This window comes from Emticicia sp. C21 (genome assembly GCF_003418935.1).
Classification (GTDB): domain Bacteria; phylum Bacteroidota; class Bacteroidia; order Cytophagales; family Spirosomataceae; genus Emticicia.
In genome coordinates, this window is record NZ_QVMT01000022.1 from 1 (window position 1) to 57,671 (window position 57,671).

Consider the following 57,671-nt stretch of genomic DNA (forward strand, 5'->3'; position numbering starts at 1 on the left):
AGGCTGTACAGGCACAGTGAAATGGAGTACAAATGCAACAGGCACAAGTATCACAGTAACAGCAGCAGGCACTTATACAGCAGTTTGTAGCAACACTTGTGGCGATAGTAATGTATCTAATCCGATAGTGATTACGACAGGAAGTACACCAGCAACACCAAGCATAGCGACCAACAACAATAGCTTGTGTAATGGAGCAAGTGCAACGTTGATAGCAACAGGTTGTACAGGCACAGTAACCTGGAGCAACAATGCAACAGGAGCAAGTATTACAGTAACAACTTCCGGAACCTATACAGCGACATGTAGCAATAGTTGTGGAACAAGTAGTGCATCAAATGCAGTGATTATCACAACAGGTAGTACACCAAATGCACCGATTATAGAAAGCAACAAATCAAGCTTGTGTAACAATGAAACAGCGACCTTGACAGCGACAGGCTGTACAGGTACTGTGAAATGGAGCACCAATGCAACAGGCACAAGTATTACAATGACTGCAGCAGGAACCTATACAGCAACCTGTAGCAATAGTTGTGGCACCAGCGTTGCATCGAATGTGATAACAATTACAACAGGTACAACACCAAATGCACCAACGATTGCGAGCAACAAAACTAGTCTATGTAATAATGAGACTGCAACGTTGACAGCGACAGGCTGTGCAGGCACAGTAACCTGGAGTACCAATGCAACAGGTACAAGTATCACAGTTACAGCAGCAGGTACATACTCAGCAACATGTGGCAATAGTTGTGGCACAAGCGGTGCATCGAATGTAGTGACAATCACAATCGGTACAACACCAAATGCACCAACGATTGCCAGCAACAAAACGAGTCTATGTAATAATGAGACTGCAACGTTGACAGCAACAGGCTGTACAGGCACAGTGAAATGGAGNAATAGTGATTACGACAGGAAGTACACCAGCAACACCAAGCATAGCGACGAACAACAATAGCTTGTGTAATGGAGCAAGTGCAACGTTGACAGCGACAGGCTGTATAGGTACAGTAACCTGGAGCAACAATGCAACAGGCGCAAGTATCACAGTAACTACATCAGGAACTTATACAGCAACCTGTAGCAATAGTTGTGGCACCAGCGGTGCATCGAATGCCGTAATTATCACAACAATTACAACACCAAATGCACCGATTATAGAAAGCAACAAATCAAGCTTGTGTAACAATGAAACAGCGAACTTGACAGCGACAGGTTGTACAGGTACTGTGAAATGGAGCACCAATGCAACAGGCACAAGTATCACAGTTACTACAGCAGGAACTTATACAGCAACCTGTAGCAATAGTTGTGGCACCAGCGGTGCATCGAATGTGATAACAATTACAACAGGTACAACACCAAATGCACCAACGATTGCGAGCAACAAAACTAGTCTATGTAATAATGAGACAGCGACGTTGACAGCAACAGGCTGTGCAGGCACAGTAACCTGGAGTACCAATGCAACAGGCACAAGTATTACAGTAAGTGCAGGGGGTACATACACAGCGACATGTAGCAATAGTTGTGGCACAAGCGGTGCATCGAATGTGGTGACAATCACAATCGGTACAACACCAAATGCACCGACGATTGCGACCAACAAGACAAGTCTATGTAACAATGAGACAGCAACGTTGACAGCAACAGGTTGCAGTGGTACAGTGAAATGGAGCACCAATGCAACAGGCACAAGTATTACAGTGACTGCAGCAGGAACCTATACAGCGACATGTAGCAATAGTTGTGGAACAAGTGGTGCATCGAATGTGGTGACAATCACAACAGGTACAACTCCAAATGCACCAACGATTGCAACCAACAAAACGAGTCTATGTAACAATGAGACAGCAACGTTGACAGCCACAGGTTGCAGTGGTACAGTGAAATGGAGCACCAATGCAACAGGTACAAGTATCACAGTGACTGCAGCAGGTACATACACAGCGACATGTAGCAATAGTTGTGGCACAAGCGGTGCATCGAATGTGGTGACAATCACAACCGGCACAACACCAAATGCACCAACGATTGCTACCAACAAAACGAGTCTATGTAACAATGAGACAGCAACGTTGACAGTATCTGGTTGTGCAGGTCCAATAACCTGGAGTACCAATGCAACAGGCACAAGTATTACAGTAACTGCACCAGGCACATACACAGCGACATGTAGCAATAGCTGTGGAACAAGTGGTGCATCGAATGTGGTGACAATCACAACAGGTACAACTCCAAATGCACCGGTAATTGCAAGCAATAAATCAAGCTTATGTAATAACGAAACGGCCACCTTAACAGCAACAGGCTGTACAGGCACAGTAACCTGGAGTACCAATGCAACAGGAACAAACATTACAGTTACTACAGCTGGTACATACTCAGCAACTTGTAGTAATAGTTGCGGCACAAGTGGCGTATCGAATGTGGTGACAATCACAACAGGTACAACTCCAAATGCACCGACAATTGCGACCAACAAGACCAGTCTATGTAATAATGAGACAGCGACGTTGACAGCAACGGGTTGTAGCGGAACTGTTAAATGGAATACCAATGCAACAGGCTCAAGCATCACAGTAACTACAACAGGCACTTATAGTGCAACATGTAGCAATGGTTGTGGTACCAGTGGAGCATCGAATGTGATAACGATCACAACAGGTTCAACACCTGCAGCACCAACAGTAACAGCTAATAAAACCAGCATCTGTGGTAGCGAAACAGCAACATTGACAGCAACAGGTTGTACAGGTACATTGACCTGGAGCACAGGAGCAACCACCAGCAGCATCACCGTAAGTGTAGGAGGAACATATTCGGCCAATTGTGAAAATGCTTGTGGAAGCACACCATCTAATCAGGTAGTGATTTCGACAGTAACGAATCCAACGGCACCGATTATCAGTTCAGACAAACAAAAACTATGTGGTGCTGAAACAGCGACATTAGTAGCAGCAGGTTGTGGTGGAACAGTGAAATGGAGTACAGGAGCAACCGGAAGCAGTATCACCGTAAATACTCCGGGTACTTATACAGCAACTTGTATAAATGCTTGTGGAACGAGCGGAGCTTCGAATATCATTACGATATTCTCAGGCGGTACTCCAAATGCACCAACAATTGCGACCAACAAGACAAGTCTATGTAATAATGAGACAGCGACGTTGACAGCAACGGGTTGTAGCGGAACAGTTAAATGGAATACCAATGCAACAGGTTCAAGTATCACAGTAACTACAGCAGGCACTTATAGTGCAATATGTAGCAATGATTGTGGTACCAGTGGAGCATCGAATGTGATAACGATCACAACAGGTTCAACACCAGCAGCACCAACAGTAGCAGCTAATAAAACCAGCATCTGTGGTAGTGAAACAGCAACATTGACAGCAACAGGTTGCACAGGTACATTGACCTGGAGTACAGGAGCAACAACCAGTAGTATCACAGTAGGTGTAGCAGGAACATATTCGGCCAATTGTGAAAATGCTTGTGGAAGCACACCATCTAATCAGGTAGTGATTTCGACAGTAACGAACCCAACTGCACCGATTATCAGTTCAGACAAGCAAAAACTATGTGGTACTGAAACAGCGACATTGGTAGCAGCAGGTTGTGGTGGAACTGTGAAATGGAGTACAGGCGCAACTGGAACCAGTATCACAGTGAATACACCGGGTACTTATACAGCAACTTGTGTAAATGGATGTGGAACGAGTGGAGCTTCGAATATCATCACGATATTCTCAGGCGGCACACCTAATCCACCAACCATTGCAAGCAACAAGTCAAGCTTGTGTAATAATGAGATAGCCACATTAACAGCAACAGGTTGTAGCGGAACTGTAACCTGGAGCAATGGTTCAACAGGTACAAGCATCAGCGTTACAACCGCAGGTACTTATAATGCAACTTGTGTGAATAATTGTGGAACAAGTGGCGCATCGAATGTGATAACTATTGGTACAGGTAATGCTCCGGCAGCACCAGTGATTGTATCTAATAAATCAGCATTGTGTAGCAACGAGATAGCTACTCTAACAGGCTCAGGTTGTGCAATAGGTACTATCACATGGAGTAATGGTTCAACAGGCACCTCAATTATGGTAAGTACTGGCGGAACCTATTCAGCGAAATGTGTAACAAGTTGTGGAGAAAGTGGTGCAAGTAATGTAATAACTATTAATACAGCCATCTCACCGACGGTGCCTGAAGTAGCAACCAATACAAATACTATTTGTGGAACAGAGACAGCTACTTTAACAGCAACAGGCTGCAATGGTACAATTACATGGAGTACTGGTGCAACAACCAGCAGCATCACGGTAAGCGTAGGTGGAACTTATACTGCAGTATGTGAAAATGCCTGCGGTGAAAGTGCACCAAGCCAGAATGTAGTTATCAAAAAGAATATGCTGCCATCTCCGCCAACCGTTACAGCCAACAAAACGAGCTTGTGCGGTAACGAAACAGCTATCTTAACAGCAATTGGTTGTGGTGGAACAGTGAAATGGAATACGAATGCAACGGGTAGCACACTAACTGTAGGTTCGGCAGGAACATATAGCGCCATTTGCGTAAGCAGTTGTGGTACAAGTGGTGCATCAAATGTAATTACGATTATTTCAGGTGGTAACCCATCAGCACCAACGATTGCAAGCACCAAAACAATGCTTTGCGGTAACGAAACGGCTACCTTGACAGCAACAGGTTGTAGTGGAACTGTAAAATGGAGTAATAATACAACAGGAAGCAGCATCACAGTAATCACTGCAGGTACTTATACAGCAACTTGTGCAAATACTTGTGGAACCAGCGGTGCATCAAATGCTATCACTATAACAACTGGTGGCACGCCAATTGCTCCAACGCTGGCAGCCGATAAAACAAGTATTTGTGGCAATGAAACAGCTACGCTAACGGCAACGGGTTGCAACGGTACTTTAAAATGGAGCACCAATGCAACTACCACTAGCATCACAGTAAGCACAGCTGGTACTTACACAGCAGTATGTATCAATACTTGCGGAACGAGCCCAACTTCTAATGTGATTGTAATTACAACAGGAGGCTCGCCGGGTGCACCGACTATTGCTGCAAACAAAACAAGCTTGTGTGGTAACGAAACAGCTATTCTGACAGCAACTGGTTGTGGTGGAACAGTAAAATGGAGCAATAATGCAACAGGAAGCAGCATCACCGTAAGCACAGCGGGTACTTATACAGCAACTTGTTTAACAGGTTGTGGCACAAGTGGTGCATCGAATGCAATAGTAATAACCACAGGTACACCACCAAGTGCGCCGACAATTGCAAGCAACAAAACAAGCTTGTGTGGTAATGAAACAGCAACATTGACAGCGACAGGCTGTGGTGGAACAGTAACCTGGAGCACTGGCTCAACAGGCACAAGCATCTCAGTAGGTACAGCAGGAACTTATACAGCAATATGTACAACTTCGTGCGGAACAAGTAGCGCATCGAATGCAGTCATTATCACAATCGGAGGTTTACCAAGTGCGCCGACAATTGCAAGCAACAAAACAAGCTTGTGTGGTAATGAAACAGCAGTATTGACTGCAAGTGGTTGTGGTGGAACAGTAACCTGGAGCAATGGCTCAACAGGCACAAGCATCACAGTGGGTACAGCAGGAACATATACTGCAATATGTACAACTTCTTGCGGAACCAGTGGCGCATCAAATGCAGTAATTATTACAACCGGAGGTTCACCAAGCGCACCAACAATAGTAAGCAACAAAACAAGCTTGTGTGGTAATGAAACTGCAACGCTGACAGCGACAGGCTGTGGTGGAAATGTGAAATGGAGTAATAATGCAACAGGAAGCAGCATCACAGTGGGTACAGCAGGAACATATACAGCAACTTGTGCAACAACTTGTGGAACCAGCGGTGCTTCGAATGCAGTCATTATTACAACAGGTGGTTCGCCATCTGCTCCGGTAATTGCAACTAACAAGCCAAGTCTGTGTGGTAACGAAACTACTCAGATTACAGCGACAGGTTGTGGTGGAACAGTAACCTGGAGTAATGGTTCGACAGGCACAAGCATCACAGTAGGTACAGCGGGCACATATACAGCAACTTGTGTAACAACTTGTGGCACAAGTGGCGTATCGAATGCAGTAATCATTACAACAGGTGGTAATCCTGCTCCTCCAACGGTAGCATCAGATAAATCAAGTCTATGTGGTAATGAAACAGCGATCCTGACAGCAACAGGCTGTAGCGGAACAGTAAGCTGGACAGGTGGTCATACAGGAACAACCCTTACTGTAAACACAGCAGGTACTTATACAGCAACTTGTAGCAACTCTTGCGGAGTGAGCACTGCTTCAACCCCAATAGTGATTACAACAGGCGGAACACCAGGTGCTCCAACAGTAGTAAGCAACAAGACAAGCATTTGTGGTACTGAAACTGCAACGTTAACAGCAACAGGTTGTGGCGGAACAGTGACCTGGAGCAATGGTTCAACAGGCACAAGCATCACAGTAGGTACAGCAGGAACTTATAGTGCCATCTGTACTACAGCATGCGGAACCAGCGGTGCTTCAACAGTAATCACAATTACTCAGGGAAGTACACCAACTGCGCCACTCATTGCAGCAAACAAAACAAGCATCTGTGCAAATGAGACAGCGATTCTGACAGCAAGTGGTTGTACAGGAACAATAGTTTGGACAGGTGGTAGCACAGGAACAGTATTGACTGTAAGCACAGCCGGAACATACTCAGCAACTTGTATGAATGGTTGTGGAATCAGCGGCGCTTCGAATAGCATTGTCATCACTTCTAAAACAGATTGTGGTACATGTAATGCAGTAGCTCCGGTAATATCGACTAACAAAACAAGCATCTGTAAACCAGAAACCGTGACACTCTCAGCTACAGGTTGTAGCACAGGTGTAGTTATCTGGTCAACAGGTCAGACTGGTAGCTCGATAACTGTGAAACCAACAGCGACCTCAATTTATACAGCGGTTTGTAAAGATTCTAACCTGTGTAGCAGTGCATTATCAAATGCAGTACAGGTGAAAGTTACCAGCGTAACCTTACCAAGCTTAGTTTGTCTGACAGACTTCGTTTGTAGCGGTGAATCAGTAACTATCAAAGCAAGCGGTTGTGAAGGTCTGGTAGTCTGGTCGACAGGTGCTACAGGCGAAACCCTAACATTGGTTCCGGATAGCACAGTTAAGTATACAGCTAAATGTAAAGTAGGTGAGTGTGAAAGTGGAGTGACTGAACCGGTAATGATACCATTCGGAAGTCCGAACAAACCATTTATCCACTGCAAAAAACAAATATGTCCTGGTGAAAGCACTGTAATTACAGCCACAGGATGTACAGGATTAGTCGTTTGGTCGACAGGTGCAACTGGAGCTGTATTGACTGTAACACCAACGCAGGAATTCACGAATTACTGGGCTAAGTGTCAATCATTGAGTGGCAAGTGTGAAAGTCCACGTTCGAATGAGGTAACTGTTACGGTAGGTAAAGCAGCAACTGCACCAACTGTAATTGCCGAAATCAAGAATGTATGTCCGTTTAACACGGCTGACCTGAACACAGCAATTCTGACTGACATCACTACAGTAGGAGGTCAATTCGAATTCCATACAGCTAATTCAACCTCATCACCATTGATTACGAATCCGGGAGCAGTTGGAAAAGGTACATATTATGTATTCGAACGTACAGCAGCAGGTTGCTATTCAGCAGGTTCAATAATTAAAGTAGCAATTGATTCTTGCAATGGCGGAGTAACCCCAGGTACATCAATCGTAGATCTGGCAGTGAAGAAAACAGCTTCGGCAGATAAGGTAGCAATGGATCAGGAAGTTGAGTACAAAGTATCTGTGAAAAACGTAGGTACATTGAAAGCAACAGGTATTGAAGTAAGAGACATCTTACCATATAAGCTAAGCTTTATCTCAGCCAGCTCTAATGCGACTTATACAAACGGTGTTATTAATCTGAAACTTGACAGTTTGAAAGCAGGTGATAGTGTATCATTCACTTACAAAACAAGAGTTGTTGCGGGTGGTAAGATTGTGAATAAAGCTGAGTTGTCGAAAGTAAATGAGATAGACAATACAACTGCCAATAACGTGAGCGAATACACAATCAATGATCCTGGTCAGGAAGAAACATTGTTAGGTATGAGCAAAGTATCAGGAGAGCCTCTGTTAGTAAGCGGAAAAACTTATACAATACCATTTACTATCTACGTGAAGAATATGGGTAACGCAGATGTAACAGGTGTACAAGTAGTTGACGACTTAGAGAAAGCCTTTGGTAGTGGTGCTAAGATTCTGAATGATACAGTGAAGATAGTAGCTGATTCAGGTCTGGTAGTGAATCCGAATTATACAGGTCGTGGCATGAACAAAAATATGTTGATCGACTCGATGAGCAGCGTTAAGAAAGGCAAGACATCTGCATTACGCTTCAATGTAAAAGTTGACTTTACTAATGCCACTGCAGATAAGTTCTACAACAAAGCAGAACTGACTGTAAATGGTCAGAAGAAAGAAGAGTCGACAGATGGTATAAATCCTGACCCTGATAGTGATGGTGATCCAACCAATAACCAGGATCCGACACCAATTGAAGTGGAAGTTGATATTAATCCGACTGAACCGGCCATTGGCGTATCGTTAGCAATAGTAGATTCTACGAAATTGGATGAAACCAGCTACTCAGTAACTTATGTAGCCTTAGTGAAAAACGTAGGAAGTACTAAACTAACCAACGTACAAGTATCTGACAGCTTAAGCAAGACATTTGCCGACAGCGTAAGTTATGTAATGGTAGGTAAACCGACTGTAGGTTTGAACTCAACATTGAAGCTGAATCCAAGCTTTAATGGGAAAGAAGACGCTAATCTATTAGTAGCTGATACTACCAGCCAATTGGCGGTAAGTAAAATGGATTCGATATTCTATACCGTGAAAGTGTTCCATAATGGTCATGAAGGCCCTTATAACAGCTACGCTTATGCGAAAGCTATCGGAAGCGGACAGTTGGTGTCTGACAAGTCGAATGCAGGTATGGAAGTGAAAGCTAACCAAACCTCACCGACTGTACTGAGATTACCATTGGATGCCGGTGGAGTTGTGATAATTCCTGAAGCGTTCTCGCCAAATGAAGATGGTAAAAATGACTACTTCAAGGTAACTATTCCGGATGGTGCCAAAATCGTATCTGGTAGTATCTTCAACCGTTGGGGTCACTTAGTCTTCAAAGATAAAGACAACACATTAACAGGTGAAGGTTGGGATGGAACTTCAAACCAGGGTATCAGATTTGGTAGCGAAGGTTTGCCTGACGGAACATACTTCTATGCGATTGACTACGAACTTGGCGGTAAGAAAGTACATAAAGTAGGATATATTACCCTTGCGAGATAAACATTAACCCCTAAATTCAATTATGATTTGTGCCATCTTTCAAAACGATTTAATTCTAATGAGGGGTGGCACTTTCTTTATCAGGGAAAAGAAATAAGTTCTTAAACCTGATCTATTACCCGGAGTATAACAGCGCAAGTTGCGCTAATGCTATTGAGAACCTATAACAATTCATTATGAAAAAAATCTACCTCCCTAAAAAGGTGTCATGCCTTTTTATTTTACTCTTTTTATCAGAACTTACTTTCGGGCAATTACCGTCCGGCTTTAATGACCAGCTTTTTTTAGGAGGTTGGAATCAGGTAACAGGATTTACTTTTGATGCTAATGGCCGTATGTTCGTATGGGAAAAGGGCGGAAAGGTATGGATAGTTGAGAATGGTGTAAAGAAAAACCAGCCTTTTATTGATATTTCACCGGAAGTTGGTGACTGGAGAGATTTTGGATTAGTAGGATTTGCTTTAGATCCCAATTTCATTTCAAACGGGAATGTGTATCTGTTTTATGTAGTTGACCGACATCATTTATTAAAATTTGGCACATCTCAGTATAGTGCTACTACAAACGAATATTTTAACGCTACTATCGGTCGTATCACTCGTTATACCGCAACGGCCAATTCAGGTTTCTCTCAGATTGATTACAATACAAGGAAAGTATTATTAGGCGAAACCAAATCTACAGGTATGCCTGTTCTGCATGAATCTCATGGCGTAGGGCATATTGCTTTTGGTACAGATGGTACATTATTGGCAAGTTTGGGTGATGGCGCCAGTTATGCTTCTGCCGACCAGGGTTCAGCAGGAGAAACCTATTGGCAACAAGCCATTAATGATGGGATCATTACCACTCAGGAGAACGTGGGCGCTTACAGATGCCAGATGCTTAATTCATTAAGCGGTAAAATCATACGGATTGATCCTAATACAGGAGATGGAATTCCTTCAAATCCTTATTGGAATGCAAATAGTCCTCGTTCGGCACAATCAAGAGTATGGGCAAGAGGATTAAGAAACCCTTATCGTTTTGCTATCAAGACAGGTACAGGTAGTCCTGACAGAAACGACGGAAACCCGGGTATATTCTTTATTGGGGACGTAGGTTGGAATTCAAAAGAAGAATTGAACGTATTGACAACTAAAGGACAGAACTTCGGATGGCCATCATACGAAGGTATGGATGCACAGTCTGCCTATAATAATGGTACTTACAAGCCAGCTACATTTGACAGACCTAAATTAGACTGGCGCGGTGGGAGTACAGCAAGAGGATTCATCAACGGAGTATTAGCTAATGTAGGTAGTGCCTCTATAATAGGCACGTCTTTCGGAGGTAATGCTTCTACAGGTGGTTTCTGGTACACAGGTTCAAGTTTCCCCACTGAATATAAGAATACTTATTTCCACGCCGATTATGGTGGAGGTTGGATCAGAAATATCAGTTTCGATGATAACCTCAATCCGAAACAGGTCAGGAATTTCGTGCCTGATGGCAGTGGCCCTATCGTATTTCTAGGTCAGCAACCTTTTCAGGATGCTTTATTGTATGTAAAATATCCGGGCGAGATAAGACGTATTACTTATACGCAATCAGGTAATAAATTTCCGACAGCTATTGCCTCATCAGATAAAACTTTTGGTGTTGGACCTTTAACTGTGCAGTTTACAGGAGACCAATCCAATGATCCTGAAAATGGGAATTTGAACTACCTATGGGAGTTTGGAGATGGAAGCACCAGTACTTTGGCGAATCCGCAAAAAACATTTACCACGGCGGGTAATACTGCTTATAATGTAAAACTGACAGTAACTGACAATGGTGGTGCTAAAAGTTCGGCTTATGTATTGATTTCTCCAAACAATACACCGCCTACCATTAATTCAAGTACTTTAAGTGAAATTAATACCTTTCAGGTAAGTGGTAAAACCTATCTGACACTGGATTGTTCAGCTTCTGATAATGAGACTGCTCCAGCACAGTTAAATTATAGCTGGCAGGTGGCCTTATTTCATAATGAGCATAACCACCCTGAGCCACCTATCAACCAGAAAACAACTTCAACAGTTATATCTCCGGTAGGTTGCGATGGCGCCACTTATTGGTATCGAATTACCCTGACAGTGCAGGATGCACAAGGTTTGGCCACTGTTTTAAGCAAGGATATTTATCCTAACTGTGGAGGAACGCAACAAACAATCACATTTAACGGCTTAAATAATAAACTCAATACTGATGCGCCATTTGGTATCAGTGCCACGTCTACTTCAAATTTACCCATATCTTATTATGTTTTAATTGGCCCGGCTACTTTAGTTGGAAATGTTATCACTTTAAGTGGGCTTCCAGGTATTGTAACAGTAGCTGCTACTCAACCCGGTAATAATAGCTTTGCTCCCGCGAGACCAGTATTCCAGTCTTTTACGGTGAGTAAAAAAGTAGACACTCCTACAAATCCTCCGGTACAAAATGGTAACGGAAATGGTCTGGCAGCAACTTATTATGATAATATGGATTTAACGAATCCTAAAGTTGCCCGAATAGATAATAAAATTGATTTCAACTGGGCAACAGGCTCACCTGCTACAGATGTTGCCGCAGATACTTATTCGGCAAGATGGATAGGGGAGATATTGCCGAAATATACTGAAACCTATACTTTGACTGTTTCGGCAGATGATGGAATCAGGGTATGGATCAATAATCAATTGGTATTAGATAAATGGATTGATCAGCCATTGACTACCTATAATTTTAATGTAAATTTAGTAGCAGGTCAAAAAGTGCCAATCAAAATTGAGTATTATGAAAATGGGGGAGATGCCGCTGCTAAATTAGAATGGGCAAGCCCAAGCCAGGTAAATGAAGTAATTCCACAATCCCAGTTGTTTGGCGTACTTGTGCCTATTACGCCTACTACACCCACAACACCACCAGATGGTAATGGCAATGGGTTGGCGGCCACTTATTATGATAATGCCAACCTCACTACCCCTAAACTAACCAGAATAGACAATAAAATTGATTTTAACTGGGGAACCGGCTCGCCTGATGTATTGATAGGAAACGAAACCTATTCAGTGCGCTGGCAAGGACAAATTTTGCCAAAATATTCAGAAAAATATACCTTTAGTATCACCTCAGATGATGGAGTAAAAGTATGGATTAATAACCAGTTGAAGGTTGATAAGTGGGTCTCTCAGCCTTCTGTGACCAATACTTTTACGATGGATTTAGTGGCAGGGCAAAAAGCATATATTGTAATTGAGTATTATGAGAATACCGGTAATGCCATGATAAAACTAGAATGGGCAAGTGCCAGTCAGACAAAAGAAGTAGTTCCGCAGAGCCAGTTATTCGGCGTAGCACCGCAACCTATTGCGGGTACAGGCCTGACTGCACGTTATTATAATAATAAAGATCTCACCAGCCTGGTGTTTACGCGTATAGATAAGACTATCAATTTTAACTGGGGTAATGGTTCTCCTGCCTCAAGTATTTCAAGCGACACTTATTCTGTTCGTTGGGAAGGTTTCTTATTACCGCGCACAACGCAAGTATATAATATTATTATGACAGCAGATGATGGAGTAAGAGTATGGGTTGACAACCGATTGATTATTAATAAATGGGTTAACCAGTCACCAACTACTTTTTCTTATGCTATCTTGTTATCAGGTGGAGTGAAAGTACCAATTAAAATAGAATATTATGAGAATACCGGCGGAGCTCAAGCCAAATTAGAGTGGTCTGGGCCAAACCAAGCAAGAGAAGTAATTCCACAAAGTCAGTTATTCCCTGTCACAAGTACCACAGGCATTATTAATGATTCACAAGTGCCTGAAATAATAGGTGATTTAATAGTAGGAGAGTCGGAAGGAACGGATGTTTTACTTTTCCCAAACCCTGCCGATGAGGCTGTTACTCTCCAGTTAAACAAGCTTGCCAATAGTGCTGTAAGGTTACAGATGTTCAATGAGAAAGGGGGAGTAGTGCATCAGGAATCATTCAGTAATAAGGCAGAATACCAATTATCGCTCAAAACGTATAGTAGTGGTGTTTATGTTATTGTGTTAGAGGATGAAACCAAAGAGGTAGGTAAATCGGTCAAAAAACTGATAATAGTTCACTAACATAGAAAAAATGTGCCTGAATTACAGAAATGTTTCTAAATTTAGGTACCAAATTGATTGGTATGTGGATAAAATGCCTTGCTTAAAGGCATGATTTTTGCAGTTGATTACGTTTAAATAGAAAGCAGTACTACCGGGCAATGCTATTGAGAAGATTGATAATTCTTATCTTTTTTGCTACTTCTGCTTTTGTCGTTCATGCTCAAAGTACCTCTAAAGCGCTCCAGAAAGCTGATGCGCAATATGATGCTTTGGCTTACGCAAAAGCAATCGAGTTGTATGAAACTGCTTTGAAAAAACCGAAGGGTTTAACCGATGAAGAAACCCAGAAAGCAAAAATCCAACTAGCCTTGGCTTACCGTCAGGTAAAAGACTTTGCCAATGCCGAAAGAGTTTTCAGAGATGTGCTAGGTGCTAATCCGGTTTTAAAAGGTGAAGATGTAAAAGCCTATCGCCATTTCGCTCAAGTACTAACCAGTAATGGCAAATATGACGAAGCCAATCAATACTGGCAAAAATTCAATGAACTACAAGAGCAGGATAAACGAGGTGAAGAGTTTATTAAACTCAATAGCAATCGAGGTGCGTTAGAGCGCAACGCTGGTAGTTATCGCGTAGAATACGTCGGCATTAATTCAAGTAGTGCCGATTTTAGCCCGATTTATTATAAAAAAGGTCTGGTATTCGTCTCAGGCCGTACGGGCAACGCTACCATCAAAAGAGTTTTCAATTGGGATGCCTCTTCTTTTCTTGATTTATTTTATTTAGAAGACCTGAAGGTGCTAAACACAGAAACTGGTGCATCTGCTATTGGTACGAGTTCTTCTTCCACTACAAAAGCGCCAGGCCCTTCCAATAGATTAGGGAATGATTACTATACACAGCCTACCTCAAACGATAGCAAAACCGTAGGCCGGAAAGGAAGCGACTATGTGGCAGGTAGCAAAGACCTGGATTACGAAGAAGAACCAAGTATCCCTACTCAGAAATTCAGCAAAACGCTCAATTCAAAATACCATGAGGGGCCGTGTACGTTTTTCCACGATGGTTCAAAAATTGTCTTTACCCGTAATGCGCAAAGTGTGAATGGAGGAATTTTTGGTCAGAAAAAAAATTCGGGTATCACTCGTTTAAAACTCTACATGGCTTTTTATGAAGACAATGAGTGGAAAAAAGTAAGAGAATTGCCTTTTAACAGTAACGATTTTTCTTGTGGTCATCCAACTATTACCATCGATGATAAAATACTGTATTTTGTTTCGGATATGCCCGGTGGTTATGGCGGCACAGACATCTGGATGACCAGATATACTAATGGTGATTGGACAAAACCTGAAAACTTAGGTGCAAGTGTCAATACACGAGGCAATGAAATGTTTCCTTTTGTTGATGAAAGGGGCAACCTGTATTTCTCGTCTGACGGTCATCCGGGTCTAGGCGATTTAGATATTTTTTTTATGTCGATGAATACGGCTACAGGTATGCCTTCAGGTAAACCGAGAAACCTGGGCGCTCCCTTGAACTCAAATAAAGATGATTTTGGGATTATAACAGATAGCGAACGCCAGTCTGGATTTATGAGCAGCAACCGTAAGAGAGGTGGGAATGATGATGATATTTATAAATTTACGCGTTTAGGAGCAGTTTATGGTTGTAGAGAAGTGGTGGTTAATATCTTTGATTCTGAAAGCAAAAAACCTTTTGATCGCATAAGATTTGAGTATGAAACCAAGGGGAAATCTGATACTAAAGAAAGTGCCATTACCAATAATCTTGGAACTATCAAACTTTGTCTCGAAGCAGACAATGACTTTAATTTCATTGTCAAACAAAATGGCTATCAGCAGACAGTAGTCAATTTTTCTAATAAAGATGCTTCCGATTATGAATCATCAAAACTGGATATTTATCTGAAACGTGAAGCAGTTATGGCTGATAATACCAAAAAGAAGCCGAATGAAACAAAAACTGCGCCTAACGAGATTTTGCTTTCAAAAGGAAATAAAAATAATACATCAACGATTTTTAGAGGAGTTGTAACTGCCGGACGGGATAGCACACCTATCGCCGGTGTATTGATTCGTTTTATTAATCAGTGTACCAATCAGGTACAGGAAATGGTAACAGGGGCCGACGGCTCTTATGAATTTAAAAGAGATTTGAATTGTGACTATCTGCTAGAGGCTGTCAAAGAGAATTTTGGAAGAAGCTTTGAGTTAGTAGAGAAAATAGCTGAGAAAAGAAGCATTACCAATATCTTTAAAAAGAAAACTGTCAAAGCCAATGTAGGTTCTTTATTTGATACCAAACTCTATAAGGTTGGAGATATAGTGCAATTAGATAATATATACTACGATTCTGAAAGTTATAAAATAAGGGGAGAGTCGGTAAGGGAATTAGAGAAACTGGTGCAAACCATGCAGAAAAACCCTAATATGATTATTGAAATACGCTCACATACCGATACAAGAGGCAATGCACAGGATAATCTGGCTCTCTCGCAACTAAGAGCAAATGAGGTGGTAAACTTCTTAGCTAAAAAAGGCATAGCCAAAGCCAGAATGAAAGGGGTAGGAATGGGCGAAAAAGAACCCGTGAATGGCTGCGGCGACGGAGTTCAATGTACCGAAGCAGAACATCAAAGAAATCGCCGCACCGAATTCAAAATCCTCTCTATTGAACGCAAATAACACAACTGAAATCTTTAAAGGTAGTGTATGGTATTAAAATATGTACATATATTCCCTTACAGCACATCGGGAATTCTTACCTTTGCTATATAAAATAGTACACGATGTGCTTTGAGAATGAATAAAGATGAGGAATTTTAAGAAAGATAATTATATACAGAAGAATACCAATAAGCCAGTAGAAACAAAGTTTACGGTAAAAGAAGAAACAGAGTTATTGGTATTTCTACTTAGAAATATCAATAAGAGCCGGAATGATGTAAAAGTATTGCTTCGGGATAAACACATTTTTGTTGAGGGAAGGGCGGTTACTCAATTTAACCATATTTTAAAAGCCGGGCAATCGGTAGAAATAAAGTGGAAGAAAGCACCGGAAGAGCAAAAGCAAAAAGGATTATCAATTGTGTTTGAAGACCAATATCTGATTGTTATTGAGAAGCAGGAGGGGGTACTATCGATTGCTACAGAAAAACAAAAAGACAACAATGCCTACAGTACCTTGAGTGCTTATGTAAAAAGACAGAATCCGGCTAATCGTATATTTATCGTCCATCGACTAGACCGCGAAACTTCGGGTTTAATGATATTTGCCAAAAGTGAAAAAGTACAGAAACTCTTACAGGAATCATGGAATGAAACGATTGAAGAACGTACTTATCTGGCCGTAACCGAAGGCTCTGTAGAGAACGATGAAGGAACTGTAGTTTCTTATCTGGTTGAGAGTAAAGCTTTGGTAGTTTATTCAAGCCCAAACCCAGCTCTAGGGCAAAAAGCCATCACACACTATGAGGTCTTAAGACGAAGCAGCAAATATTCTTTAGTTAAATTCAATTTAGAAACAGGGCGTAAAAATCAGATACGTGTACATGCGAAAGATATGAAACACCCGATTGTAGGCGATGCCAAATATGGCGCTATAAGCAATCCAATTAATCGTTTGGGATTACATGCCTGGGTACTTTCATTTAAGCATCCAATTACGAAAGAGGATTTGCGCTATGAAACAGAAGTACCGTCAAAGTTTATGAAATTATTCGATTAAATGTTTTAGAAAAAATCAAGCAATTTCCTCTAAAAGGCTACTAAAATGAACAACCTTACCTCTGAAAAGCATATTATGTCTGTCTAAAATCTTTTCTTTATGGTTGAGGTCGAAATTCAGGAAGTCTTCCATACTTTTAAAATGAAACTGGATAGAGTAAGTGTTTCCAGCGTTCTCAACTTCAGTTAGCAGCTTTAGAATAGACGAATTATATGGTAATTTAGTTTGCATGACAGGCGGTAAAAAGTTCGCCTTCATCCATTTAAGCCATTGTTGATGAATAGGTGTTTCAACATTGAAAGTGATATTAAAAAGAAACATAAACGCTGATTTTTAAATAAAAGATTTGCAAATCTCGGAAAGAAATTTGGTCTTATTCTTACCGAGTTTAATTTTTCTTTGCGTTCTTTGTACTGAGAACCACCTTGATTGATTTTATTTCCATCATATTCTTTTAAAAAATGTTTAAAAAGTTTATCCCTACTATTCTAGCAATCGTCGGCTTTGTTGTGATTAGTTTTTTATATGCTTCTCCGCTTTTGCAAGGGAAACGTCTCGGTCTACACGATATTCAGATGGCTTCTGCTGCTGCAAAAGAACTCAACGATTTTCATAAACAAACAGGTGATTGGGGTTGGTGGACAAACTCAATGTTTGGTGGTATGCCCAGCTATATGATTGTAGGAGGCTACCCGAATAGCTGGTCAAGTTGGTTAGGAGCAACTTTATTAGATATTTTTCCCGTTCCGGCCAATGTATTGATAGCCCTGATGATAGGCTTTTACGTATTATTGCGTGTACTAAACGTAAACAGATGGCTTAGTTTCTTTGGCTCGGTTGCTTATGCCTTTGGTACAAGTGCCTTTCTATTTCTGGAAGCAGGTCATATCTCAAAAATCATTGCATTAGCCTTTGCACCGGGAGTGCTGGCAGGCTTTATAGCTGTTTTCAGAGGAAGATATTGGCTGGGTATTGCCATTACAACACTCTTTATGGGCTTAGAGATTTACGCCAATCACCCGCAGATAACTTACTATTTATTCTTCCTTTTAGGGTTTTATACTATTTTTGAAAGCTACCTGCATGTTAAAAAAAGTAATTTCTCAGGTCTGTTAAAGGCTTATGCCATTATTTTAGTGTGTCTGGCAATAGGTGTGGGTACGCGTGGCATGTATTTGTGGAATACCTTAGTGTATACTAAAGAAACTACCCGTGGAAAATCTGAATTGACCTTAGGAAATATCAACCGTTCGTCAGACGGTTTAGACAGAGATTACGCGTTTGGGCAGAATTATGCTTTCAGCAAGCTGGAAACACTTACCTTTTTAGCACCGAATTTTGTAGGTGGGTCTTCCAGTGGTAATGCCGGGACTAGTTCTGAAACCTATAAAATGATGATTGGAAAGGGTATTGATGCCGGTACTGCGCTTAATTTTAGTTCTAACTTGCCACTATATTTTGGCCCACAGGGTTACACATCCGGAGCGTTTTATTCCGGTATATTAGTTTTGTTTTTTTTCCTGCTATCACTATTTATCGTTAAGGATGGGCTGAAATACGTGCTATTAGCTACTTCAATTATTTATTTGTTTATAGCCTGGGGTAGTTATTTTAGTGGTTTCAACTATTTTATGTTTGATTACTTTCCCTATTTCAATAAATTCAGGGATAGTAAGATGATACTGACATTGTTACACCTATGTCTGGTATTAGGTGGTATGTTAGGCATTAAGCAAATTGTAGATAATAACCTTAGTTTCAAAGATCTGAAAAAGCCTTTGATATATTCTTTGGGTGGCTTATTAGGAGTTATAATCATCGGCTATTTCCTTCTTGATTTCCGCTCGCCAAACGATGAAGGTTTTGTGAAAAATATTGCTCAGGCCAATGGTCAGGATTTTGCCAACTCATTATTAGCCTCTATTATTGCCGACCGTCAATCAGCTGTCATAAGTGATATTCTGCGTTCATTATTCTTATTGGCTGCTGCTGCAGGTTTAATATGGGCATTTACCACGCAAAAGATTAAAGCCAATGTATTTATTATTGTGTTGGGTACATTAACCATTTTAGATTTAATTCTGGTGGATAAGCGCTATGTGAATAATTCTGATTTCCAGCCAAAATCGGCAATTGTAAGTCAATCTTATACGCCGTCACCGGCCGATGAGCAAATTTTACAGGATAAAGACCCTGATTTCAGAGTTATCGATTTGGCAACAAACCAGAGCTTCTGGTCAGATGCTAAAATCTCTTATTTCCATAAATCTGTGGGAGGATATCATGGTGCGAAATTGAAGCGTATGCAGGAATTGTACGAAAACGCTATGATAAAAGATGGTAAGTTGAACATGCCGATTCTCAACATGCTTAATACCAAGTATTTCATTACACCCGGCCAGAATGGTGAACCTGTGGCTCAGCAAAACCCTGAGGCTTTAGGAAACGCCTGGTTTGTCAATGAAATAAAAGTGGTAAAAAATGCCGATGAAGAACTTAAATCGGTCAATAACTTTAATCCCCGTACTGTAGCTTTTGTTGACCAGAGATATAACAGCTATCTAAACGGAAAATCTTTGAATCAGGATACAACGGCTAGCATTAAACTGACTGAATATAAACCGAATGCATTGACTTACGAGTCAAACTCAGCATCGAATCAGGTAGCAGTTTTCTCAGAAGTATATTATAGAGGTAACGAGGATTGGAAATCTTATGTAGATGGTCAGGAAACACCACACTTCAGAGCCAATTATGTATTACGTGCTATGGTAGTTCCGGCAGGAAAACATAAGATAGAGTTCAAATTCGAACCGAAATCAGTTACAGTCGGAACAAAGATTGACCTATTCTCTTCCATTGCATTTGTATTATTGATTATAGGTGGCTTGGTAATGGAATTCAGAAGCAAAAAAGAAGATGAAAAACCAAAGGCTTAGTGTAACTAAGTTAAGGAAGAAGATAAAGAGTTGTTTGATTTAATTAATAAGATATGCCAGTTGTTTCAGTGTTAATGCCTGTCTATAATGCAGAAAGGTATGTTAAGGAAGCGATTAATAGCATTTTAAATCAGACATTTAAAGATTTTGAATTAGTTGTTCTGAACGATGCCTCAAGCGATTCGAGTAAAGAGATTATTCTTTCCTTTCAGGATGCCCGGATTAGATATATAGAAAATGAACACAATAGAGGACTATCTTTTTCAAGAAACCGTTTGTTAAGTGAGGTTACAGGTGAGTATATTGCCTGGCTTGATGCTGATGATATTGCCCACCCTACAAGGCTTGAAGAAGAGTATAGATTTTTAGAAGAACATAGCAATCATGCCATGGTAGCAAGCTGGGCAAGATTGATTGATTCAGAAGGGAAGCCAACGGGTAATTATATTAAATCGTACATCCCGGATGAATACTTGTCGGCTTTGTTGTTATTTGTGAATTACTTTGTTCAATCAAGTGTAATGTTGAGGAAGAGTCAACTTCCTGAGGTGCATTATCGACCGGAGTTCCCTCCTACAGAAGATTATGAACTTTGGGTGAGGGTTGCGGCTCAGCATGAAGTAGCTATTCTACCAAAAACACTGGTCGACTATCGTATTCATACGACCAATATAAGCTCGCTTCAACAACAGAAGTCAGAAAAAGCGGTCAAACTGAACCATAAAATGCAATTAGAAAATTTAGGAATATTGCCAAGTGACGAAGAAGTAAATTTACACTACAATATTGCCTTCAAAAAGGCAGAAAATTTAGCGTTTCTGCAACTAACAGCTGATTGGCTGCATCGCATTAATCAACAGAATGAAATTAGTAAAAGATTTGAGCCTAAGGCCTTACATTATATACTGGCCCATCGCTGGATAAAAGTATGTACAAGTAATAAAGCATTAGGTGTAAAAGCTTTAAAACTATATTTTAAAAGTAAGTTTGCCGAAATACGCTTACGAAATACTTTTTTAATTATGCAATATATTTTAAAATCAAAATAATAATTTCTGAATTGAAATGAGAAAACAGGTTGTACTAACCCTATTATTATCCCTTATTTTATTTTCTTTGTTGAGTTGCCAGATGGAAACACAACCTATAGAAGAAGGGTTTACCAGTTTCTTGGCAGATAGCACTATGAAGATAAAGGTAACAGCCACTAATAATCCCGTTTATTATGAGTTTGGATTAAGATTTCAGGTTCTAAAAGAAGGGAAAGTTGTAAAATTCGGTACTAGACTACCTAATTCAGGCACTTATAGAGTGAGTATCTGGGATTTTACAGAAAAAACAGTTTTACTTAGCCAAAATGTTATTCAGACTCAGGCTAATACACAAGCGTGGGCAGACATTTCAGGTTTAGCGATAAAGCCCGAAAAAGAATATTTTATTTCTGTAGTAGCCAATAATTGGAATGATGCCCTTCCTAAAGCGGGAGGAAATATTCTCTATCCGATTATCAAGGGAAGTGTGAAAGTTTTAGGATTTGGATACGCAAGCCAACCATCAGCAACGGCAACACCTAGGCTTCCGAATGAGACGAACAATACTAAGTCTATATCCGGTTTTGTAGACTTTGGCTTCATACCCAATAATTAATATTATTTATGTATAGTACCGTTTTTAAGTTGTTGCCATTTCTTGATGCTATCCGACTCAATGTTTTACTGTTTGTAAGGAGATATATTTTTAAGTCTGGAAAAATAAACTTTTCTCAAACAGGAGAAGAGATAATTATTCAATGGATATTAAAAGATGTTAAGAAAGGGTTTTATTTAGATGTTGGCTGTCATCATCCTTATAAAATATCAAATACTTTCCAACTATACCTTAATGGTTGGCACGGAATAGCTATTGATGCAAATCCGTCCTTAATTGCTAAATGGAGTAGAAAAAGAAAGAATGATATCCCCCTAGTGGCAGCTATCTCTGACGAGGAAAAAGAAGTTACTTTTTATGAATTTAAAGAGAGCGAGGTGAATACAATGGATGAAAGCATGGTGAAAGAGTGGAAAAAAAAGTTTAACTATAGAAGTGAAAGAAAGTTGACCACACAAACCTTAACTTCAGTTTTAGATAAGCATTTGCTAAAAAATCAGTCAATAGATTTATTAACAGTAGATGTGGAAGGAAACGATTTCAATGTAATTAAATCTATTGATTTGTCTAAATATCGACCAAAGTTAATAGTGGTCGAAATTCATGGATTTGATTTATCGAATATTCAAGGAAATGAAATCTACCAGTATCTGACCGCTCAGAAATATACTTTGGTAAGCTTTGCAACTATGAATGGGTATTTTCTTGATGCAAAAATTTAATGGTGTAACATTTTAAACAAAGTGACTATATGAAAACCAACCTTTATGTATTAATCTTTATTGCTGTCGGACTATTTACACAAAATGCTATCGCACAGACTAAACAAGACGAATTCTCCCCTGCTGTTAAGGATTCATTGGGACTAAAAAATGTAGTTTTCGATATTTCTGAAAGTGCTTATACTATCTTACCTTTAAGTTCAGGAAAACCACATTTTGTAGGCGGCAAGCTAAGTCTGGGAACTTCCTCTGTTTCAAAGAAAATCTATGTTTTAGATGATACACGAAACATCGATGAAGCAGGTAATGGAAACGTATTTTCAATTTTCCAGAATATAAATCCTCAGGGATATGTTACGCAAGAGTACATTTCTGGAACAAGCGGTGGAAAATTAGAAATTGGTTTTGCAAGTTCTAATTATGGCACAGGAGATTTGAATACAGTGTATGCCAACAGAGGGACAATTATTTCAAGAAATACTTCGGGTCTGATTCTTCGCTCAACCCCTGGAGCAGGAACTTATGACGGTATCACTTTTCAATCCGGTGTGGCAGGATTTGACGGCATAACTCCTGAAAGAATGAGAATTACCGGAGAGGGGAATATAGGTATAGGAATGAAAAATCCGGTTGCAAAATTAGAATTGAGCAACGGAAATGTGCAGTTGGATAGTGGAGATATTTTTATAAGAGATTTTAACAGAGGTATAGTACTGAAATCTCCAAGCAGCCTTTGTTGGAGAATTACGGTTGATGATAATGGCAATTTTGTAAAAACAAATATCAATTGTCCTAACTAACAGAATAGAAATTACCCATTAAAAAAGCCAGACTGAAAGTCCGGCTTTTTTAGGATATGTAGGTTATTAAAGGGTAAGACCTTATATACCTTTTACAAAAATATCTGATGTTGGAGTTACACTTCCACCTTTCTTTTCAAGCGTAACGGCAAAGACACTTGGTAGAGGTACTTTTTTCAATTGCTGTGTATTATTAATAATATCAAATACACCAGCATCCAAAGGCTTATCATCTACAATAGCCCATAATTGGTACTGCATTCCGGCTGGTGGGGCTGGTAAGTTAGGGCGTACCAGATAAACTGTATTGGTTTTCGTATCCAAAGCAAGCATAACCGTTGAGTTAGGCGATACTTTTTGTCCCATCAACTTAAATGTTTTCACCGCCGGGCTCATCAGAAAGTTTACTTCACTCGGCTTCATCATCCCCTCGTTATTCTTTACCTCTTTTTGCAGTTGAATATTCTCTTGAATCGCCGCACTTAAGTTTTCTTTACTCGCGTTCCAGCGTGTCAGTACATAAATATTTGCTAAAACGCTACCTAATAAGGCCACTGACGCCGCAATTCGGATGTAACTACTGAAAAATCCGTTTGATTTTTCAAGCGTTGTCTCTAACTCTTTTCCACTATTGAAATCTATAACTTTTGATCCTTTTACCGCAGTTTCTGAAGTATCAGTATCAGCAACAAGTGTATTCCAGATTTGACTTTTTAAATGAGTAGGGGGTGTTTCGGCATGATCAAAGGCATAGCTTTCCAGGGCATCTTCAATTGCTCGAAGCTCTGCCTTCACTTCTGGATATTTTATAGCCATTTGCTCTACTTCAACCGCCTCTTCAGGACTAGCTGAGCCAAGCACGTAGCTTTCTAAAATACCGGACGCTATGTATGAATTAATATCCATTTTATTTACAGCTTGATTAAATTGATAGTGTTCGGGTCAATTTATCAAGCATATGTTATTCAGTTTTCTGGTGTTATCTAAAAAATGTTATCAATAAAAGTACTATAGTCTGAAGTAAAGTGCGCAGTGTGTTAACTGCCGCTTTAATTCTTGTTTTGACTGTACCAAGAGGTATGCCGTATTCTTGTGCAACCTCCGCTTGGGTATAGCCTTGGTAATAAACTAAATCTATTAACTGTTTATATTCAGGTTTTAGTTTATCTACTACTTTTTGTAGCCCTATACCATCCACTTCCTGTTCAGTTTGATATTCATTATCAATCTGATACACAACCTTATCTTCCATAGACACATTCTGTGAAGTATCTCTGAAATCTACCGACCGGACTTTGTCTATTGCCAGATTCCGGGCAATATTCATCATCCAGGTAAAGATGCTTCCCTTAGAGGAATCATAATTACCAATATTCTTCCAGATTTTCAAAAATGTATCTTGGAGTAAATCACTAGCATCGTCGTTCGACTGCACAATTTTATTCAGTACGCCATACAGTGCGCTTGAATAGTTATTGTACAGAATGGTAAAGCCTCGCTCATCTTTGTCTCTCAACAAAGCCACTAACTCTTCTTCTGATATGCTAATGCGACGTGCCAAACGATCTGGGTTTTCGGGGCTAAATTAGTAAGATTATCCAAAGATGTTATTTATCTTACATCTTTCCAAAAAAAACTTTAAAAAAACAATGCATTTTAATCAGATTTTCTGGCATTCTATTTAAGCCCAAACTTTTTATCTTTTGCACTTCTGATTGTATTTACGGAATATCCCGATCTTTGGATTTACTTTATAAAATAATAGCCTTACCTTTGCCATTCTTTAGAAAAATTAACCGATTAGAAACTAAAACAATAGATAAGTAGTGGCTACAACACCCAAACAACAAGGCTTTTTCTTCCCTGCTGAATGGCATCCACATCGTGCAACATGGTTAAGTTTTCCGCAGAGTTCTGATTCGTGGGATTATGGGGATCGTTTAGAACGTATCTATCCATCTTATATGGCCTTCATTAAAGCCATTGCCGAAAGTGAAAAAGTTTGTATTAATGCAACTGATGAACAACAAAAAGCATTGATAATCAGGCTTCTTGAACAATATAATATAGACCAGAGTCAGATAGAAATACCTGTTCATGCTACTAACGATTCTTGGTGCAGAGATCATGGTCCGGCGTTTCTGATAAACCCTGAAACTAAGAAACGAATGGTTGTGGAATGGGGGTATAATGCATGGGGCGGGAAGTATCCACCCTTTGGTGATGACGATCAGATACCTGTAAAAATAGCTAATTATTTAGGCTTACCTTATGTAGTGCCAGGTATTATTATGGAGGGAGGTTCGGTAGAATTTAATGGCAAAGGTACTGTAATGACCAGTAAGTCATGTTTATTGAATCCGAATAGAAACCCACATCTGAATCAATCGCAAATTGAACAATTCCTATATGATTATTATGGCGTTGACCAGGTACTTTGGGTAACGGACGGTATTGTGGGTGACGATACAGATGGACATATTGATGATACTACGCGTTTCGTGAATGAAGATACGGTCCTGACTGTAGTAGAACATGATAAAACCGATGATAACTACCATCCACTGAAGCAAAATCTGGAAGACATGGCTAAGATGCGTTTGTTGAATGGAAAGCAATTAAATATTAAAGAATTACCTATGCCTAAGGCTGTATACGATAGTGATATTCGCCTCCCTGCTTCTTATGCTAATTTTCTGATTACTAATGGAGCTGTAATAGTACCAACTTACCGTTGCGATAAAGACGATACGGCTTTGGAGATTATTCAGGGATGTTTTCCGGATAGGAAAATTATTGGTATTGATGCGACCGAAATTATCTGGGGACTTGGAAGTTTTCACTGTTTATCGCAACAAGAGCCCATTATTTGAGGTTATAAAAAATGTTAAATTATCATAAAAAAATATTTGGGTCGCTTAGCAATACAACCAATGGTGAAGTAGGAGGAGATACTCTGTTTCACTATTCACAAGCTGGCGATATTGTTTGGGCAGAATATGCCGGAGGAGCCATTGTAAAGGGCTTTCTAATTGCTAAAATAGTGGAAAATAACGCTTTAGATATGCGATATGAGCATATTAACAAAGCAGGAGAGTTAATGACCGGGAAGTGCTATTCTACTCCGGAAGTACTGTCTGACGGGCGTATACGTCTGTATGAAAAATGGCAATGGACAAGCGGAGATATGTCAGAAGGAGAGTCAATTGTGGAAGAAATAATCATCAAAACTTCGTAAAAAGCAGATTTTTCTGTTATTTTTGATTCTTCGTTTTTTTGATGTCTGAAAATCATTGATTTTCAGTACTTTGATAACCCAAACAAAATTAATATTCATCACAATAATTTTTAAACGCATAGAGTTTAATTATTGGAACAAAATGGCATTGCCATTAGGATGATTGAAGCGTACTGTTATGAAGCGATTTTACAAGTTATTTCCATATATATTATTAATCTTTTCACAGTTAGCTTGCCAGGTTTTGAAGAAGCCGGCTTCTTCTGATAGAGGTAAAACGGTAAGTGCTGCACCAGCCGCAGCCCCGTCAGTAAATACGGCAAGTCCTGTAATCACCGAACCAATTGGTTTGACGGTAGGATCGAATGAGGTGAAAATATCGGATCTGAAGCAAGAGATTGAGAAACTAATGGTGGATGATACCATGTCTGCCGATAAAGCTTTGGCTCAGGTGATTCAAGATCAGCGATTAGTAGCGGAAGCTAAACAAAGGGGTTATGGTAATTCGGAAGACTTTAAAGAAGAACTGCAAACCTACCAAAGTATTTTAGCAGAGTCTTACCTGACAGATAGCGCAACTATCAAATATCTGCTAAAAGAAACCTACGATTGGATGTTGCAGGAAGTAAGGGCTTCTCATATTATGTACCAGATGTCTGAATTTGCTAATCCTGCCGATACTGCCGCTATTTATAATAAATTAATTGATATTAGGAGAAGAGCCACAGAGGGTGAAGATTTTGGCGTATTAGCACAGCAATTCTCACAAGATAAAAAAACAAGTAGCAAAGGTGGAGAGTTAGGCTGGTTTAGTGCTTTGCAATTGGTTTATCCTTTAGAAAAAGCGGCCTTTAATGTGGCTGTCGGGCAAGTTTCTATGCCTGTCAGAACAAAGGCAGGGTATCACTTAGTAAAAGTACTAGAGCGTCGACCTAATAGTGGTAAAGTATGGGTGCAGCATATTTTAAAGGCAGTTCCGCCTACTTCAAATGATTCACTTAGCAGAGCAAAGTTTCAGATAGACTCGCTATATACTGCTTTAATTAAGGGAACTAAATTTGAGACCTTGTGCGAAAAGTATTCTGACGACTACAAGACCAGAACTAATCAGGGCTATTTGCCAATATTCGGTATAGGAACACGTGAAGAAACAGCCTTTGAACAAGCTGCATTTTCACTAAAAGAAGGTGAATTCTCTAAACCCGTTCGTACATCGGCGGGTTGGCATATTATCAGATTAGCCAAGAAAATTCCTTTAGAGCCTTACGAAAAACTATTGCCTAAATTAAAAGAAAAAGTAGTAACCGATTCAAGAGGAGAACTGGTAAAGGAAAATGCCTTGAACCGTTTAAAAAAGGATATGCAATTTGTTGAATATCCAGATATTGTGAAGAGAGCTATTGAGTCGGCAGATACCAATTTAATCAAGAAAAAGTGGGGATACGCTTTGAATGGTCCTATCACTAATAGCACGATTTTTTCGATTGGGAAAAACGAAATCAAAGCCAAAGCCTTTTTCGATTATGTGATGGAAAGGCAATTAGTTGAAAGAGTGCCTACAGGCTATTCGTCAGTAGTTTGGATGCGTAGTTTTTATAAGAAGTTTGTCGATAAAAATGTAAGAGAGTATGCCGAAATGCATTTGGCTGAAATCAATCCTGATTTCAGATTATTGATGAATGAATACACGACCAGTTTTCTGAAATCAGAGTTATTGAATAACCTAGTATACGAAAAATCGGTAGGCGATACTTTGGGGCAAAGAGCTTATTACGAAAAAAATAAAGCAAATTATCGAATGCCCGAAAGAGTTTTTGGAAGTCTGGTAGTTGCCAAAGATACCAAAACGCTGGGACAAGTAAGAGATATTTTCAAGAAAGGAAGTCCGTATCCGCTTAATAGCACAATGCGTACACCGTTGTATTACGATAAGTTTGCCAGTGATTTAACTTCTGAGCACAAGAAAGTTTTGGTAACTTTACTGGAAATTATGCATACCAATAATGGCTATATTGTAGAAGTAGGGGGACATGCTGACCAGAGCGAAAATGCTGGTAATTCTGCTGAACGTATTGAAAAGGTAAAGAATTTCCTTGTTTCGAATGGTTTGCCTATTGAGCGGATCATTGAAAATGATTATGCCAAAACCAAACGTGCGGATCGATTTGACTGGACTAAAAACCAAAGGGTAACTTTTGTGTTTTATAGCAATTCTAAGAAAGATATCGAGAAACGTTTTAATCGTAAAGAGACCAACTCTGTGATTATTGAAGATGGTTATTTTAAGAAAGGTGATAATAAGTATATTGACGGGTTTAAATGGGAAACAGGTAGCCAGTCTATAATAAAAGACGGAAAGTATATTGAGCTCAGTGTTGAAAGAGTTGAGCCGGCCCGCTTTAAAACTCTGCGTGAAGCACGTGGGCAAGTATTAATTGATTATCAGAAGCAACTGGAAAGACAACTGAATCTGGAGTTGGAAGCGAAATATCCTGTTAAAGTAAATAAAGAAGAATTAGATAAAGCCTTAGGGGCAAGAAAACAATAAGTTATAAAAAGAACCAAGCACGAACCAATTATATGTTAAAGAAATTAGTTTTATTGATTTGCCTGCCCGTATTGGCATTTTCTCAGGAAACACCTAAGCCTATTAATATTGACCGGATTATTGCAAAAGTAGATAACTATATTGTGCTTCGTTCAGAAGTAGAACAATGGTATCTGCGTTCGGCACAGCAACAACAACCAGTTAGCAAATGTCAGGCATTAGAAAGTTTAGTGGTAAATAAACTATTGGTGGCTAAGGCTGAAATAGACTCAGTGATTGTAGATGATAAAACAGTAGATGACCAACTGACTGCTCGTATGCAACAGATGGTTCAACTATACGGCAATGAAAAGAATATCATCGACCAGTTTGGTAAGTCTTTAGAAACCCTGAAAAGTGAGGTGCGTTCACAGGTGAGAGAGCAATTAACTGCCCAGAAAATGCAGGGTGAGATTACCAAGAACCTGAAAGTAACACCAAATGAGGTGAAAAAATTCTTCAACCAGATTCCTAAAGATAGTATTCCTGAAATACCGGCCGAAGTACAGATTGCTCATATTGTGCGATATGCCAAAGTAACTAAAGCGCAGAAGGAGGAGTTATCAGAACGTTTATTAGATTATAAGAAAAGGATATTAGCAGGTGAAAAATTTGAAGATTTAGCCAAAGAATATTCAGAAGACCCGGGCTCACGTCAGTATGGTGGTGATTTAGGTTGGTCGAAGAGAGGACAGATGGTGCCGCAGTTTGAAGCAGCTGCTATGAAGTTAAAACCTAATGAAATGACTGATGTAATAGAATCTGATTTCGGCTTGCACTTAATTCAGACACTTGAAATCCGTGGACAGGAGTACCACGCCAGACATATCCTGTTACGTCCTGATTATAACCGTTTGGATTTAGGTGAACCCACCAGATTTTTAGATAGTCTTCGTAAAGAAATTGTACGCGATAGCATTAAATTTGAAAAAGCTGCCAAGGATTTTTCAGAGGATAAACAAACACAAGATGCAGGCGGAATGATATATGATCCACAGACTGGTGGCTCAAAATTGCCGCTAGACCAATCAATGGATCCGACCCTTTACTTCACTATTGACAGTATGAAAGTTGGCACGATTACTGCACCCATGCCATACAGAACCGAAGACGGGAAAACAGGTGCAAGAATCATTTATTATAAGACTAAATTTGCTCCTCACATCGCTAATCTTAATGACGATTATGAGAAAATAAAAGACTTTGCTATGATGGAAAAACGAAGCAAAGAGATAGAAAGATGGTTTAAAAAAGCGATTGCTGATGTTTATATAAAAATTGACCCTGAGTTTGAATCTTGTAATATTTTCGGGCAGATACGAACCGATAATTAGCAGAGATTCAATCATAAACAATTCACCCATACCATACATTAATGAGCAAAGTTCAATTTAATTCAGACGTAGAAGCAGCAGATGCCCTTAAAGTTGCCTTTAACAATTTAAGAAATGAAATCGGACAAGTTATCGTTGGGCAAGATGAGACAGTTCGTTTATTACTGACAGCTATTTTTACTCAGGGCCACTGCCTTTTAGTAGGGGTGCCGGGTCTTGCAAAAACGCTCTTGATTCAAACAATTGCTTCGGCGTTAGATTTGGACTTTAATCGTATTCAGTTTACACCTGACTTAATGCCATCTGATATTCTGGGTTCTGAAACTTTAGATAATGAACGTAATTTCAGATTTATTAAAGGCCCTGTGTTTGCCAATATCATTCTTGCTGATGAAATTAACCGTACACCTCCTAAGACGCAATCTGCACTTTTAGAGGCGATGCAGGAATATGCAGTAACTGTAGCAGGACAAAAACATAATATCGGTCGCCCGTTCTTTGTATTAGCTACACAAAACCCAATCGAGCAAGAGGGTACTTATCCCTTGCCGGAAGCCCAGCTTGACCGTTTTATGTTTATGGTGAATCTGGATTATCCATCTTACAAACAAGAACTGGATATTGTAAAAAATACAACCTCTGATAATAAAAAGGTAGTAAAAAAGATATTGACAGGTGACGAGATTCTTTATTTTCAGCATTTAGTACGCCGGGTTCCGGTGGCTGATAATGTAGTAGAATACGCGGTAAGCCTTGTTCATAAAACACGTCCGAATACAGAAATGGCTTCGGCAGATACCAATAAATATCTGGAGTGGGGGGCAGGACCTCGTGCCTCGCAAAACCTGATTTTAGGTGCGAAATGTAATGCTTTGATTAATGGCAAATATTCACCTGATATAGAAGATGTAAAAGCCGTAGCGGTTTCTGTATTACGCCATCGTTTAGTAAGAAACTTCAAAGCAGAAGCTGAACACATTTCGGTAGAAGAAATTATTAAGCGAATGTTATAGGATATAATACATCTAAGTGCCAATGAAAAAGAGATGTTTATGCATCTCTTTTTTTATTATATAGACCTTTTTATGAATATCATTTCAATCAGACATCTTTATTAACATGAGTTTTTGTATCTCTAATAGGAGAAGTGTCATCTTCTCCAGCTTCTAGGTCAGTAGTCTGATATTCTTCTCCTGTGCCTGTGATATTTTGTTGAGCTTGCTGATGAATATTTTTATTTCCTGCCTGCTGATTTTTACCTAATTGTGCCTTTTCCCAGCTCTCTCGTCTTTGATGCCCCTGCTGAGGAGTATTTCTATTACCACCTTGTTGTATCGAAGTGTTTTTGTTTCTACTCTGTGTGTCTTTTTGATTTTCCATGGCTTTTATTGTTAGACAAGCAAGCCATCTCAAAATCACTTTGAGATGGCTTGCTTATTATATAATCTATTTGAAATTTCTACAGAAATATTTGTATTGATAAGATAGAGACTATATTTCTTTTATCTCAGGCTTATCTGTTTGAGGCTGAATCTCCGGTTTATCATAGCGATTATCTCCGCTTTGTTGGTTATCTTGGTCTTGTCTCGCAGGACCATTCGCATCATATTCTTGTCCTTGTTGACTTTGATTTGAGCTATTTTGTTGACCTTGTTGAGGAGAGTTTCTGTTGCCTCCTTGTTGGCCTTGGTTCCAGTTTTCTTGACCTTGATTGCTATTGCTTTGTTGGCCTTGTTGAGGGGTATTTCTATTACCACCTTGTTGTGTCGACGTGTTTCTATCCTCGTCTCTTCTTTGTGTGTCTTTTTGATTTTCCATGATTCTATAAGTTTTAAATTTATTTACTCCTTACCCAAAGTGTAAAAAAGTTATGCCAGTCAATTTATCCTTGTTTTGAAATTGATATTGAGACAAATCTACCCCCTCTTTAAACTTGGCGTCCCTGTTATTTCACACTATTACGGTTGGACCTATTGATGCTTCCTATTATCCTAATGGCCTGTTTTTTTTGCAACGAAGGCATACATCATTCAGATAAATATCATGGCCAAAAAACAACAGAAGCCGTTTACCCTAATTACTGGCGGTACCAGCGGTATAGGATATGAATTAGCTAAATTGCTAGCTAAAGATGGACACAATCTGGTAATTGTTGCCCGCAGTCAAAAAGAACTTGACCAGGTAGCGCAGTCCTTGAATTCTACTTACAAAGTAGACGTAATTCCATTGGCAAAAGACCTTTTCAACAGAAAAGCAGCTTTTGAAGTATATGATTTTGTAAAATCACAAGGTATCCAGATTGAAATTCTGGTTAATGATGCGGGGCAAGGACAATACGGAGAATTTATTAATACAGATATTGAAAGAGAAGTAGATATTATTGAACTGAATATTGTCAGTTTAGTGACACTCACAAAACTATTCCTGATTGATATGGTTGGCCGGAAAAGTGGTAAAATCCTCAATCTTGCTTCTATCGCCAGTAAGGTGCCGGGACCATTTCAGGCAGTTTATCATGGTACAAAGGCCTTTGTTCACTCATTTACGGAAGCTATCCGTGCAGAAGTAAAAGAGTCAGGAGTAGTTGTTACTTCCTTACTTCCGGGGGCTACTGCTACAGATTTCTTCAGAAAGGCTGATATGCTAAACTCAAAAATTGTTCAGGATCCTGACAAGCTATCTGACCCTGCTGATGTAGCTATGGATGGCTATAATGCCCTGATGAATGGGGATGATATGGTGGTTTCAGGATTTAAAAATAAAATGCAGGTAGCTATGAGTAATGTTACACCTGACGAAATAGTAGCCAAAAATATGTACAAACAACAGGAGCCAGTTAACGAAAATGAAAATAAATAGTATAAAAAATCACATAACTTATGAAAGCAGCAGTAGTACATGGGCCTCATAAAATAACTTATGATACAGTTGATGACCCGGCCATCCAAGAACAAGATGATATTATTCTTAAAGTAACCTCCACAGCTATTTGCGGCTCTGACCTCCATATATATTCAGGTGGTCTTCCTCAACCAAGACCTATGGTAATGGGTCATGAGTTTATGGGAATTGTGGAAGAAACCGGAAAAAATGTAAAAAATCTCAAAAGGGGCGATAGGGTAGTAGTGCCTTTCCCGATTGCCTGCGGGCATTGCTTTTTTTGCGAACATGACCTGCCAGGACATTGCGAACATAGTAATCCTGAAAACTATGGTCCGGAAGGGGGATTGCTAACCGAAAAGGGAGGAGCTTTATTTGGCTATACAGATTTATATGGAGGGTACGATGGCGGGCAAGCACAATATGTGAGAGTTCCTTATGCCAATTTTGGCCCGAGAGTAGTACCTGAAAATCTGACTGATGAGCAAGTATTATTTCTGACAGATATATTCCCAACGGGATATACAGGCGTAGATTGGGGAGAATTGAAAGGAGGAGAAACCGTAGCCATTTTTGGTTCGGGGCCTGTAGGTTTGATGGCATCGAAAAGTGCATGGCTGAGAGGGGCTGGTAAAGTAATTATGGTTGATACAGTCCAATACAGATTAAATAAAGCAAAACAAACTACAGATTGTGAGACAATCCTGTGGGAAGATGGCGCTAAGGATGTAATAGAACAAATCCGGTCAATGACTGAAGGCAGAGGTGCTGATTTATGCATTGATGCAGTGGGCTTTGAACCTGAACGTAACATAGTTGATAAAGTAAAAGCAACTATTAATTTTGAAAAAGGCTCAGTAAAGGTATTGGAAGCCTGTATGAGCGCAGTGAGACGAGGTGGAACAGTATCAGTACTAGGAGTCTATCCAACACCTTATGATAATTTTGCCATAGGTCAGTTTTTTGACAAAGGTATTATCTTAAAAGGCGGACAAGCACCTGCTCATAAATATATTGACAAATTATTAGACTATGTTAAACAAGATAAAGTAAAACTAGATGATATTATTACGCACCGCTTAGGTTTGTCACAGATTGAACATGCCTATGAAATTTTCCATAAAAAAGAAGATGGTTGCGTGAAAGTAGTCTTAGACCCATGGAAATAACTGATGCTGAAAAGAAATGCCTGTACTACACTTAGGTAGCACAGGCATATTCTACTTACTTATAAAACTTAACATTTCTAATACCTGATTGCCCAGTAAGGATTCCTGTATGACTTGATGCTATCTTTGATATGTTTTACTATCAATTGGTCATAATCAGCATCTTTTATTTTCTTGCCTTTTAACTTAGGCAGAGCCAGTTCTTTACTCTCCAGTTTTTTGAATTCTACTTTAGTTGCCGTAATCACTACGTCACCATCGTTTATTTCCAATTCCAGAATCATACCCGGAAGCCCGTAAAATCTTTCAGGCCCTGCCGAAACAGGAATATCTCCTGTAAACCAGGCTGTTATTTTCTGATGCTTAACAGTATCTTCTGTAACAGCTTTCATGCATACATAGCCAGCCACATCTTTAATCTGGTTGAGAACTTTCCAGTTTGGAGCTCTAAGAGAATCTTCGATTACATAGGTTTTTCCTAACATTTCGATAATTTCTATTTTCTTTTCTTTCTCGTAATTACGATAAATAAAATAATCTTCCGTACGAGAAGACCAACCATATTCACTGGCTTCTTCCATGTGGGTTAGCAGACTCTCATTGGCATTGAAATACATCTTTGTTTTGCTTTTCCAACCATCATCATTTTTGCCCCAGGTCTGTTTTACTCGGTCTTTTTCTTCGTTTGACAGATAGGTTAATTGTCCGATAATTTTCGACCAGAATTCCTGGCGCTCATATGTCACCATTCCCTCAGTTTTTTGGGCAAAACCTGATAGAGGGTTAACGCAAGCTAATAAGAGTAAGCCAAATATGTATTTTGATATAGATTTCATTTGTATGTGTTTAATAGTATTAAATAGTATTTCTTAGTACCAGCCTTGGCGACGCATCTTAGCACTTACGCCTCTCATGTTGTAGGTAAAACTCAACATAAAGTATCTCGAAAGTGTTTGTGTCTGTTCTGTTGAAACGAAGTTCTGAGACGCATATTGGTTGATACCGATGTTTTTCTTCAATAAATCATAGCCTGATATACGCAGTTCCGCTTTTTTCGCTTTACCCAATATTTTATAAACCGATGCATATAAAATAGGTATGTGCTGATTAAAGCCGAAACGCTCGTTTTTAGAGATTCTATAATTCAGGTTCGAAGTGAAATAGATACCGGCAGGCATAGCAATATTCATTTCAGCGCCTAGATTATGATTAAATATCTGCTGATTCTGTGATGAATTGATAGAGTATTTAGTATTGGTGATACCAAAGTTACCATTAGCATAGAAAGTAAACTTATCGCTTGGCGTCAAATCAAGGCGGAAACCGAAGTTATAGTTGTTATTACGAGTAGTATTCAACACGTTGTTAATATAAATCAGGTTCTTAGAGATATTCGTCCCTCCATTCAGATTCAAAGTACTCTTGGTCTTTTTAAGTGGGAAGCCGAAGCCTAAATATGACCCCATATTTTGACCACCTGAAATATTGGTAGGTTTGGCGGTAGTCACCAAAGTTACAGGGTCAACAGTCTGATTATAAATTACCTGATTGATATTGTATCCATAATTTAGGTTGAAGAACATATTGGTAAAGCTACCCGGATTAAACATATTATAGCCAACAAATGCTCTGTGGGTACTCATAGGTAACAAATTAGGGTTACCCACACGAATGTACAGTGTATTACTATTATCAATAATCGGCTGCAAATCTTTAATAGCAGGCTCGCCCACTTCTTTACTATAATCAGCCCATATATATCGGTTGTTTTTCAAGTCGATATTGATTGATGAGGCAGGAATCCAGGCAAATATATCTCTGTTGATGTTCTGCACATCAGTTGAGTTTTTACTACGGGCAAAATTCCCATCGAGGTGGAAGTGTTGTGCTGCTAAACCAAATGAAATATTTACACCTTTATGATTATATCTCACATTGGTTCCGAAGCGATTATACATAAAATCATTAGTGTAATAATTACTCAATGAATCAATACGGATACCATCGGTTGTCTGTACATTTCTGTCTACTGCATCACGGCGTAAGCTGAAATTATAGAATGTTTCAGAGAAGAATTTTTTAGACAGCGGCTCAACAAAAAGCAAGCTAGATTTAACCAAATTACGGGGACTATTGGTGAAGTTAATCTGATTGATATTGGCTGGAATGGAACCAACCGGTGCGCCAAATAGTTCGTTTACCGAACTCTGACGAGCTTCACCGTCTGATACATTATAGTTATAAGTTAAGCTGGCAGCAAAGTTTCTGCCTTTTTTCTTGAATTTGTGGCGATACAAACCAATCAGGGCAATAGCAGTTGAGTTAAACTCATTGAAGTTATTAATGGTAGTCTGGTTCGATTTGGTACTACTACCATTCCTATAAAGTTCCTGTAAGCTATTAAATTTAGTTGTTCCGTCGCCCATTCTACCGTTTCCTATTAAAACTAAGGTATTGAGCGAGTCAATTTGTTGTTCGAAACGTAAACTTACGCGGTGATTTCGGCTGATACGGTTCTGATAGCTGTCTTCCAGCGTCTTAAATGAACTATTATTAGAAAGGAAATTCTCTCTTGTGGATTTTTTAGAAACCAACTGTTGAGTCTGGTTATAATAGTAGTTTGAACTAAACTTGGTCTTTTTGGTATCGTAGTTATAATTGGCACCCCCAGCATAGTTTTCAGAAAAACCCTGAAAGTTACGGCCACCTACAGGAATAGAAATACTTTCTTCGGTGTCATTATCATAAAAAAACCTTACACCACTACTGAAACCAAAATCAGCTTCATCACCCCAGTTATTCGCCTGACTACCTCTGAAATCCTGAAAATCATCACGAGAGATACCGGTCTGGTTGATATTATTGCCTAAGCCCAGAACAGAAAACTGTTGTTTAGAGTCAAATTTATTGTAGTTACCTTTTAATTCTGCCCTTTCCTCTGTACCAAGAGCAGCCGTAATTTTACCAAATCCGCCTTTTTTGAAGTCATCTTTCAGCTCAAGGTTAATGGTTTTTTCTTTCTTACCATCATCTACACCAGTAGCTTTGGCTTGCTCTGATTTATCATTGAATATCTGAACTTTGGTGATTGCTTCGGCAGGTAAGTTTTTAGTAGCGGCTTTAGGGTCATTACCAAAAAAGCTTTTACCATCAACTGTTACCTTTTTTACATCTTGTCCCTGGGCTTTGATATTCCCGTCTTGATCAAGCTGTACACCGGGTAACTTTCGTAACAAGTCTTCGACTGATGAGCCTGGTGGCACTTTAAATGAGGCAGCATTATATTCTATGGTATCTCCTTTGATATTCAGCGGAGCGCGAGCAGTTTTTACTACCACTTCCATTAATTCTTTAGCGATGGGTTTTAATTTAAGCTGCCCTAAATCATTCACAGCCCCATCCACAGGCTTTACATCAATCTGGAAAGGGATATACCCTACAAAAGAGATTTTCAGGATATAGTTGGCCTTTTTTACGTTTTTAAATTCAAATGCTCCGTTTTCGTCGGTACGTCCAAAGTTAACTAAAGTTGAATCTTTGGGCTGCAAGAGCATGACTGTAGCAAAAGGCATTACTGCATTTCCAGAGTCGATGGCGATTCCTTTGATGTTGAATTTAGTAGGATTTTGGGCAAATAAAAGTGCGGCTGAGTGCACGAGCACAGCTAGTAGAAGTAAGCGCTTTTTCATGAGATGGTTTAGTAAAAGTAATATCGTTGCTTTATTAACTAATTGTTTAGTTAACTATGATGCGAAGATAAAACTATTTTCTTTCACGAATGTAAATTTTAAGTTTTTTTAACTAACATTTTTTTTTACGGACTTTTTTACAAAAATTTACATATATTTGATCCAACGTATTCCACACCGCATATTGAAAAATCTTCAGGCTTCCCTTCTTATTCTTTAAAAGAAATTGTACTTTTTTGTGATTAGCTAACAATAAACTGCCTATTTGTATCGTTTATTTGGACTTAGGCATTGTATTTGTCTAATTTTGTAGCAGAACCAAATCAATATATAATGTTAAAAAAATATGTATTGGGTTCGTTGTTAGTCGTTTCATCTGTGGTCGCTAAAGCCATTGACCATCCAAAATCCCCCACAACTTCACCGAAACAGGTAAACAATAAGAGTAATTCAAAATTAACCGACGACCTACAACGATTCGCCCGAAAACTTATTGGCATCCGCTATTTATGGAGCGGTAAAACACTCAAAGGATTTGATTGTTCAGGTTTAGTAAATTACGTATTTGCCAAATTTGGCATGAAACTGAGCCATCGTAGTACAGACCTTTTTAAGATGGGCCACCAGACAACGCCTGAAGCCGCGCTACCAGGAGATTTAATCTTCTTCAAAATCAATTCCAGCAGAAAAGACGAAGTATCTCATGTAGGCATTGTATTGGAATCTGATAAAAATGGCTTGAAATTTATTCATTCGGCCTGTAAAACTGGGGTTAGCATCAGTTATTTAAAAGATAAATATTATGCTTCTCGCTTTGCGGGTATTCGACGAGTAATAGATGGTATGAAAGATGGTAAATAAGAATTTTACCAAATATTCATTTAGGAAATATTTGTTTTCCCAAATAAAGAGTTGCTTTACTGACTAAGCAACTCTTTATTTTTTATCAATAGATTAATTTTAAATTGATTCTCAGAAAGGTAAAAATTCGCTGATAATGGTAGTTTGGTAGATAAATTGTCCAATCTGAAATTTATTTAGAGATAATTTTGAGTGACATTCTATATATTGTAGATATATTTTCATTCGAAATTTTGCTTTTGTTTTTCTAAATGTCTTACTTTGTAGAAGTATCAAGAAATTCCCGTTTGCGGAAACCCAACCGAGTCGAAACACTACGGTGGTAAAGAGATGCGGGCAACAGGCGTTCAGATGTTTGTTTGTCAAAAAAGTTTCTTTCCCTTCTGCACTGAGTTTTTTAGCATACACTTTTTGCAAATCATTAAAAACTAAATAAGATTTATGGCGTACCTATTTACTTCCGAATCAGTATCGGAAGGTCACCCAGACAAAGTTGCTGACCAAATTTCTGACGCTCTTATTGATAACTTTTTGGCGTTTGACCCTACTTCTAAAGTTGCTTGCGAAACCCTCGTAACAACAGGTCAGGTGGTTTTGGCAGGTGAAGTAAAAACTAAAACCTACCTTGATGTACAATCGATTGCCCGCGATGTAATCACAAAAATTGGTTATACCAAATCAGAGTATATGTTTGAGGCAAACTCTTGCGGTATCTTATCAGCTATTCATGAACAATCGGATGATATTAACCGTGGAGTTGACCGCACAGCAGATGAGAAAAATTTTGAAGAAAAAGCCGATGCGCAAGGCGCAGGAGACCAAGGAATGATGTTTGGTTATGCTACCCGTGAAACCGACAACTACATGCCTTTGGCTTTGGATTTAGCTCACAAAATTTTACAAGAACTTTCGTTAATTCGTCGTGAAAACAAGCGCATCAAATATCTTCGTCCAGATGCGAAATCACAAGTAACGATTGAATATACAGATACTAACAAACCTGTTAGAATTGATACAATTGTTGTTTCGACACAACATGATGATTTTGGTACTGATGAAGATATGTTGGCAACTATACGTAAAGATATCGTTAGCTACGTGATTCCTCGTGTAAAAGCGAAGTTGAAGCCATCATTACGCAAATTATTTAACGATCAAATCACTTATTACATTAACCCAACAGGTAAATTCGTAATCGGTGGCCCACATGGTGATACAGGTTTGACGGGTCGTAAGATCATCGTAGATACTTATGGTGGTAAAGGTGCTCATGGTGGTGGTGCTTTCTCGGGCAAAGATCCATCAAAAGTTGACCGTTCTGCTGCATATGCTACCCGCCATATTGCTAAAAACTTAGTAGCTGCAGGTGTGTGTGACGAAGTATTGGTACAAGTATCTTATGCCATTGGTGTAGCAAAACCTTGTGGTATTTTTGTGAATACTTATGGTACTGCTAAAGTAAAAGGCCAAAATGGTAAAAAATTGTCAGATGGAGAGATTGCAAAAATTGTAGAAGAAGTATTTGATATGCGTCCTTATGCAATTGAGCAACGTTTGAAACTTCGTAACCCAATGTATTCTGAAACAGCTGCCTATGGCCACATGGGTCGTGAGTCGGAATGGGTCAGAAAAACATTCAAAGGCCCTGAAGGCGAGAAAACCATTGATGTTGAATTATTTACGTGGGAGAAATTAGATTACTTGGATAAAGTAAAAGAAGCTTTCAGTATCTAATTGTATTATAGCTATATGCAAAATAAGAGGAGTATGAGCTCCTCTTATTTTTTTGTTTGTGTATATAGAATTTCAGTATACTTTGAAATTTAAGTGCGGCTTATATAAAATGGAAGAGGTGCCCTAAAGCACCTCTTCCATTTTATATATTAATAAATTTTTATCTTGCTACCTCAATAAATCTACCATCCTGGTACTTGATTATGGGCACAATCTTATTTTCGTTTGATCGATTGGTATAATCAAAACCATCAAGCGTATAGCCTTGGGTATATTCAATAGAATCTAAATTGCTGCGGAATTTATTTCTGCCTGATTTTAGCATCCTGCCATAAAATAATAACATATCATAACCCCAGTATCCATAATACGAAGGGGCAATACTCTGACTATTAATATAAGCACTCCTGAAATTTTTTACCTCTTCTTTATCTCTGTCCATATAGTCTAACTGAATCAGATATAAATCTCTATTGAAAATATTGAGTGAAGAGCCTTCAAAATCAAAAGCAGCAGAAGCTGCTATAATTGGGGCAGCGATTCGCTTCTTATCTAAAGCACTAATAATCTTTGGTCCTAAGGTTTGCTCGCTACCTGCAATAAAAATATGGTCTGGTTTGCGCTTAGTATCAATATCATCAGAATTGATGTACTTCTTGATAGCCAGTACGTTCAAACCTTTTTCCATTGCCCTATCACGGTAAATGTAAGCGAACGTAGAGTCTTTACGAGTATTGCCATAATAGATAGTTACGGTACGTACCGATTTTTCATTGACAATATATTCAATTGCTTTAGCCGCCTGTATTTCGTATGAAGGAGAAGCCAGAAACGCGTTTTTGTCGTTACTGACCAATTGCAGGTTATTCGACAAAGGGTGTATTTGTATAGCGTCATTAGACTTTACAAAATTATTAGCCACCTTATTTACCTCAGGGTAAAGAGGGCCTATAATTAGGTCTACCTTATCAAAAGCACGGTTGTTGACTACATCGTTTGCATGCTTCACATCACGTTCTATATCAAAAGCATATAAGTTGACACTGATTTGCTCTGAAGCTAATTTCTCCTGTGCCAGTTTCATGCCTGCATATAAATCATAGATATATTGATTGGCGCGATTGGTTCTATTCGGATCAAACTCAAACAGACGGAAGGGCAGCATAACAGCTACATTAATAGCATTATCATCTTCTTTTTTCTGTTTTTTTGAAGATTTCTTGTCTGAGTTACCTCCCAGATTAAATTGATTGGTTAATTGGTCTGATAATTCCAGATCGTCTTTAGTTGCATTTTTACTGTTCTGAATATGGTCAACTATTAACTGTGCCAAAACTAGATTATCAGGCGATTTCTGATAGAGTTGTTTTAATCGACTCAACTCCTTGATTTTGCTCAAATAAACATACTCCATATTCTCAATTTCCTGCCTCCAGGCTTTGGACGTAATACGATCAAGATACTGTAGCGCTTCTTCAGGCTTATTTTCTGCAAAAGCAACATTGGCGTATAAGAAAGTAGCATCCTCTATTTTTCTCCAATCTGGGAAACGTTCAAGAAGTTGTTTCAGAATGGTACGGGCATCATAAAACTTATTCAGTTTAAAAGCCGATAGCGCGTAGTAATAATGCGCATAGGGAGAAATCGAATTATCGTATTTCTTATTGGTGAGTGGTAGAAGAATTTCCCTTGCTTCAGTGTATTTCTGGTCGGCATAGAATTGCACAGCCTTCTTATATCGCAGCAAATAATCGTTATCACTAAGACCAGCTTGCTGTTGTTGCGCAATGGCTGCATATGATAGGAATAAAAAAATGAATAAATTTTTCGTTCTTCTCATAGATCGGTTCAAGGGATTTATATGGATTGAGTGTGAGGATAAGGGTACCTCACACTCAAGAAAATTATTTCTTTTTGTTCTGTTGTTGCTGTTTCTTTTTCAGCTCTTCTTGTTGTTTGCGCGATTCTTCAGCCATTTTTACCTGATTCTCCATAAACTGTGCAAACTTACCTTTTTTAGCTGCTTGCGGGTTCGCCTGATACTTTATCTTATTATTCATCAGAATCTCCCGAATTTTATCTTCATCAACGAAACGACGCACGATTTGTTGTTGCGCAATCGTGATAACGTTCGATACAAGATAATAAAAACTCAACGCTGCAGGGAAACTATTCAAGACAAAGAAGAAAACTATCGGGAATACATAGCTTAATTTCTTCATGTCGATAGGGCCCGGCTGGTCTGGCGTAATCTGGTTATTATAATAAGTAAACGCCAAGCTTGAAAGGGTCATTAATACCACAAACATACTTATGTGATTACCAACAATCGGCAAGTTAGTAGCCCAACTGATCGGATAATCATATGTTGAAAGGTCAGAAGCCCATAAGAAGTCTTTCTGACGGAACATAATCATATTCGGGAACAAGAAGAACACCGACATCAGAATAGGCATCTGTAACAACATAGGCACACAACCACTTAAGGGATTGACACCTACCTGTTGGTATAGCTTCATTTGCTCTTGTTGCATCTTTACCTGATCATCACCCACTTTCGCGCGAATCTCGCTTAATTCAGGTGCCAGAATACGCATCTTTGCTGAACTGATATACGAGCGATAAATCAGTGGTGTAAGCACTAATTTAATCACCAATACAACCACTATAATTAATAACCCATAATTGCTGATAAGGTTTTCAGCCAGGTTAAATAAAGGCACAAAAATGTAACGGTTGATAGGTTTTACGAAGTCGTATCCTAAGTATACGTTTCTGTGAAAACCGGTCGCAACTGTTTTAACTGAGTTATAATCATTTGGCCCAAAATAGAAACGGTAATTGCCTTTACCTGTTTTTAAATCAGCGATAGGCAGATTTGCTTCTACTTCTGCTATCTTTACTACATTCGGATTTGTTTCCGGAGTAGTCAGTTTAAATTTAGGCGTAGCCATCGGCTGATTTTTGGCTACAAAACCTGTAATGAAATATTTTTGCTTGAATGAGAACCATTGAATTGGGTCAACCAGGCTTATATCGTCATTATCTACTTTATTAGACCCAATATCATCAAAATCGTCTTCTTTGGCATCCCAATAGTTGATTTGAGCCGACTTACGGTTTTCGTTAATATCGTGCTCTAATACTTTCAGATTATCCTGCCAGTATAAACGAGCAGGCTGGTTTTGTACAACCGCATCTAAACCTACCAGATTAATGTCATAATCAACAATATAGCCTGTACCTTTAATCGTATATACTTGTTCTACATATTGGTTATCAGCCAAAGCTAATTTGAATATTACTTTAGTAGAATCACCTGCCTTTACTACACTTGACTGAGTATTTGAGGTATAAAAAAGTTTCTTTAAGTCAATTTTCCCCTTATTGGTCTGTACCTCAAGGTTCATAGTTGAACTCTTGCGGTCAAAAAGGGTCAATGGTTTTTTGTTACCTGCTTTGAAATCATCGTATGCCGAATAATTTTTAAGAATAACTTCTTTTACGCTTCCACCCTCTGTGCTAAAGATAAATTTAGCATCCTGGTTCTCAATTACTATATCTTGTGCCGTTCCGATGGCTGCTGAGGCAAAATCACCGAATGCTGCTTTGATAGCAGTAGTGTCTGTAACTGCAGTATTTTTTGGTGCTACCTTTGTTGCGTCTGACGGAATTGCTGGTTTTTGCTCTTGAGGGGGAGTTGAAGGCATAAAATACATATATCCTGCCCACATTGCCAACAACAATACAATACCAATTATCTGGTTTTTGTCTATTAACTTTTCCATTAAAAATTTATAATTCGTAAAAAATACACTTTGCAACATTCAAATTGCCTTACAAAAGTCGCAAAGATTCATAATAATTCCTAATTATTAGGCTTCTCTAAGAGTTTGCTACTCAAAGATTTACTGACTACTCCACTTAGTTTAAAACGAGTTTCTTGCTTGATGAATACTCGATGGCAGCTTTCACGAAATTAACAAAGAGTGGGTGAGGGTTCATTACCGTACTTTTTAATTCAGGATGGAATTGTACACCAATAAAATAGGGGTGACTAGGTAATTCTACTATTTCAACCAACCCTGTATCCGGATTAACACCTGAAATAACCATACCTGCCGCCTCATAATTTTTCAGATACTTATTGTTGAACTCCCAACGATGACGATGACGCTCGCTGATATTAGCTTTACCATAAATTTTCTTGGCCAATGTCTTGTCTTTTACCTTACAAGCATAAGCACCCAGACGCATGGTACCTCCTTTATCAGTTACATTTTTCTGTTCTTCCATCAAAGCAATTACCGGAAATTCCGTATCAGGTGCCATTTCAGTTGAATGCGCTTCAGGCATACCAATCACATTTCTGGCAAATTCAATACATGCCATCTGCATACCCAAACAGATTCCAAAGAATGGAATATTGTTTTCTCTCACATAGCGCACCGCAGCAATTTTACCTTCAATACCTCTTTCGCCAAATCCTGGAGCTACCAATACACCGTCTAAACCATCAAATTTCTCTGCAATATTTTCAGGTGTCAGGCTCTCAGAGTGAATCCACTCAATCACTACTTTACATTCGTTAGCTGCTCCGGCATGAATAAACGACTCTGCAATTGATTTGTAGGCATCTTTCAACTCAACATACTTTCCAACTAAACCTATGCGCACTTCTTCAATCGGATTCTTGAATCTTCCTAAGAAGCCTTTCCATGCATCCATATCGGCATCCTGGTCGTTGTAGATATCGAGCATATATAATACTCTCTGGTCTAGCTTTTCTTTCTGCATCAACAAAGGCACATCATAAATCGTTTCAGCGTCCATGGCCTCAATCACAGAATTTTGCTCAACATTACAGAAAAGGGCTATTTTTCTACGAATATCATTTGGTAGCGGATGCTCAGTACGACAAACAATAATATCAGGCTGAACACCGGACTCCTGCAGACTTTTAACCGAGTGTTGAGTCGGTTTGGTTTTTAATTCTCCTGCTGATTGCAGATAAGGTACAAGAGTCAGGTGAATCACTAGCAGATTATCTGCGCCTAAATCCCATTTTAACTGACGTACCGCTTCTACATAAGGAAGCGATTCGATGTCGCCCACGCAACCACCCAACTCAGTGATGATAATATCAAAATTGCCCGTTTCTCCTAATTGAAGAATGTTTCTTTTGATTTCATCGGTAATATGAGGGATTACCTGAACAGTTTTGCCTAAATAATTACCTTTACGCTCTTTCATAATTACATTATAATAGATGCGCCCGGTAGTTACATTATTGGCTTGAGAAGTAGGAACATTTAAGAAACGCTCGTAGTGGCCTAAATCAAGGTCGGTTTCGGCACCATCGTCTGTTACATAGCATTCGCCATGCTCATAAGGGTTCAGTGTACCTGGGTCTACATTGATGTAGGGATCAAACTTTTGAATAGTTACGGATAAGCCTCTTGATTGGAGGAGTTTGGCTAATGAAGAGGCGATAATGCCTTTTCCAAGTGATGAAGTTACGCCGCCCGTAACGAAAATATACTTCGGATTTCGGGGTTGCCCGCTCATTGACATGGTGTCTTAATATCTTTGATTACGGGATACAAAGGTACGACTTTTTGTCGAACTCTTTCGGCTAAAATTTGATAAGTTTTTAATTTTTGATCTAAAATGCTGACTATCAGATGCTTGGTAAGCGCATAAAACTTGTAGATACTTTTTTACTTGGGACAGTTATAAGAAAAACTCTCCTGATAACTTTCTTCTTTTCCGCTATACTTACGTTTAACATTAGTTTTAGTCGGAAATTTCTCTTCGTTATATTCGTATTGATAGCTGTAGGTAATATCTCCGTTGGCTGAATAGACTTTGGCAGAAGTTACATTGTTTTTATTGACAAAATAAGTAGTGTTTTCATTACCAACACTGGCCGAAAATATCACAAAATAGAGCATCACGTTAGAGAGTGGTACACCCAGATAAGGCGCATTTTTATCGTCGAAACTCAGGTTTTCTAGCAAAGTAGTTGCCTTGCCATTCTTCATCACACTTATTTTTGTTACGTTTCCTACTTTATCATAGGCTATAGTAGTTTCAAGAATATCATCAAAAATGGGTAATGATAAGTTGATTTTCTCGACTTCCTTTTTGGTATTTACATAGGCATTGCTTTTAAATTCAAAAGGTTTGCCTGAGCTGTCTTTGCCTAAAAAATTAATCTGCGAGAGCCCCCCTTTAGCATCGTATTGGAAAGTGATATAATAACTTTTGTCTTTAGAGTTTTCGGCTTTTACTGGTAAACTGTTTTCGTAGGTAATCTTATCAAAGTCAGAAAATCCCTCAACCGTAGTTAGCAATTTTTTGGTGTCATAGCTAAAATTATAAACAATTCCGTGTCCGTGATTAGCATTTTTTAATAAGCATAATTCAGCAATTGGGGTTGGAACTTCTCCTGTTCTGGCCAAAATATCTAATCCGTTGCAAGAACAACAACAAATAATTACGATAAAGAGTAGTAAAGTATATATCGTCTTATAATAGGGCATGCGTAAAGTGTTATAATAATCAAAGAATAGATAAAGCAAATATCATGCAGAAAATGTGCCTGATAAAATTTATATGCTTTTCAATTATTGCTGTAAAATTAAAAATTTGTTTAGCTTTTTTATTTAAATGTTATAAAATGACATCTTCTATACCGGGAATTTCAATTGCTGTGTCCATTATCATCAAAAAGGTTCCCCCCATATTGGTAACCTTTTCCGATGTCATTTCAGTAGTTGATACTTTGATACACTCAGGTACTACCTCTCTGGTCGTACTCTGATAATCCAGCAACATAGCTCTCGTTTGTCAAAAAGGTTCCCTCCATATTGGTAACCTTTTTCGATTCCGTTTTAGTGGTTGATGTTTGGAAACCATTGCTGTCGTCTTTCGAAAAGGTTCCCACCATATCGGTAACCTTTTTTGGTTCTGACAGATGCCCAAAAAACTGAGTGAAAGCCTCATAAGTGGCACCTGACAAGAGGTAGTTAAAGGCTTGTTTGTTATAGTGAGTAATATTTCTGTCACCTATATTGATTTTCTTCTTTTCGTCCATTTGAATAGTTGTTGTATAGATTGTAAGTCAATACTAGGCGTCCCCTAAATTTCCGACTTAGACTTGTCTTTTTAAAGTGTTTAGGGCGATTTTCTCTATAATCATACTCTTGTGCTACTCCCCATGCAGTAGCGGCCTATTGAGATAATTTTCAAGTGAGAATGTCATATAGTATTCCTGATAAACTATTCTCTTCAACAAGACGTTTATCTAAACATAAGTGTTGCAATCATGAAAAACCAGTTAGTACATTATCGGTCGATAGGAGATGTAGAAGCAGATATTCTGATTCAGCAATTAGTAACGCAGGAAGGTATAGGCCTTCTTCGCGCTTTGATGCCTTTTTTGGCTGATTTTAAAAAACTGGATTTCCAAAATCAGCCACAGTTAATTCAAGATTTCCTGGCCCAAAATTCTGCTTTTCCTGATTTCTTCAATAAAAAAGAATTGATCCGAGCTACAGATTTTTATCGGCAACATCAACAAACTATCGGGTTGATTTTGGGGCTTTATGCCTTGCCTTATTGCTATTTAGGAGCCGATGGCGCAAGAGTACTCTATCTATCAGAAAGAATCAGAAAAGATACCTATAACCGATTGGTTGAAACAGGGAATTTTCTGAAAGCAGTCATGAATTATGACAATTGGGAGAATAAAAAAATATTTGCCATTTGCATAAAAGTTAGGCTCATGCACGCAGCTATCAGATATTTTACCTTGCATAGCAAGCAATGGGATATGGCATGGGGACACCCGATTAATCAGGAAGATATGTTGGGGACGAATCTGGCATTTTCGCTGGTGGTATTGAGAGGTCTGAGAAAGTTAGGATATAGTGTTGATAGCACTTATGAAAGAGCCTATCTGCATACCTGGAATGTGATTAGCTTTTTATTAGGTATAGATAAAGCACTATTACCCGCCAATGAGCAAGAAGCTATTAAGATTGAACGATTAATTTCTGAACGACAATTTAGACAATCGGCTGAAAGTCAAGCATTAACAGATTCTCTGATGCAAGCAGTTAGAGGCATTAGTCCAAATAATTGGACAGCCAATTTATTACAGGCACAATCAAGGTTTTTATTGGGCGAAAAATATGCAGAAATGCTGGGCGTAAAAGAAACAAATATTCCGGACACTTTGTTGAAAGTGTATAACACTACTTCTGTGGTATTATCAAAATTCTTCTGAAATGGATAATTCTCAACTAACATCAATGACTAAAGATAAAATTAAGCAAGCCTATATAGAGCATATTCTGGAGAAAGGTACGCAACCTGAATCTATCTATGCTTTTTGCAAAAAACTAAAAATTAAAGAGGCAGCATTTTATGAAGAGTATACTTCTTTCCCGCAAATAGAAAGTGAGGTATGGAAAGGATTCTTTTTAGAAACTATTACTTCTGCCCAGCATGAAGAAGTATACGCCGATTATTCGGTTCGTGAGAAAGTATTAGCCTTTTTTTATACCTGGATTGAGGTGCTAAAACAAAACAGAAGTTTCATCCTGAAATCGTACGAAGGCTTTCAGAAACCCATCTATACCAAGCGTAATGCTCAACTGGCTGATTTTAAAATAGCCTTTTACGATTATATTAACGAACTGGTATTAGAAGCCCGCGAAACCAAAGAAATAGAGCAGCGTCCGCTTCCTCAAATCACTCAACGTTACCCTGATTTATTCTGGGCTAAGACTTTATTCATATTAGATTTCTGGGTAAATGATACTAGTAAGGCCTTTGAAAAAACCGATACCATGATTGAGAAGTCAGTAAATACAGCCTTTGATTTATTAGGCCGCTCACCATTAGATTCCTTATTTGATTTAGGTAAATTTTTATTTCAGAACCGAAGAATTTAGTGATTAAGTGAATGAGTGATTGAGTGATTATTTTATTTGTTAACCTAGTTTAGTTTGAATTCTCAACTCACTAATTCGTAATTATAATCACACAATCACTCATTCACTAAATCACTCAATAATTAACTTATGAATTCCCAAGACAAAATACCTACCTCCAAAGTAGCCAGAGCCACACAATTTGTGAAAGCCGGAGTGAAAGTAGGAGGCAACTATATAAAGCATTATAGTAAGAAGATAATAGACCCCTCATTAAGCAAAGAGGAATTACACAAAGACAACGCCGCCGATGTGTACGAAACCTTGAGCAACCTGAAAGGTAGTGCCTTGAAAGTAGCACAAATGATGAGTATGGATAAGAACCTGTTACCAAGGGCTTATACCGATAAATTTGCGATGTCGCAATATTCGGCTCCGCCTTTGTCATCGCCTTTGGTTATCAAAACTTTCAAGCAGTATTTTGGAAAATCTCCATCAGACATGTTCGATAAGTTTGATTTAAAAGCCGAAAATGCCGCTTCTATTGGTCAGGTGCATCTGGCATATAAAAATGGGAAGAAACTGGCAGTAAAAATCCAGTATCCAGGTGTAGCTGAGAGCATTAGTTCTGATTTAAAAATGGCGCGCCCTTTAGCGGTACAATTGCTAAACCTGAATGATGCAGAGATCGACAGATATTTTAAAGAAGTAGAAGAACGCTTATTAGAAGAATCAAACTATGATTTAGAATTAAAGCGTTCCATTGAAATTACTGAAGCCTGTTCGCATATACCGCATTTATTTTTCCCGAAATACTATCCCGAATTTTCGTCAAACCGAATACTGACAATGGATTGGATAGAGGGTATGCACTTGAAAGAATTTCTTGACACTAACCCCTCGCAGGAAATCCGTAACCAGATAGGGCAGTCGCTTTGGGATTTTTACGATTATCAGATGCACACACTTCGCAAGGTTCATGCAGACCCGCATCCGGGCAATTTCCTGATGACACCCGAAGGCAATTTAGGGGTATTAGATTTTGGTTGTATCAAAGTAATTCCGGACGATTATTATCAGAATTATTTTGCGCTGATGAATCCTGATACACTGAATAATGAAGCGAAAATCCTGAAAATTTTCTGGGACTTAGATTTCTTATTAAAAGAAGATTCTCCAAAAGACCAGGCTTTTTTTACAGATATATTCAAACAGATGATTCGTTTATTGGGTCGCCCTTTTGATTCTCATACTTTTGATTTCGGTACGGCAGGCTATGTCGATGAAATCTATCAGTTTCTGGATTATATCTCTAAAATGCCTGAATTGAAGAATGGTAATTCGGCTCGTGGTTCGCAGCATGGTTTGTATGTCAATCGCACTTATTTCGGGCTCTACACCATTCTTAATGATTTAAAGGCCAATATCCGTACTACCAAGCCTGATTGGGTAACACCGAAGCATTTGAAAGAAGCATTGGTGTAAATACCAGTTTTTCTATACATTTGAGGCGCTTATAAGGTTTATAACTTTATAAGCGTTTTCATTTGCATACGTTTATAACCTATTACCACTCATTCATAATTATTGATTCGATGAAAAAACTTTTCCTTTTTCTTTCCTTAGCCATAGCATTAGGTGCTTGTCGTACCGCTAAAGTGGGCAAAACCAGTCAAGACGAAGTTGCAGTCACTTTTTTGCATCTGAACGATGTCTACGAAATTTCACCCCTGGATAACGGAAAAGTAGGAGGGATGGCAAGGGTTGCCACAGTACGTCAGGAACTATTAAAAGAGAACCCGAATACAATTACTGTTCTTTCTGGCGATTTTTTGAGTCCATCTGTAACAGGTACTCTGCGCTACGAGGGTAAGGGAATAAAAGGCCGGCAAATGGTAGATGCGATGAATGCCGCGGGCGTAGATTGGGTATGCTTTGGGAATCATGAATTTGATTTAGACGAAAAAGACTTACAGGAACGCATTAACGAATCGAAGTTCAACTGGTTGAATACCAATGCCTCTGAGAAAATTAACGGTAAACTGGAACCTTTCGGAAAAATAGTGAATGGTACAAAAATACCGTTCCCGAAAACGAAGATTTTTACTTTTAAAAATGCCAAAGGCGAAGATATAAAAATGGGAATGTTTGGAGTTGTATTACCATCTAACCCAAAAGATTATGTCTTTTATGATGACTTTTTCGAGGCTGCCAAAAAAGCTTATGCAGAACTAAAACCGCAATGCGATTTTGTCGTAGGTCTTACTCATATCAACAAAGTAGACGACATCACGTTGGCAGGTATGCTACCGGAAGCAACGTTAATAATGGGTGGGCACGACCACGAGAATATGAAAGAGAAAATAGGCAATGTAATTATGGCTAAAGCTGATGCCAATGCCAAGACAGCCTATATCCATAGAATTGTGTACAATAAAGCTACGCGTAAAGCAGAAGTAAAATCTGAATTACGGAAAATAGATAATACAATCCCTGACAATCCCGAAGCGGCTATCGTAGTAAAAAAATGGGAAGATATTGCTGATGCCAGCTTTAAAGCCATTGGCATTGATAAAAACGAAGTAATTGCCGACCTGAAAGAGCCTTTAGACGGACATGAGGCAACCGTAAGAAATCAGCAGTGCCCTATGGGAAGTATGATTGCCAAAGCTATGACAACTGCTACACCCGAGGCAACGGACTGTGCGTTTTTCAATGGTGGTTCTATCAGAATTGATGATGTGGTATCAGGCAAAATTACGCAACTGGATGTACTAAGAATTTTACCTTTTGGCGGAAAAGTAATAGCAATAAAAATGCGAGGACGCTTATTAGAAAGAATCCTTGAAACCGGATTAAAAAATAAAGGGAGTGGAGGATACCTGCAATGGGATAAAATTACGTACGACGAAGCAAAGAAAGAATGGAAAATCAATGGGAAACAATTAGATGTAAATCAGGAATATAAAGTGGTAACGAGTGATTTCCTGCTAACAGGTAAAGAACGCAATCTTGATTTCTTTGTTAAAACTAATCCTGACATAATCTCTGTAAGTGATTCTTTCCCTGATGGCGATGTAAGAAATGATATAAGAAAAGCAGTGATAAGCTTTCTGAAAAAAAACTAGATTTTTTCCAACCATTCTAGGGCGATTGTTGTCATAGTATATAATAGGTTAAAACACAATACTATGAAAAAACTATACTTTCTGGCAATTCTCGCCCTCTTGAATAGTTGTATGCATGAAGATGAAAAAGTGGCGAACGAAAAAGTAATGGGTTACCGGCCCATCTACACCGATTATGCCAGCATCAGGAAAATAGAACTGCAAAAAGCCAGAGGACTCACGCACCCTGGTAAAATCTACACAAAAGGCAAATACCTTTATATCAACGAATCGGGGGAAGGCATCCATATTTTTGATAATTCAGATAAAACTAATCCTAAGCCTGTAGCCTTTCTTGCCATTCCTGTCAACAAAGATATTTCTATCAAAAATGATATTCTCTATGCCGATAATGGAGATGATCTGGTAAGTATTGATATTTCAAATCCGAACAACATAAAAGTTTTGAAGCGGGTCGAGAAAGCTTTCCCGTACCCGAGTTATCCGAATGAAAGAGGCAAATTTGAATGCGTTGACCCAAGTAAAGGGTATGTAAAGGCCTGGGAGTATGTCGAGTTAATCAATCCTAAATGTTTCCGCTAATCCATTATACGCTATGAAAAAAATCATCTATAGTCTGGTTTTGATGGCATTCATCTACGCTTGTAAAGGAGATAGCGTTTCTATGGATAATGGTTCAAGTGTTGGTAGGGGAGGCTCTACAGCGCGCTTTACCATAGCCGGCAACTATTTATATATTGTCGATAACCTGTCATTAAAGGTTTTCAGAATTACAGAGCCGCAAAATCCTGTTTTCGTAAAAAGAGTGGCACTTAACACGGTAGTAGAAACCATTTTTCCTTTTGAGGGGCACTTGCTGGTAGGTACACAAACCGGTATGTTTATATTTAGTATAAGCAATCCCGAAAACCCATCAAGAGTGGCGGTGTATTCACACGTAGTGTCCTGCGACCCTGTGGTAGCTGAGGGGAATTATGCCTATGTTACCCTTCGTAGTGGCACAAACTGCAACCGAGGGTTGAATTCATTAGATGTAGTTGATATCAGAGACATGAGCAAACCGCAATTGCTGAAGAGCTACCCAATGCAAAGTCCCCATGGTTTGGGCGTAGATGGTAATCTCTTATTTGTGACCGAGGGAGACCATGGGCTTAAAGTATTCGACAAAACCAATCCGAATGATATTAAGCTTATTAAATCTTTTAATGATTTTACAGCTTTTGATGTCATCCCTGATGCCAATGTATTGATTATAACAGGCAAACAGGGTATTTATCAATATAGCTACAATGCACAACAAGAACTAAAACTGCTGAGCAAAATCCCGATTGAATCATGAGATATACCACACTGAGTTTGCTTTTCGTTATAGTCTTATCTAATCAATTATTCGCACAGGATTCGCTTCAAAAGAAACATCTGGCCTTTAAAATAGCCCCTCTGGCTATATTAGATATTGATAATACCTTTCAGTTTGCTATAGAGCATCGCCTGAAAGGTAATAGATGGACTTTGTCGGAAGAACTAGGCTATGGTACATCGGCCGGGAATTTCTGGACGGCCCTTGATGGGAGTACTGAAAGTAGATTCAGAGAAAATATCCGGGCAAAATTAGAAGCACGAAAGTATAGAAATGGAAGTGCTTTTAATGGGAGATATGTAGCCTATGAGCTACTATTTAAACAAATCAACGATAAGGCACAAAGAAGTATAGGCCGGGAGTGTGAGAGTGGCATGTGTAATTATTATGAAATAGTCAATTATCCTATTAATAAGTATGTGGTGGGTATTAGTGCAAAAATCGGATATCAGATAAGAATACGTAATGAATTGAAAAAAAGTACGAACTTTGTATTTGACTTTTATGTGGGCGCAGGATTAAGGCGGATTATGATTAATCATCATGATCCGAATGAAAACCTGCAAGGCAGCATAAATATGTATACTGATCATTATTATGGCGATGGCTTATTCAGCAACTCAGGGCTTGGGTACAGAGACAGAAACTATAACATTCCCCATTTATCCTTGGGTCTCAAATTGGGCTATCTCATTTTCTAAACCATTCATATCAGGTTTTTTTATTTTTGTACTTTGTTTTTGTGGCATTGAAACCATAGGGCAGAACAGCTTTTCGTTTCTTACAACACCAAATAATGCACGACTTAATGCCTTGGGTGGAGTAAATGCTTCATTGTTCGGTAAAGACATTAATTTACATACGGCTAATCCTGCCTTGTTAGACTCTTCTCAACGAGGACAATTGGGAATAAACTATTCACCTTATCTCGCACAAAGCAATTTTTTTACACTAAATTATGCACCAAAGTTTAAAAATACTGCCGAACAAAGTCAATGGGGCATTAGTTTGCAGAACCTGAACTATGGTACTTTTCAGGGAACCGATGCTGTTGGCAACCCAACTGGCGAATTTTCGGCTAATGATTTTTCATTAGGAGTTACCCATGCCCGAAGACTCAATAATATCTCTTTTGGTATTACTGCAAAGCTGGTAGGGTCTATCTTAGAATCGTACAATTCAATGGCTATACTCACCGATTGGGGAGGCACTTTTAAGCATCCGAAGTATGATTTAAACTTGGGTATTGTGGCTAAAAATATTGGGTTTGTAGTAAAAAGCTACGGAAATATTAAGCCTGATATACCCTTTGATTTACAGATTGGAGCCTCATTCAAACCTGCACATATGCCTGTAAGATTTTCGATTACAGCCCATCATTTATACGTTTTTGATATAGCTTATAATGACCCATTTTTCAACTATACCTTTGATAATCAGGGAAATAAAGTGCCAAAGAAAGTCTCTACAGCCGATAAAGTACTACGGCATTTTGTAGTTGGTACCGAAATTCTGATTCATAAAAATTTCCATCTTCTGGCCGGATATAACCATCTTCGTCATCAGGAACTCACGGTTAATTCTCTAGGAGGGGCAGGCGGTTTTTCGTTCGGGGCTAATCTTCGTATCAAGCAATTCGGTTTTTCATTTTCCCGCTCTTCGCTTACTACAGGTAAAGGTTATTTCACGTTTAGTGTACTCTGGGATTTGCTCAAACGATAAAAAAAACTTTTAGTATAGGTGCAATCGAAAACTGGTAAGTTTTTTGTTAAGCCCTTACTAACTTTCTGCGGCTTTTTCTTTCAATTTCAGGCTCTTCATTTTAATTCTTTTTTTGTTCAATATTTAATTTTTATATCACTGATTATCAGGGGTTTATGGTTTTTTGTGTATCCGCTTGATAAGATTTTTTGTCGATGGCATGGCATTTGCTTTATAAGGATATTAGAGGCGAACCTAAACATTTTTTGACTAGCCTCTCAATATACCCAACTCAAAAAAAGCAGATTTAAAAATTAGGTGTCCATTGTAATAGAAAATACCTATTGCTCTCCTAAATTTATTAATTTAAAGAGAAGCCTCTTTTGGCAGACTTATGTTGTTTATAAGTGTGTCGTAGGCTTCTGTCTATGTGCTCTGCTAAGTATTTCTTCTTTCGCTCAAAGTGTATCGGTCTCTGTTAAAAGCGAACATCTCCTTGCTACAAGTTTAATTGCCAATACAGGCCTTTCAGATCATACGGTTGAAATAACTGCGTTAGCAAATACATCCGGCACTGAAGGCAGAATTTATACAGAAGGTGAAAAATTCTTTCTCAAGAATACTATTCCGGCTTTAGAATCAGAAACACCTAAAGGCTATGCAGCCGAAAAAGCATTTGCCTGTAGTAACGTCACTAATGGTGGAACTATAAACACCAGCAGCGGCCAGACTTTTCAGATATATTGTACTACCTCAGCCGATCCGAGCACTTTTCTTAATTCTGCTACACCTTCAGGGGGGAATACTAACTATATCATTTACCAATGGCAGCGCAGTATAGATAATTATACCTGGACAGACATTTCGGGTGCTACTTCAAGCACCTATAATCCCGGGTCAATTACCACACTCACGTACTATCGTCGCTTAGCCAGAAGAAATGAGTGTACAACCTGGGTTTCATCAAATGTGATTTTTATTGCAGTAAATATGCTGCCAACTGTGACCCTATCCAAAACTGACCCTACTTGTGGTGGCAGTAATGGAACTATAACTGCAACAGGAAGTGGTGGGATATTAGGTTTAGGTTCAATAACCTACCAGTACTGGACCGGCATCAGCGGCTCAACTGTAGCAAACCTGACAAGTAATGCAAATTACCCGAATAATCCTACCTATACTACTGCTCTGACTTCGATGGAAGCTCCAACTGACATTGCGGATAATTTCGGTAGTCGTATGATAGGATACTTAACACCCACTATTACCGGAACTTATTATTTCTGGATTGCTTCAGACGACGGTAGTGAATTATGGTTAAGCACTACTGAAAGTGCTTCCAATAAAACCAGAATTGCTTATCATACCAGTTATACCGGCGAACGTGAATGGAATAAGTTCTCTACGCAGAAATCAGTAGGAATAAATTTAGTTGCCGGAGAAATATATTATATAGAGGCCATTCACAAAGAAGGTGGGGGAGGCGATAATCTGGCTGTAGGATGGGCAAAACCGGGGGAGTCGACAACTTCCCCTTCTGAAGTTATACCGATAGACGCAATCAGACCCTACGCTACCTCATCTGTCACTACGGCTACTTATCAGTACATGCTTAATAATAGCGGTACATGG

39 protein-coding genes and 1 riboswitch (1 of these 40 running past the window's edge) are annotated in these 57,671 nt (G+C 38.9%); of the genes, 27 read left to right on the plus strand and 12 right to left on the minus strand.

The window, feature by feature from the left end; translation table 11 throughout:
* Nucleotides 1-908 precede the first annotated feature (908 nt).
* The 4 genes from D0T08_RS26595 (at nucleotide 909) to D0T08_RS26610 (ending at nucleotide 17,308) form a co-directional block, all read left to right on the plus strand.
* Nucleotides 909-9,446, plus strand: a complete 8,538-nt coding sequence (locus tag D0T08_RS26595; protein ID WP_147322850.1) for a gliding motility-associated C-terminal domain-containing protein — start codon at nucleotides 909-911, stop codon at nucleotides 9,444-9,446.
* Nucleotides 9,447-9,622: 176 nt separating this feature from the next.
* Nucleotides 9,623-13,576: a PA14 domain-containing protein gene (locus D0T08_RS26600; RefSeq protein WP_116985800.1), complete on the plus strand. Its 3,954-nt coding sequence runs from the start codon at nucleotides 9,623-9,625 to the stop codon at nucleotides 13,574-13,576.
* 140 nt (nucleotides 13,577-13,716) lie between these two features.
* On the plus strand, nucleotides 13,717-16,266 hold the full coding sequence (locus tag D0T08_RS26605; RefSeq protein ID WP_116985801.1) for an OmpA family protein: 2,550 nt from the start codon (nucleotides 13,717-13,719) through the stop codon (nucleotides 16,264-16,266).
* Nucleotides 16,267-16,393: 127 nt separating this feature from the next.
* On the plus strand, nucleotides 16,394-17,308 hold the full coding sequence (locus D0T08_RS26610) for an RluA family pseudouridine synthase (protein WP_116985802.1): 915 nt from the start codon (nucleotides 16,394-16,396) through the stop codon (nucleotides 17,306-17,308).
* Between the two features lie 15 nt (nucleotides 17,309-17,323).
* Here D0T08_RS26610 and D0T08_RS26615 read toward each other — a convergent pair whose 3' ends face one another.
* A complete protein-coding gene (locus D0T08_RS26615) occupies nucleotides 17,324-17,629 on the minus strand; it encodes a DUF4286 family protein (protein ID WP_116985803.1) in 306 nt (101 codons plus the stop codon).
* A 140-nt stretch (nucleotides 17,630-17,769) separates the two neighbouring features.
* On the opposite strand from D0T08_RS26615, the gene D0T08_RS26620 reads away from it, so the two are divergent.
* The 5 genes from D0T08_RS26620 (at nucleotide 17,770) to D0T08_RS26640 (ending at nucleotide 23,416) form a co-directional block, all read left to right on the plus strand.
* Nucleotides 17,770-20,247: a YfhO family protein gene (locus D0T08_RS26620; RefSeq protein WP_116985804.1), complete on the plus strand. Its 2,478-nt coding sequence runs from the start codon at nucleotides 17,770-17,772 to the stop codon at nucleotides 20,245-20,247.
* A gap of 53 nt (nucleotides 20,248-20,300) precedes the next feature.
* Nucleotides 20,301-21,296 carry a glycosyltransferase gene (locus D0T08_RS26625; protein ID WP_116985805.1) on the plus strand — a complete coding sequence of 332 codons (996 nt, stop codon included), beginning with the start codon at nucleotides 20,301-20,303 and terminating at the stop codon, nucleotides 21,294-21,296.
* 82 nt (nucleotides 21,297-21,378) lie between these two features.
* Nucleotides 21,379-21,894: a DUF4082 domain-containing protein gene (locus D0T08_RS26630; RefSeq protein WP_158561356.1), complete on the plus strand. Its 516-nt coding sequence runs from the start codon at nucleotides 21,379-21,381 to the stop codon at nucleotides 21,892-21,894.
* Nucleotides 21,895-21,902: 8 nt separating this feature from the next.
* Entirely contained in the window at nucleotides 21,903-22,616 is a 714-nt protein-coding gene (locus D0T08_RS26635) for an FkbM family methyltransferase (protein WP_116985807.1), read from the plus strand.
* 29 nt (nucleotides 22,617-22,645) lie between these two features.
* The gene (locus tag D0T08_RS26640; protein WP_116985808.1) at nucleotides 22,646-23,416 is read left to right on the plus strand and encodes a hypothetical protein; all 771 of its coding nucleotides are present in this window, start codon (nucleotides 22,646-22,648) and stop codon (nucleotides 23,414-23,416) included.
* An 81-nt stretch (nucleotides 23,417-23,497) separates the two neighbouring features.
* On the opposite strand, the gene D0T08_RS26645 is transcribed toward D0T08_RS26640, so the two are convergent.
* Together D0T08_RS26645 and D0T08_RS26650 are read right to left on the minus strand one after the other, a co-directional pair.
* On the minus strand, nucleotides 23,498-24,322 hold the full coding sequence (locus D0T08_RS26645; protein WP_116985809.1) for an anti-sigma factor domain-containing protein: 825 nt from the start codon (nucleotides 24,320-24,322) through the stop codon (nucleotides 23,498-23,500).
* Between the two features lie 73 nt (nucleotides 24,323-24,395).
* Nucleotides 24,396-24,977: an RNA polymerase sigma factor gene (locus D0T08_RS26650; RefSeq protein WP_116985810.1), complete on the minus strand. Its 582-nt coding sequence runs from the start codon at nucleotides 24,975-24,977 to the stop codon at nucleotides 24,396-24,398.
* Nucleotides 24,978-25,242: 265 nt separating this feature from the next.
* Here D0T08_RS26650 and D0T08_RS26655 point away from each other — a divergent pair, with 265 nt between their 5' ends.
* The 5 genes from D0T08_RS26655 (at nucleotide 25,243) to D0T08_RS26675 (ending at nucleotide 31,588) form a co-directional block, all read left to right on the plus strand.
* Nucleotides 25,243-26,289 carry an agmatine/peptidylarginine deiminase gene (locus D0T08_RS26655; protein WP_116985811.1) on the plus strand — a complete coding sequence of 349 codons (1,047 nt, stop codon included), beginning with the start codon at nucleotides 25,243-25,245 and terminating at the stop codon, nucleotides 26,287-26,289.
* An 11-nt stretch (nucleotides 26,290-26,300) separates the two neighbouring features.
* Nucleotides 26,301-26,654, plus strand: coding sequence for a n-acetylglutamate synthase (locus tag D0T08_RS26660; protein ID WP_116985812.1), 354 nt, complete (start codon nucleotides 26,301-26,303; stop codon nucleotides 26,652-26,654).
* A gap of 244 nt (nucleotides 26,655-26,898) precedes the next feature.
* Nucleotides 26,899-29,202, plus strand: a complete 2,304-nt coding sequence (locus tag D0T08_RS26665; RefSeq protein WP_158561357.1) for a peptidylprolyl isomerase — start codon at nucleotides 26,899-26,901, stop codon at nucleotides 29,200-29,202.
* Between the two features lie 32 nt (nucleotides 29,203-29,234).
* Nucleotides 29,235-30,575, plus strand: a complete 1,341-nt coding sequence (locus D0T08_RS26670; RefSeq protein ID WP_116985814.1) for a peptidylprolyl isomerase — start codon at nucleotides 29,235-29,237, stop codon at nucleotides 30,573-30,575.
* 41 nt (nucleotides 30,576-30,616) lie between these two features.
* Nucleotides 30,617-31,588: a MoxR family ATPase gene (locus D0T08_RS26675; protein ID WP_116985815.1), complete on the plus strand. Its 972-nt coding sequence runs from the start codon at nucleotides 30,617-30,619 to the stop codon at nucleotides 31,586-31,588.
* Between the two features lie 88 nt (nucleotides 31,589-31,676).
* On the opposite strand, the gene D0T08_RS26680 is transcribed toward D0T08_RS26675, so the two are convergent.
* Nucleotides 31,677-31,955 (minus strand): hypothetical protein, encoded by a 279-nt coding sequence (locus D0T08_RS26680; protein ID WP_116985816.1) that lies wholly within the window; start codon nucleotides 31,953-31,955, stop codon nucleotides 31,677-31,679.
* 111 nt (nucleotides 31,956-32,066) lie between these two features.
* On the minus strand, nucleotides 32,067-32,393 hold the full coding sequence (locus tag D0T08_RS26685) for a hypothetical protein (protein ID WP_116985817.1): 327 nt from the start codon (nucleotides 32,391-32,393) through the stop codon (nucleotides 32,067-32,069).
* 225 nt (nucleotides 32,394-32,618) lie between these two features.
* Between D0T08_RS26685 and D0T08_RS26690 the strand changes: the two genes are divergently transcribed.
* Nucleotides 32,619-33,434: an SDR family oxidoreductase gene (locus tag D0T08_RS26690; protein WP_116985818.1), complete on the plus strand. Its 816-nt coding sequence runs from the start codon at nucleotides 32,619-32,621 to the stop codon at nucleotides 33,432-33,434.
* A 20-nt stretch (nucleotides 33,435-33,454) separates the two neighbouring features.
* Nucleotides 33,455-34,624 carry a zinc-dependent alcohol dehydrogenase gene (locus D0T08_RS26695; RefSeq protein ID WP_116985819.1) on the plus strand — a complete coding sequence of 390 codons (1,170 nt, stop codon included), beginning with the start codon at nucleotides 33,455-33,457 and terminating at the stop codon, nucleotides 34,622-34,624.
* 77 nt (nucleotides 34,625-34,701) lie between these two features.
* Here D0T08_RS26695 and D0T08_RS26700 read toward each other — a convergent pair whose 3' ends face one another.
* Both D0T08_RS26700 and D0T08_RS26705 read right to left on the minus strand, forming a co-directional pair.
* Complete coding sequence (locus D0T08_RS26700) at nucleotides 34,702-35,460, minus strand: GLPGLI family protein (protein ID WP_116985820.1); 759 nt, start codon at nucleotides 35,458-35,460, stop codon at nucleotides 34,702-34,704.
* Nucleotides 35,461-35,493: 33 nt separating this feature from the next.
* Complete coding sequence (locus D0T08_RS26705; protein ID WP_116985821.1) at nucleotides 35,494-38,313, minus strand: outer membrane beta-barrel protein; 2,820 nt, start codon at nucleotides 38,311-38,313, stop codon at nucleotides 35,494-35,496.
* A 333-nt stretch (nucleotides 38,314-38,646) separates the two neighbouring features.
* Here D0T08_RS26705 and D0T08_RS26710 point away from each other — a divergent pair, with 333 nt between their 5' ends.
* Nucleotides 38,647-39,174, plus strand: coding sequence for a C40 family peptidase (locus D0T08_RS26710; protein ID WP_116985822.1), 528 nt, complete (start codon nucleotides 38,647-38,649; stop codon nucleotides 39,172-39,174).
* A 264-nt stretch (nucleotides 39,175-39,438) separates the two neighbouring features.
* A riboswitch (SAM-I-IV-variant riboswitch) is annotated at nucleotides 39,439-39,554 on the plus strand.
* Between the two features lie 61 nt (nucleotides 39,555-39,615).
* Complete coding sequence (gene metK / locus D0T08_RS26720) at nucleotides 39,616-40,908, plus strand: methionine adenosyltransferase (protein WP_116985824.1); 1,293 nt, start codon at nucleotides 39,616-39,618, stop codon at nucleotides 40,906-40,908.
* Nucleotides 40,909-41,068: 160 nt separating this feature from the next.
* On the opposite strand, the gene D0T08_RS26725 is transcribed toward metK, so the two are convergent.
* From D0T08_RS26725 to D0T08_RS26745, 5 genes are all read right to left on the minus strand, one after another.
* Entirely contained in the window at nucleotides 41,069-42,748 is a 1,680-nt protein-coding gene (locus D0T08_RS26725) for a tetratricopeptide repeat protein (protein ID WP_116985825.1), read from the minus strand.
* Between the two features lie 64 nt (nucleotides 42,749-42,812).
* On the minus strand, nucleotides 42,813-44,696 hold the full coding sequence (gene yidC, locus D0T08_RS26730) for a membrane protein insertase YidC (RefSeq protein ID WP_116985836.1): 1,884 nt from the start codon (nucleotides 44,694-44,696) through the stop codon (nucleotides 42,813-42,815).
* Between the two features lie 136 nt (nucleotides 44,697-44,832).
* The gene (locus D0T08_RS26735; protein WP_116985826.1) at nucleotides 44,833-46,482 is read right to left on the minus strand and encodes a CTP synthase; all 1,650 of its coding nucleotides are present in this window, start codon (nucleotides 46,480-46,482) and stop codon (nucleotides 44,833-44,835) included.
* A gap of 146 nt (nucleotides 46,483-46,628) precedes the next feature.
* Complete coding sequence (locus D0T08_RS26740) at nucleotides 46,629-47,453, minus strand: hypothetical protein (RefSeq protein WP_147322851.1); 825 nt, start codon at nucleotides 47,451-47,453, stop codon at nucleotides 46,629-46,631.
* A gap of 251 nt (nucleotides 47,454-47,704) precedes the next feature.
* Complete coding sequence (locus D0T08_RS26745; RefSeq protein WP_116985828.1) at nucleotides 47,705-48,007, minus strand: hypothetical protein; 303 nt, start codon at nucleotides 48,005-48,007, stop codon at nucleotides 47,705-47,707.
* A 231-nt stretch (nucleotides 48,008-48,238) separates the two neighbouring features.
* Here D0T08_RS26745 and D0T08_RS26750 point away from each other — a divergent pair, with 231 nt between their 5' ends.
* The 9 genes from D0T08_RS26750 to D0T08_RS26790 all read left to right on the plus strand — a co-directional run.
* The gene (locus D0T08_RS26750) at nucleotides 48,239-49,201 is read left to right on the plus strand and encodes an oxygenase MpaB family protein (RefSeq protein WP_116985829.1); all 963 of its coding nucleotides are present in this window, start codon (nucleotides 48,239-48,241) and stop codon (nucleotides 49,199-49,201) included.
* A 25-nt stretch (nucleotides 49,202-49,226) separates the two neighbouring features.
* Nucleotides 49,227-49,871, plus strand: a complete 645-nt coding sequence (locus D0T08_RS26755) for a TetR family transcriptional regulator C-terminal domain-containing protein (RefSeq protein WP_116985837.1) — start codon at nucleotides 49,227-49,229, stop codon at nucleotides 49,869-49,871.
* A 129-nt stretch (nucleotides 49,872-50,000) separates the two neighbouring features.
* Nucleotides 50,001-51,335, plus strand: coding sequence for an AarF/ABC1/UbiB kinase family protein (locus D0T08_RS26760; RefSeq protein WP_116985830.1), 1,335 nt, complete (start codon nucleotides 50,001-50,003; stop codon nucleotides 51,333-51,335).
* 110 nt (nucleotides 51,336-51,445) lie between these two features.
* Entirely contained in the window at nucleotides 51,446-52,978 is a 1,533-nt protein-coding gene (locus D0T08_RS26765) for a bifunctional UDP-sugar hydrolase/5'-nucleotidase (RefSeq protein ID WP_116985831.1), read from the plus strand.
* Nucleotides 52,979-53,041: 63 nt separating this feature from the next.
* Nucleotides 53,042-53,560 carry a hypothetical protein gene (locus tag D0T08_RS26770; protein ID WP_116985832.1) on the plus strand — a complete coding sequence of 173 codons (519 nt, stop codon included), beginning with the start codon at nucleotides 53,042-53,044 and terminating at the stop codon, nucleotides 53,558-53,560.
* A gap of 13 nt (nucleotides 53,561-53,573) precedes the next feature.
* Nucleotides 53,574-54,317, plus strand: coding sequence for an LVIVD repeat-containing protein (locus tag D0T08_RS26775; protein WP_116985833.1), 744 nt, complete (start codon nucleotides 53,574-53,576; stop codon nucleotides 54,315-54,317).
* On the plus strand, nucleotides 54,314-55,039 hold the full coding sequence (locus D0T08_RS26780; protein ID WP_116985834.1) for a hypothetical protein: 726 nt from the start codon (nucleotides 54,314-54,316) through the stop codon (nucleotides 55,037-55,039). Before D0T08_RS26775 ends, D0T08_RS26780 begins: the two co-directional genes overlap by 4 nt.
* On the plus strand, nucleotides 54,942-56,060 hold the full coding sequence (gene porQ / locus D0T08_RS26785; RefSeq protein ID WP_158561358.1) for a type IX secretion system protein PorQ: 1,119 nt from the start codon (nucleotides 54,942-54,944) through the stop codon (nucleotides 56,058-56,060). Before D0T08_RS26780 ends, porQ begins: the two co-directional genes overlap by 98 nt.
* Before the next feature lie 297 nt (nucleotides 56,061-56,357).
* Nucleotides 56,358-57,671, plus strand: part of the annotated coding region (locus D0T08_RS26790; protein WP_147322853.1) for a PA14 domain-containing protein (this coding region is incomplete at its 3' end). Its footprint extends 6,474 nt past the window's final position; 1,314 of its 7,788 annotated nt are in view.

Coding starts and splice junctions, on each gene's coding strand:
- D0T08_RS26600 (WP_116985800.1), top strand. CDS start 9,623: ATGAAAAAAATCTACCTCCCTAAAAAGGTGTCATGCCTTTTTATTTTA.
- D0T08_RS26605 (WP_116985801.1), top strand. CDS start 13,717: ATGCTATTGAGAAGATTGATAATTCTTATCTTTTTTGCTACTTCTGCT.
- D0T08_RS26610 (WP_116985802.1), top strand. CDS start 16,394: ATGAGGAATTTTAAGAAAGATAATTATATACAGAAGAATACCAATAAG.
- D0T08_RS26615 (WP_116985803.1), bottom strand. CDS start 17,629: ATGTTTCTTTTTAATATCACTTTCAATGTTGAAACACCTATTCATCAA.
- D0T08_RS26620 (WP_116985804.1), top strand. CDS start 17,770: ATGTTTAAAAAGTTTATCCCTACTATTCTAGCAATCGTCGGCTTTGTT.
- D0T08_RS26625 (WP_116985805.1), top strand. CDS start 20,301: ATGCCAGTTGTTTCAGTGTTAATGCCTGTCTATAATGCAGAAAGGTAT.
- D0T08_RS26630 (WP_158561356.1), top strand. CDS start 21,379: ATGGAAACACAACCTATAGAAGAAGGGTTTACCAGTTTCTTGGCAGAT.
- D0T08_RS26635 (WP_116985807.1), top strand. CDS start 21,903: ATGTATAGTACCGTTTTTAAGTTGTTGCCATTTCTTGATGCTATCCGA.
- D0T08_RS26640 (WP_116985808.1), top strand. CDS start 22,646: ATGAAAACCAACCTTTATGTATTAATCTTTATTGCTGTCGGACTATTT.
- D0T08_RS26645 (WP_116985809.1), bottom strand. CDS start 24,322: ATGGATATTAATTCATACATAGCGTCCGGTATTTTAGAAAGCTACGTG.
- D0T08_RS26660 (WP_116985812.1), top strand. CDS start 26,301: ATGTTAAATTATCATAAAAAAATATTTGGGTCGCTTAGCAATACAACC.
- D0T08_RS26670 (WP_116985814.1), top strand. CDS start 29,235: ATGTTAAAGAAATTAGTTTTATTGATTTGCCTGCCCGTATTGGCATTT.
- D0T08_RS26675 (WP_116985815.1), top strand. CDS start 30,617: ATGAGCAAAGTTCAATTTAATTCAGACGTAGAAGCAGCAGATGCCCTT.
- D0T08_RS26680 (WP_116985816.1), bottom strand. CDS start 31,955: ATGGAAAATCAAAAAGACACACAGAGTAGAAACAAAAACACTTCGATA.
- D0T08_RS26685 (WP_116985817.1), bottom strand. CDS start 32,393: ATGGAAAATCAAAAAGACACACAAAGAAGAGACGAGGATAGAAACACG.
- D0T08_RS26690 (WP_116985818.1), top strand. CDS start 32,619: ATGGCCAAAAAACAACAGAAGCCGTTTACCCTAATTACTGGCGGTACC.
- D0T08_RS26695 (WP_116985819.1), top strand. CDS start 33,455: ATGAAAGCAGCAGTAGTACATGGGCCTCATAAAATAACTTATGATACA.
- D0T08_RS26700 (WP_116985820.1), bottom strand. CDS start 35,460: ATGAAATCTATATCAAAATACATATTTGGCTTACTCTTATTAGCTTGC.
- D0T08_RS26705 (WP_116985821.1), bottom strand. CDS start 38,313: ATGAAAAAGCGCTTACTTCTACTAGCTGTGCTCGTGCACTCAGCCGCA.
- D0T08_RS26710 (WP_116985822.1), top strand. CDS start 38,647: ATGTTAAAAAAATATGTATTGGGTTCGTTGTTAGTCGTTTCATCTGTG.
- metK (WP_116985824.1), top strand. CDS start 39,616: ATGGCGTACCTATTTACTTCCGAATCAGTATCGGAAGGTCACCCAGAC.
- D0T08_RS26725 (WP_116985825.1), bottom strand. CDS start 42,748: ATGAGAAGAACGAAAAATTTATTCATTTTTTTATTCCTATCATATGCA.
- yidC (WP_116985836.1), bottom strand. CDS start 44,696: ATGGAAAAGTTAATAGACAAAAACCAGATAATTGGTATTGTATTGTTG.
- D0T08_RS26735 (WP_116985826.1), bottom strand. CDS start 46,482: ATGTCAATGAGCGGGCAACCCCGAAATCCGAAGTATATTTTCGTTACG.
- D0T08_RS26740 (WP_147322851.1), bottom strand. CDS start 47,453: ATGCCCTATTATAAGACGATATATACTTTACTACTCTTTATCGTAATT.
- D0T08_RS26745 (WP_116985828.1), bottom strand. CDS start 48,007: ATGGACGAAAAGAAGAAAATCAATATAGGTGACAGAAATATTACTCAC.
- D0T08_RS26750 (WP_116985829.1), top strand. CDS start 48,239: ATGAAAAACCAGTTAGTACATTATCGGTCGATAGGAGATGTAGAAGCA.
- D0T08_RS26755 (WP_116985837.1), top strand. CDS start 49,227: ATGACTAAAGATAAAATTAAGCAAGCCTATATAGAGCATATTCTGGAG.
- D0T08_RS26760 (WP_116985830.1), top strand. CDS start 50,001: ATGAATTCCCAAGACAAAATACCTACCTCCAAAGTAGCCAGAGCCACA.
- D0T08_RS26765 (WP_116985831.1), top strand. CDS start 51,446: ATGAAAAAACTTTTCCTTTTTCTTTCCTTAGCCATAGCATTAGGTGCT.
- D0T08_RS26770 (WP_116985832.1), top strand. CDS start 53,042: ATGAAAAAACTATACTTTCTGGCAATTCTCGCCCTCTTGAATAGTTGT.
- D0T08_RS26775 (WP_116985833.1), top strand. CDS start 53,574: ATGAAAAAAATCATCTATAGTCTGGTTTTGATGGCATTCATCTACGCT.
- D0T08_RS26780 (WP_116985834.1), top strand. CDS start 54,314: ATGAGATATACCACACTGAGTTTGCTTTTCGTTATAGTCTTATCTAAT.
- porQ (WP_158561358.1), top strand. CDS start 54,942: ATGGCTTATTCAGCAACTCAGGGCTTGGGTACAGAGACAGAAACTATA.